Source organism: Acidisoma cellulosilyticum, from assembly GCF_020621385.1.
Lineage (GTDB): Bacteria > Pseudomonadota > Alphaproteobacteria > Acetobacterales > Acetobacteraceae > Acidisoma > Acidisoma cellulosilyticum.
Window position 1 is genome coordinate 1 of sequence record NZ_JAESVA010000019.1, and the last position, 42,578, is coordinate 42,578.

Here is a 42,578-nt window from a genome sequence, read left to right on the forward strand (position 1 = left end):
CTAGAGGACGATGGAACCCTCACCGGCGATATCCGCTTCCACCTCGGCGACGAATCCTCCTTTATCGCCAAGCGCTGGTAGCTTTTCCGCAGCCTGCTAGAGCAGATCCCGGTCAGATGGAATCATCTGTCAGGGTGAAGATGCTCGCAAAAACAATAGTCTAGAGCGGCACCTGTGAGCGCAAGCGAACAGGAAACGCTCTAGCTCGCGGAAGCCCTTGGCCATGCCATCAAGGCCAAGTTCGGTGAGGCGCTCCAGGGTCGGGTGGTTCAGCACTGTATGTCTCCTCAATGGAAGTAGCGGGAGCCGCGGATGTTGGCGTGCAGCAGGGGTTCGCCGTCCGCGGTGGGCGGCGCGCTTGGGCGGTCGAGGCGGTGACGCAGGATCGAGGTGACGGAATCATAGGACAGGACGCCGACCTCGACTGCACGCAGGCTGACGGCCTCGGCGCGATCAGCGGTCAGGCCACGGAACAGGCGCAGAATGCCAATGCAGGTCCGGAAGCCCTGCTCAGGGTGCGGCCGTCGCGCCAGGACAGCCAGGATAAGCGCTTCGGTATGCGGCCCGATGTCGCGCGCCTGGCGAGCGAACCGTTCCGGATTCCATTCGGCGTAGCGCCGGTGCGCGCTTGGCATGTGGTCAGGGTCGGTGCCGTGACGCGGGCCGCCATAGCGCCGCGTGTGGGCCGCCACCCGTCGGCCGTGGTGGAACACTTCAATGGTGCGCGCGGTGGCGCGGGTATCGACCTGCTCGCGGATGAGCGCATGCGGCACCGAATAATAAAAGCCCGCGACCTCGACATGATAGTCGATGCCAACGCGGGCGAGGTGCCACTCGGCATACTCATAGTCGATCTCTCGTAAGTCGCGCATGTAGCCCGCGCCACATAGTCCTGCACGGTGCTGCGTCCGACCCCGACTTCCCGGGCGATCAGCCGGGCGCTGACCCGCTCGCCGAAGTGCAACTGCAGAACCTGTCGTATCCGCCGCATGGACAATCTCTCCGTCGGCACTCAGCCCTCCATCGTTTGCGATGGTGAACTGGAAGCCAGGTGACACTGACCTGCGAGACAATCTCGTCCCCCCGGCCCCCCACGGGGTGGCCGGGATCAAATCGGAATGGTGGCCGGGATCATGTTGGAACGGTGGCCGCCATCAAATCGGAATACATGGCCGCCTTCGATCGGAATCCGCAACCGCGCGCAAATTGGTGCAAAGCAAGCGCCAGGACGTCGAGATGAGCCTCCGTGGAATTCTGCGTGGCTTCGGACTGAAGGTGTGTAGCGCGACAGGAATGATGTCCGGCTAGCGACACGAAGATGGCCGGTCGCTGCGCGTGTGGAAGATGACTTTTCTATCGGCGCGAGACAAGGGAAGAAGTTAGGTGTCGTTGGTCGTGTCGCCCGAGATGTTGAGTTCTATTCGCCCGTGTCGCGCTTGGTGTCGCTGAGCGCCTTGGGCTTTCGTGTTGTGCGGGCGATAGCGGCTCTGCGTCTGTAGCTTTCAACGTTCATTTCGAAAATTGTTGAGTGGTGAACAAGGCGATCGACAGCAGCCAGCGTCATAGCGGCATCGGGAAAGACGCTCGTCCATTCTCCGAAGGGGTGATTGGCGGTGACCATGAGGCTGCGCCGCTCGTAGCGGGCTGCGATAAGCTCGAACAAGACCGAGGTCTCCGCTTGATCTTTGCGGACGTAGCAGAGGTCGTCGAGGATCAGCAGGTGGTATTTGTCGAGCTTCTCGATGGCACTTTCGAGCGTTAGGGTTTGGCGGGCCTGTTGCAGTCGCTGCACGAGATCGGTGGTTCGTGTGAAGAGGACGCGGTATCCATTCTCGACCAGAGTGTGGCCGAAGGCGGCGGCAAGGTGGGTTTTTCCTGAGCCACTTGGCCCGAAAAGGAGGATTGTTCCGCCGGTGCTGATCCAGCCGTCACCGCTGGCCAGAGCGGTGACGTGCGCGCGGCTGAGCATCGGGAGGGCCGCGAAGTCGATGCTGTCCAAAGTTTTGTCCGGCGGCAGCCGGGCCTCGGTCAAATGTCGCTGGATGCGTCGCTGAGACCGTTCGGCGAGTTCGAGTTCGGCCAAAGTCGCCAGGAGCCGTGCCGCGGGCCAACCCTCGCGATCGGCGCGATTAGTGAAGTCGGGCCACAGGGCGGCGATCGTCGGCAGCCGCAACTCGTTCAGCAGAAGGGGCAGCCGGGCGGTATCGACCTTGATCGTGTCGCTGATGTTGTCGTTCATGCCGCAACCCCCAGGGAAGGGAGCAACGCGTCGTAGCCGGCGACCGGAGGCAGGTTGACCACGATGTCGGGCATCAGCGCGGGTATCGGTGCGAAGCGCGCCCGCAATGCCGACACATCGATGGTGAAGGCGGTAGCCGAGGCGCCGTCCGGTGCCTCGCGCATCTGTTCCGTGAGCGCGGCGGCGAGTTCGGCCTCGCAGCCGCGCTCATGCGCGAGGGCAAGAAGGGCCACCATGGTTCGGCAGGCAATCCGCGTGTCGCCCACGGCGATCAGCCGCTCCCACGCCAATCGGTAGGCCGGGCGCGGGAACAGCGCGTCGCGATAGACCAGGTTGAGCAACGCCATCGGCTTGCGGCGGAGGCTGTGGATGACGTGGCGGTAATCGACGACGTGACCACGCCGCCCGTTACCATGGCTGCGGCCACGGCGCAGCGTCAGCACCGGACTGCTGCCGCCATGGAAGCATTCCAGCCGATCATCGTACAGCCGAACCCGCAGCCGGAAGCTGATCAACCGCGATGGCACAGAGTAAAAGACTTTGCGCAGAACGAAGCCGCTACTGGATGTCACGAAAACCGTCGCCTCGTCATAATCCGAGATGCGGTGGGGTGGCAGCTCGCTCAGCGCCGCGCATTCCAGCCGCACCATCTTGGCACGGCGGGCGTTGCGGCGGCCAATGAGGTCAGCGATCCAGGCGCGATACGCGTCCAGGCTCTCGAAGTTGCGGCTGCTCCGCAGTAGCAGCGCCTGCGCGATGCTCCGCTTGAGGTGGCCGTGCTGGCTCTCGATGGCGCCGTTCTCATGCGCCACCCCCGTGGTGTTGCGGGTCGGCGTCATACCGTAATGGGCGCAGAAGGCCTCGTAGCGGCAAGTCTGATCGCGGCGGGCATCATGATCGAGATTACGGAAGGCGGCCGACAGACTGTCGGACCGGTGCTCCGCTGGAACGCCGCCCAGAGCCCATAAGGCGTTCTGAAGACCGACGGCCAAGGCCGTGAAGCTCTCGCCTCCGAGCACGGGCTCGGCATGCTCCCACGCAGAATAGGCCAGAACGAAATGATAGAGCCGGTGATCCAAGGGCTGACCGGCGATGCTGACCGCGACATCGCCCATGTCGGTGAAGTCCGAAAGACCCTGCTGACCGGGGATGTGGTCTTGCCGGAAGATCACTGCGCGCTCGGCGCCATGCTCTGCCGACCAGGCCCGCACCCGCCGCTCCAGGCTCCGGCGCAGGCGATCCCAATCGTGATCGGGATGACGGCGCTGCATCTCTTCAAGCAAGGTGACGGCCCGCAGACCTGGTTCGGCCTCAAGCATGGGGCGGATCTCACTGTCCCACAGCCCCTGGAACGGATCGGCGGTCTTGCGCACCCGACGTCCGCCCGGTGGGGGTGACGGTCGTCGATGCTCGGTCTCGATGCGGCGTCCGGTTCGTTCGCTAAAGCCACCCTTCGCCGCGGCGACCGACTGGGAATGGTGATGACGAGATTCCATGAAAAGCCTCTTCTGCTGACGCGTGACGTGTCGCCCGGGCACTTCGGTTCCTCGCCTCGATCATCGAGGCGCCGATAGTGCCCGCACGCGCCGCGGCCTGCAGACGGGCTCAAATTCCACGTCGCCGGTTTGGCTAACCTACGGCCGGGCTACGCCCAGCCTGCGGTCAGCCAAACCGGCCATCCGATCGTGTCGCTAACCGGCCATCAGTGGTGTCGCGCGACAAGGTGGGCCCAACAATACCCCGTAGCTTTGAGAGCCGGATCAGAGAGTTGGTTTGTGGGCAGGCAATGTTAGAGGAGATTGCCGATGCCTTGCTCATCGCTCGAGCGAGCCTCGCTGAGCAATTGGATAGGCTGCATAAGCGGCTGGTATCGCTAGTACGCAATGACCCGCGAGCAAGATTACTGATGTCGGCACCAGGCGTTGGCGTTCTCGTATCGCTTACCTATGTCGCCGCCATTGATGATCCAGGACGATTTAATCGTCAAAGGCCACCGGTGCGCACTTTGGTTTGACGCCGAAGAAGTATCAATCCGGCGAGACCGATGTCACTGGCCGGATATCCAAGATCGGTGATGCCAGTGTTCGAACGGCGCTCTACGAAGCGGCGAATGTCATCCTGACGCGACCGGTTAAAGGATCAACATTGAAGAGCTGGGCGCTGCGGATCGCCAAGCGTGCCGGGATGCGTAAGGCGAGGGTTGCGCTGGCCTGCAAACTCGCGGTTTTCCTCCACCGGATGCTCGCCGATGGACCAACCTTCGTCGCCGAGAAAGCCGCTGCCATGGCGGTATAGGGAGAGATTAAGAGTTCGGGCGGCTATCGACAGCAGCCGTCCGGAGGAGGTCCTGTCGCCAGGACGATGGATCAGGCCAGGTCGTGACACCCTCAGCGACACCGCAAGGATGATTGCGCCTCACTAGATTGGCCGGCCGATCCTCATCAGACGCCATCAGGGTGGCGGCCCTGCGCCGACCACGGACAGAAGAGAGATATTGGCGACAGGATTACACGCTCTGGGGTTGACACCAAGGGGCCCGTTACAGAAGAGGGTGCCGTGTACTTTCCGGTGGCGATGTCGTAATCGAGGGCATGAGCAATTCCCGCGCCCGCAAGCCTTATCCATCTGATGTCAGCAATGAAGAGTGGTCGCTCGTGGTCGGGTATCTGACCTTGATGAAGGAAGATGCGCCGCAGCGGGAGTATGCGCTGCGGGAACTTTTCAATGCCCTACGCTATGTGATCCGTTACGGCATTGCGTGGCGCGCCATGCCGAACGACTTTCCGCCCTGGCATGCGGTTCACCAGCAGGCCCATCGGTGGCTGGCGGCGGGATGTTTCGAGACCCTGGCGCAGGATTTGCGCGCTGTCCTGCGTTTGGCGGCAGGACGCAAGGCGGAGCCGACGGCCGCGATCATGGACAGCCGCACTCTGCGTTCCACGCCCGAAAGCGGCTGGACTTGCCTCGAGAAAGTGAAGGCTCCTGACGCATTGAGAGAGGAGTTTTCCGGGCATGACACAGAAGCGGTTTACGAAGGAATTTGAGGATGAAGCTGTCCGCCTATCGCGGACGAGCTGACGGACGAAGCGGGAAATTGCGGCGGATCTCGGGATCGGTCTGTCGACACTGACGCGATGGGCGTCCCGCAGCCGGGACCGGGAGATGGATGAGCCGGAACGGCGGCCTCCCGGTGAGGATGCGGCGGCGGAGTTGAAGCGCCTGCGGCGAGAGAATGAAATCCTTCGCCAGGAGCGGGATATTCTCAAGCGGGCCACGGTTTTTTTCGCCAAAGAGATACTGTGTTCAGGGGCAAGCATCTGATCGCTCTGCGGGGCGGAGATTGCGGCTGATGGCGCAAGGTTAGCCTAGCGGTGCATTCCATATAAAGGATCAAAGGGCTGTTGAGTTTTAATAACGGCCCTCGCTAGCATCAGGAGCTTGCGGGCGACAGCGATCAGAATAACTTTAGGCGGTTTGCTCGCTGCAGTGAGACGATGAACAAATTCGGCAAAGGATTTGTTTGTTCTCCTGGCACTGAGGGCACACATATAGAGTGCAGACCGGAGACGTTCTGACCCGATGCGGGTTAACTTCCCTGGCCGCCGAACTGATGAGCCAGAGCTATGCTCTCCCGGAGATAAACCAGAAAAGGCGGCGAGTGCCATGGGAGTAAATTCTGCAATATTGGGTAGCTCGGTCAACAAGACGATGGCCGAGATTTCGCCAAATCCTGTAATGCTACGGAGGAGCGACAGGTTTATACTTAGAGTTCGATCTTCGATTATGAGATAACGCATCTCTGCCATGACAGTTAAAATATGAGCATCCAGCCATTCCAAGTGGTTGGCAACCGACTTTGCTACTGCTGCCGAGGCGAAGCCTGCTTTTTGGCGATTGAGTTCTTGCACGCGAGCGGCTTTTAGAGCGTCGCATCGACGAGTCAATTCGCGTAAAACGCGAATGTTGGCGGGGCTAGGGATCCAAGCTGCAGGGGAATGAGCCCTACAGAAGCGAGCAATGAGGCTAGCATCGAGTTTGTCTGTCTTGTTTCGGGCGAGTTCGCTTTGACCTTACGCTTTGACGCGAGCCGGGTTTACAACACTGACCTTCACGCCTTTCATGTGAAGAAAGTCTGCGAGGTCCAAGCCCCAATTTCCTGTAGCTTCCAGGCAGACATGTATGCCATCGGCTGCGCTAGATCGATGTTTTTCTAGCCAAGACCAAAGATGCTTAAACCCCGCCTCATTATTCGCGAAGACTCCGTGTTTGGTATGATCTTTCTTCAGAAGTGCAACATCAAACTTCATTTTGCTGACGTCTACGTCAAGGATGTCCATGATATCTTCTGTGCTTCTAACCTAATACCACCGTCTACCGGCCTTCCTTGTAACCAGGCTTTCCGGCTGCGCCGGTGCCCTGCATACTGTTCAGCCAGAAAGTGGCCGCGATGGCGCGGCTTCATCTCTTTGACGAGTTTTCGGCTCCAGGGAAGAACAAGCTCACCGCCACGGTATCGGCAATGGCCATCGCAGATACCGTGGCCTCCTTACAAGGGAAGTCGGTGAGGTTCCAGCTCATCGATCGGGCGAAGAAAGACTTCCCTGTCCAACAGCTCTGCCGGGTGCTGGGTGTCAGTCAGAGCGGGTATTTCGCCTGGGCGGCCCGTCCTGCGAGCCTGCGGCAACGGCAGGACATGGTGCTGCTTGCCCATGTACGGTCGGCCTTCACCTTGTCGAACGGCACCTACGGCAGTCCGCGCATGACCCGGGAACTGCGGGATCAGGGCCTAGCCGTGGGGCGTCGACGCACAGCGCGCCTCATGCGGGATAACGGCCTGCAAGCTCGGCAAAAGCGCCGCTTTAAGCGAACGACGGATAGCGAGCATGCTTGGCCCGTCGCCCTAGCCGGGCGCCCCCAATCTGCTGGCCCAGAATTTCAGCGCGGCGGTGCCGAACGAGAAATGGTTCGCCGATATTTCGTACATTTGGACGAAATAAGGCTGGCTTTACCTGGCGATCGTGATGGACCTGTTCTCACCCGCATTATCGGCTGGTCTGTCGGTGACCGACTGCATCGCAATCTTGCCTTGGCTGCGCTGCGTCGGGCTTTTGCCATTCGCCGTCCAGATCCCGGTCTGATCTGCCACTCGGATCGCGGCAGCCAATATTGTTCCATTGATTATCAGAGCGAGCTGAGAAAACACGGCGCGCTGATCTCCATGTCCGGCAAAGGCAATTGTTACGACAACGCCATTGTCGAGACCTTCTTCAAAACCTTAAAATCCGAACTCGTCTGGCGGACTGTCTTCATGACCCAAGCAGGCGCCGAAGCTGCCATCGGTCGTTACATCGACAGCTCTATAATCCTGTCCGGCGCCACTCGTCGCTGGACTTCATCAGCCCTGCTGCCTACGAAAGGCAGGCGGCTTGACCCGAAACAGCTCTCCACTTTTCCAAAGCAAGTCCATATTGCTGCAAGGGCCCACCGGAAATGGTACGTTCCGAACATGAGCTAGCCCAACCGTTTTTATAGAGACGAAACAGAGAAACCTGCGCCCCTTTCAGGAGGGCCAGTCCGGCAATCCGGCAGGGCGTCCAAAGGGGGCGCGGAGCCGCGTCACCGAGAGCTTCCTCAGGGCCTTAGAGGAGGATTTCGGAGCATGGAGCGGCGGCCCGCCAAAGCGATCCGGTTGCCTATTCCGGATCCTCGTGTCCTTGGTGTCCAAGGGGTTTGAAATTTCTGGTGAGGTTGCGGTCAAGCGCAAGCTCGAAGACATGAGTGACGACGAGCCAATGGCTATCATCTCAGGCGTCGGGCTGACTGTCGCGGCTGAGATCGAAGACGAGGACTGAGGGCGCCTTACCCGACTGACTGCTCATCTACAAGTCGAGCAGCTTGCTCGGGCTCTCCATAATAACCTTCGCTCGTACCCGGTAGGCTCGGGTGGTATGGATCGATTTATGGCGGGCATGGCGAGCAACGACCTCATCCAGCGCGCCGTTCAAATAGGCTTCGGTGATCAGACCGGCACGCAGACCATGCGGCGATAGGCGTTCACCCTCGGGCGCTTCGACGCCTGCGGCCTTGGCCCTCGTCAACAGGATATGACGAAAGCCATCCGTCGTCAGTCGATCCCCGACCCGCCCCGAACCATGCACGGATCTAAAAACTGGCCCGTATTCAATCCGAGCTTTGCGAAGCCAGTTTTTGACGGCTTCAACCGGACAGGTCTCTGGCCGCGAGCCCCGCGCAATGCCGAGATTGGCCCCCTGCCCTTCCTGGTCTGTTTTCGAGGATCGGATCCGCAGCACCAGGCCGTCCTTGACCCATTGAAAATCTTCGACATCGAGCGCCACCAACTCAGACCGCCGCAGGCCACCGGCGAGACCGATGAGCAAAAGAGCGCGGTCGCGGTGCCCAGCCAGGTTGTCGCCCATCTCGGCCAGCATGGCCCGCACCTCGGTTGAGGTCAGCGCCGCGGATGGTTTCACGGGGCGTTTTTGCTCGCGCAAAATCCCCTTGAGAACGGACGCGATGATCGGATGACCTGACGACCAGGCATATCCCGACCGGCGATGGACATGCGCCATGGCAGCGAGCGTCACCCGAAGCGCGCTTTTGCCGACCGTTTGCGACCGTTCTGCCAGATAGGTCGCGACGACGGCCGGATCCGCTGGCAGATGGCGCACCTTGCCTTGCTCACACCAGGCCGAAAACGCGGCCCAGTGCTCATTGTAGGCGCGCTCCGTGGGGGCCGAGAGTGAGGCGGCGGCCAGTCGCATGGCGCGCTGCAGGGAGTCCGACAGGGGACCGGACGCCAGGTCTGCGAGGAGTTCGGGGGCAACGATTTGGCCGGAAATCGGGATTTCCTGGGCGCCAAGTTGCTGAAGCTGTCTTTGAAACGCCGTCACCGCCAACCTCTAAAACACCCTGAGCACCATGAATTCTCGGTTCAATTGAGGCAAGCATCCTATCTGAACCTCCTACTACTGATAATAACATATTATCGGTAGTAATTTTTGAGTTTCGGCCTCAAAAAACCCTTTTCGCTGACCAAATCGGGCCCATCCGAATGGGTAATGGAGGACAACATCCACTCCTATACAATGAGCCAGAGATGTCATCGACCATTTTCTAGCGAACCGTAATATTTGATATCGTCTACTAACACGATACCACTCTCTGATCAGCATCTGATATCAGATATTCACCTGATATCTGTGTGATAGAAGCAATGTCATCAAATTCAAAAAATGATATCCGATAGCTTATCGATATCTTGATCGATAAATTTCCACTATCAACATAATATTTAATATTTTTTAATTTATACTATCTTTTCAATATTGCCTATTTTTCCGATAACCGATAATCATATGATATCAGATAGCGGAGAGATATCCGATATGCCGACCATCGTTTTCGCGTCATCAAAGGGTGGAGTTGGAAAGACGACCAGCGCCCTGGCGCTATCATTCGTGTTCGCCCAGGCCGGGGCAGGGACCACGCTCATCGACGCGGACCCGAATGCCCCGCTGACGCGGTGGGCCGAGAGATTTCCCGACAGCATCCCTAAAGGCCTCACAGTTAAGGGTGCTGTCGGGAATGCCGCAGCTCGAGTGATTGACGAAGCCGCCCAAATCAATCCGTTCGTCATCGTCGACTTGGAGGGCACCAAGAACGTCGACGTCAGTGTCGGCCTTGGACGCGCAGACCTAGCGCTAATCCCCATGCAAGGTTCGCAGCTTGATGCTGATGAAGCGGCGAACGTGGTAAAGCTCATCCGGACGCAGGAAGATGTTTTCCGGCGAACGATTCCGTTCCGCGTATTCTTTACAAGAACCTCACCGGTCATCGAGAGCAAAGGCATGCGTGACATCCATGCGCAGCTCAAAGAATACGAAATTCCGTTGATGAAAACGTCAATTATGGAGCGCGAAGCATTCCGGGTTCCTTTCCGCTTGGGTGCATCCTTGTACGACATGGGCAAGGCCGATGTCCGAAATCCCCAAGCCGCTATCGACAACGCAGAAGCTTTCGCCTCCGAAGTCCGCGACATATTGATGGCAAGGGAAGGGGCTCGATAAATGCCTGAAGAACCTCGCAAAGCCGCTCGGTTAGACCTATCAGGCTTCGCGCCCAAAGGGCGTGCTCCAGCACTAGACCCTGTTCAGGAGCGCGCGTCCATTGAAGTCGGCAAACGCCTAGGCTTCGACGCCCGTGCGCCCGTTGAGAAAGTCGATGGCCGAACTCTGCGCCGAAAGAACAAGTCACAGATGAATATGCGGTTGAGCCTGCAAACACAAAACGACTTCAAACGACTTGTGACCGAATTCGATGACGCCGATGCTTGTTTAAGCCATCTTATTCAACTCTATAGGCAATCCAAAGCTTAATGATATCCGATATTATTCAGGTATCAGGATTCAAAATATCCCACATTAATGTCACTCTATGCTTATTCCGGGATATTTTGAATCAAAGAAGCCGAAGTTGACACAGGTAAACCTTGGATCGACCCAGGCGTGCGATCTTTTGAATCTGAAAGGCTTAGCTGCCTACAGCAGCTTGCTTCGGCGAGACTGGCGGCCGCGAAGGATGCAGAATGAGCCCTTTACCGTCATCAGCCAGCTCAATTTTGGCTTCGGGATATACGGCCATGGCCAGCTTTAGGTTCGGGATGAACCGCAATTTGAAGTTGTTCATGGCGTTAACCCCGGCACCGAACTGGATCTTCAAGGCAGCCCAAGACACTGGGGTCGACTTATTCAGGGAATGCAAGCGGTAGGCTAGCCAGCAATAGATGTCGATCGCCTGGCTGTTGTTCGAAATCGCTGAAATTGCGGCCTCGGCAATCGGCACCGGATGCTTCTTCAGACCCTCATAAAAAGCCTCAGACAGCCGCGCTTTCTGGGAAAACAAGCTTCCTTGGGCTTCTTCTCCGGTCGGTTCCAGGAAGATGGCGGCATCCATAATTGATTGATTCGCAAGGCCAATTCGAGACCCTTGCCGGATTTCAAACGTCAGTCGGCATCTAGAAATCCTGTCAGTCTGGTCCCTAACGGCTGCCAGGTTTTTACCGCCCTGAGGAATCCCCATTCTGGCGATCCAGTCTCGAAGGGAGCCCCCGAGCGAGACTTCCCGCGAGCCGGTGCGGAGCGCTTCGGACTGCAGGTAAATCAAGATGAGGCGGGCTCGTGAACCATATGGAACACCGACGTGGATAGGAGTGCCTTCTGGGCCGCGCCGCATTCCGGGCTCAACAATGAGGCAGTATCGGTCGCTCTCGACCTGCCAACCCTCACTGTCGTCTAGGCGGCGATGGGGCAGGGCGGCTTGGCACCACCCCGAATACAGGAACCCAATGCTTGCATCTTCGTCGCTGAGATACGCTGACGCTGCATCGACAACCTCACGAGCAAAATCAAGCTGCAGCGCCTGCTGCTTCCCACGCTCAGTTAAGATTTCATGCACTATTCCCATAGCTTACTGATTTAGATCAGGTTTCTAGGTTTGTCCTTGGGCACTTTTGAATCAGGGTTACTAGGAAGGATATTAGATTTCTTATTACTAGTATTCGATGCAAAATATCTCGGGATAAAATCGGCAAGCGATTGATTTTAAAGATTTAGATTTTGGCGGTCTGATGCAAAAGTTCCCGAACAATGATGCAAAATATCCCAGTCATAGTGTGGATATAGTGTGCGACTCGGAACCCGGAGCTGCCCCCAAAATCCTCGGACGTGACTCACCCTTAGCTAAGGGTTGGTTATATGGTCGGTTCTATGACTGGTTCGTATCCTCGGACTGAGGTTTTGCCTGGACCGGAACGCCGACGGCGTTGGTCTGTGGCGGAGAAGCTGGCAATGGTGGATAAGACCCGTGAGCCAGGGGCCACGGTGAGCCTTGTAGCGCGTCGGCGCGGCGTGTCACCAAACCAGCTCTTCACTTGGCTACGCCTGGCCGAACAAGGGGCCCTGGCGGCGATCCGGGCCGAGGAAGAGGTCGTCCCGGCATCTGCCTTCCGAGCACAGCAGGATCAGATCCGCGAACTCCAGCGCCTTCTGGGTAAGAAGACATTGGAAACCGAGATCCTGAAAGAGGCGCTCGAGGTCGCGACGGACTCAAAAAAACGGCCGTTGCGGCTGCTATCGCTGCCACGGGACAGTTCCCGGTGACGGCTGTCTGCGAGACGCTCGGTGTGGCGCGATCAAATATCGCGCGCTGTGTCGCGCAGGAGCCTTCCAAGCGCAGGGGGCGCCCACCTCTGACCGAAGAGCCATTGCTGAGCGAGATCATGGCGGTGATCGCTGAGATGCCGTCCTATGGCTATCCGCGGGTATCCGCGATCTGATGGTCACGGCTGTCGAGCAGCGCTTCGGCCGTCTCAACCGGTTGCCCAAGACTATTGAATGGCTGACCGACAACGGTTCGTGCTACACGGCGGCCGACACGCGTCGGTTTGCGCGCGATATCGGCTTCCTTCCTCTGCGCACGCCTATTGAAAGCCCGCAGTCCAACGGCATGGCAGAAGCCTTCGTGCGGACTTTCAAACGAGATTATGTGGCGTTCCACCCCAAGCCTGACGCCGCGACCGTCATCCAATCGCTGCCCGCTTGGTTTGAGCATTACAACGCGTTGCATCCGCACCGCGCACTCGGCTATCGATCCCCTCGCGAGTTCATGGCTCTCTCAAAGAAACTTTAACTGGTGAGGTCGCACTGTCCGAAAATTAAGGGGCAACAACAGAACCCAAACCCAACCTCAGACACCATACGGGTGGCACTGGACTTGCCTTCGGAAAGGTGGAGAGAGTATCTGTGATGATCAAGCCGATTTTGGCGTCCAGATGCGATCGTCGCGGATGAGTGCATTGGCGAGAACGATGAGTTTGCGCATAGCGGCAACGATGGCGACCTGGGCATGTTTTCCGCGGGCGACGAGGCCATCGTGATGGATCTGTTCTCACGCCGTATCATCGGCTGGTTCGTCAGTGACCGTCTGCATCGCAATCTTGCTTTGGCCGCGCTGCGGCGGGCTTTTGCCATTCGCCGTCCAGATCCCGGTCTAATCTGTCACTCGGATCGCGGTAGCCAATATTGTTCCATTGATTATCAGAGCGAGGTGCAAAAATATGGCGCGCTGATATCCATGTCCGGCAGAGGCAATTGTTACGACAACGCCATCGTCGAGACGTTCTTCAAAACCCTGAAATCCTAACTCGTCTGGCGGACTGTCTTCATGACACGTGCAGACGCCCAAGCCGCCATTGGCCGTTACATCGACAGTTTCTATAATCCCGTCCAGCGACACTCGTCGCTGGACTTCATCAGCCCCGCTGCCTACGAGAGGCAAGCGGCCTGACCCAAAACCGCTCTCCTCTTTTCCGAAACAAGTCCAACCCGCCTCGTGTTCGGTTTAACGGGGCAACTCCACTGGCAATGGGGAGCGTTCCTAATCTGCCGATATAACCCGTTTAAGCGCCATTTTACTTCCCGAAGGCGTAGCAATCATAATCGCGTTAGCTTTCAGACGAATCGAGCTGCTGCAATTCACTTTCGACTGCACGGAGCAAGGCAGGAATTTCGTCACGAATAATTGGCAGCAGCATTCGAGTGTCGATTACGAAATACTGATGCGCCATCATATCCCGAAGTCCAGCAAACCCTTTCCAATCTACCTCAGGATACCGGGTTCGGGTTTCTTCCGGCATTGCCTTTGCCGCTTCGCCTAGCTCCGTCAGAGCGTTTTTTATCGCTCGGAAGCCCATCCTATCGGCATGGGGAAGCGCATGGAAGGCAGCCGTCCCCATATCAGCAATGAAATCTCGAAGATCGGTAGCAGCTTGGCGGATGTCGTGCAGGCGCTCTTCCAGTGATCGTGCCATCAGAAGACACTAACCATGTCACGCACGGCAGTTTCGGCAGCCTTCGCCATCAGCGTCGAGCGCTCGCCAAGATCAACGGTATGCCCGATGACTGCCTGGATCTCATCCTTGATTCGCTGGATCTCAAAAAGCGAGTGTTCCCTGTCTGGGGTAAACTGAAATAACAGATCCACATCGCTCCCCGGACCGGCTTCTCCCCGCGCAACCGACCCAAAAACCCAAAGAGCCGCGACACCGCGCTCGCGCAGCCTGGGCTCAAGTTCACGAAGGGTGCGCACCACTTCCGCCAGCTGAGGCGGCTTGCGGTCGGCCTCCTCCAGGAAGCGCTCAAGCAGAGTGCCGATGAGGTCTTGCAGGTTCTCGCCACGCGCAGCGGCCACCGCTTTCACGCGGTTTCGGACATCGTCGGGCACTCTGATGGAAAGAAACGCCATTCCTTATATATGCGCGCTTGTGCACAAGCGCGCAAGAAATTCATGAAGCTATATCCATCAGCGCAGCCCCGAGCCTGAATCTGAATTCACGAGTTTCATTTTCGTTGCCGCATTTGCCAGGCGTCCCACATGCCCCAGAAGGCGATACCGAAACCGAGAGATAGACAAGCAGCGATGAGAATGAGGGCTCCAACCCGCCGCCCAGCCGATGACCAAAGCCCCAAGCGGGACTGGCGCGACGAGATATACCGCTCATCGAGCAGCTTCCTGCGCCTGATGCATGGGGCTCGGATCGAAGCGGCCGACATAGGGCGCGTCGGTCAGGTAGTTGAGTCGGTTGAGGGGGTAGGGGCTTGGCCATAGATCATGACGATCGGCCGGGGTCATCAGAGACCGTCCCTGGAGGGGCTCGCCCGATCCTGCGGATCCGGCGCCTGGCCGCGTGCTGAAGTCCGTCTGTGCGGACTGGCAGCTGGTTCGGTAGCAGACGGTAAACTTCCCCATCGCGTCACTGAGATATTTCGCGGTGTCGTAATCGGCGGCGCCGAAGAACTGCTGGGTCGTATTAGCCAGGAAGCTTTGCCAGCGCGGGTGGCGGGAACAATCCCAAAGGGAGCGAGCCTGGTTCAAGGTGCAAGATGCCGCGGACTTGGTCGACGAAGGCAGCCTGGCTCGAATCATTGAGGGCTGGGGGTAGTCGTCGATGCCATCGCGCTTAGACGAAAGAAGCCCCTCCTGTTTGCAGCAAGGGAGCATTTTAGATGAGGCAACTCGAGGTTCAGGCCGAAGGATGCAGAAGGCCAGAAACCTTGCATTTTCAGGCGAATTAATACATTCTCCCAACAGAGAATATTTAATGGTGCATCATGCGGACCCAAGAAAACCCGCTTTTCACGCCGACCGAGGCCGCTGTTTTGACGCGGTTGTCGGTCAAGGCGGTGAATAATGCGATCGACAAAAAGACCGTGCCGGCCATCACTGGAAGGCGCGAAGGGCATGCCATGCGTCTCCTCGATCTCCGGGCGCTAATGTCGCTGTCACTCGAGAGACGCCTTGCCGATCGTTTTGTGCCGGAGTTCCGCCGCGAGGTGTTTGACGCGCTCGGCAGTGCGTCACGCGATACCGTGACACTTGAAGGCGGTTTTCTGAAGCTCGACCTCCGCGAACCGCGGCGCGAACTGGCGATCTCGCTTCGTGCGCTGCGCCGTGCCCGTCACCTGGTCATCAGCAATCCGGAGATCATGGGCGGAGATCCCGTGTTTCGGGGCACGCGGATTCCGGTTCATCTGATCGCAGCTCTCGTAGGGCAGGGGTCAAGTGAGGCTGATTTACTGGAAGCCTATCCGCGCCTGACCACCGAGATGGTCCAGCTTGCTCCCATCTATGCCGCGGCTTACCCCATCCGAGGGCGCCCTCGGACACAGCCCTGGCACGATCGGCAGCCAGTTCACCGCTCCCGCCGGAAGCTGGCGACGATCGCGGTGGCATGAGATTTCTGATCGATGCGTGCCTCAGCGTGGACTTGGTATCTGTTGCGCATAAGGCCGGGCACGAGGCCCAGCATGTCGCCCGTATCGGCAAAGCTGGCTGGAAAGACTGGAATGTCGTCCGCCATGCCCATGAGGGCGATTTCATCCTCGTTACTAACAATGCCAGCGATTTTCGTCGCCTCTATGCCGACGAGGCGCTTCATGCTGGCCTGGTTATCATCATTCCCAATGTTGGCCGTATCGTGAACAGCAGCTTTTCCTGAGCGTCTTGGACGAGCTGTCCCATCTTGGCGAACCCGTTAATCGGGTTTTGGAGGTCGATCTCGACGGAGACGAGGTGATCTTCGACGTCTACGATCTTCCCAGATAATAGAATTGTATCATCAACGTATATCGTTATTTCATATATTTCTGAAATTACGATCTAATTCATAGACTTGTGGCAGGTCTGTTAACGTGATCTTGAGTTGGTTACAAAGCGTTCACATGCTCTAGAGGGAAGCCCTAAACAAAAAAAGCGACGCCGAAGCGCCGCCGAGTTTAGGGAGGAAACGTCCAAGAAAGCAGCAACACGATCTAAGACCGCCGTCGCTGCTGCTTCAGAAATTAGATCTCCAACCTCCCCCGCGCAATCATTTTGCCGCACCGCAGCAATCACATTTTGCTGCGGTGGAAACATTTGTGCGATTTGAACACACTCTCCCGGCTTGTCGCGGGGCTTGGCAACCTGTCTCCGTTCGTCGTCGGTCAGGCCATCGTCGTGGCCTCAGCGATCATCGGCCCATGCTGGGGGCAGAGTGGCGCTCCAACATCATCGATCCATTTTCGGGCAGTGCGGACGACATAGCCGCAGGTGCCACAAGTGCATTTGACGTGCCGGTTGGCCTGCTTGCGCGGTGCCGTGGTGGTAAGAGAACCTTCGACCTGCTGATCAGCCTCTCCAGCCTTCTTATCCGCCTCCAGACGCGCATGAGGCAGCGGACCAACGGTTTCAAGGATCGGCGCGACCAGAGCCAGGAAGGCCGGCCCTGGCATCGTGGCTCGCATCGGCCCGGTCAAGCCGATGCCGAGCGCCACGCGCCGAAACACCACTCCCTTGCCGGCTTGGATTCCGACAGCCGCCTGGACCAGTTCGTGGGCGAGGGCAGCGGCGACCGGCAGGGCAATGGCACCGTCCGCTTCTGCCAGGTCGGGCCGGATGAGGATTTCAAAAGTGCCGTCCGCACTGGCAGTGCTGTCCCAGCATTCGCCTGTGGCTTTGGCGCGCCGGCCCGTCGAGGGGAAGCCGATCGCGATGCGCAGCCGGTCGGGAAGGGGAGCGCCGAGTTGGACGAAGGCCGGGCGGAGGCGGCTGGCGACATCGTTGAGCCAGCTTTCGCGATTGGGGTGCTGGTTGGGGTTAGAGATGGGGCGAGGGGCGGACATGGACAGGTTCCTGAGCCGTTGATGACGGCATCAGCGTCGGGAAAAGTTCTGCGAACGGAGATAGCGACGCCCTCTATATGAGCATCACGAAAGTGTGAGTTTAGTTCGCTTGCCCCCTTAAATCTGCGGATGGCAACGGTTCTATTAGGCAAGCTGGGGCCGGGTTTTTGCTCGCTTATCCTGCGGGGTTCATTCGCAAACCTATCTGCTGCTTGTCAGAGGAGGCTTTGCCGATCACTAGGTCCGTATGTTTCGGATCAGGATCGAGCAATGAGATCATGGCTAGCTTTGGCGTGTGTGGCCGGATTGCTGTCGGGTTGCACGGGAGGGGCGAGCGCGCCGGCCAGTGCTCCTTGGGGCCTTGTTCAACCGACTACTGCGGTCGCCATTTCCGCCCCCTCCGGCGACTTTGCTGCGATGCTCGTCGTCGCCAAGACCAATCCTGGCGGCACTGATTGGACGGCGCTGCGTGCGGCCTATGCGGCAAGCCCCGCCTTTGATCCGTCCGTGGGACAGAGCCAGGCCATCCGAGCCAGTATCGCAGCCTTGCAGGCAGGAAACTCGTCAGAGGCACTTGAGCAGGCCGAAGCCGACCTTCGGATCAACTGGATGGATTTGCGGGGTCATATGTTGGCAGCTACAGCCAAGGTCGGCCTGAATGGTCCCAATCCGTCTGACCCAGATCTGCTTGCGGCGGAAGGCATCATACGTGCGATCCACGCGACAGGAGATGGCCAGACTCCGGAAACGGCACCGCACGTTCTCGGTGCAAGTGAGGAACATGTGCTGCTGGCGCTCGGCCATTTGAAAGAAATCCAGCAGAGGTTGGTCAGGATAAACGGTCATTCTTTCGATGTGCTGACGGTCATCGATACCCGGACTGGCAGCCAAGGTGGGGTCTATTTCAATGTCGACACCCTGCTCGCCCGTGAGACGGCACTTGCGACGGGCCAAGCCCAGGTCGTTCCTGTCTCTGTTCAATGAATGAGCTAATAGCGCCGGCTACGGGCACCTTGTTTGTTCGCCGAGGATTCACGACATTCGCGTGTCTGGGGTTTGCGGCGAGCTCCGTGACTTTAGGCGCATATCTGCTCTGGTCGGGCTTCGGGTTTGCCACTCCAGGCGTGATCCACCATGCCGAAATAGCGGTTCTGATGCTGCCGCTTTTTGTCATGCTCACCATGGCAATTTCGATTGCGTTGGGAGCACTAGGAGCCAAAGCAGCTTGCTCAGCCTTTGGCCGGCTTCCCGTGGTCAGTCTGCTGCTGTTGCTGCCTATGTGCGGCTTCGCGATGTGGCTTCAGGTGACGATCCTAACGCCCGCCGATTAGTCTGAGAGCGACAACAAATTTCAGATCCTTATGCGCTGCCTGCTCGCCCAGATTCCGATGTTACTTGTCTTCTGGGCCTGGGCGCGGAAACCAACACGACGGCCTCTGACCCCATCTTCCGAGAGTAGCGACTTGGGATGGTATCGAGACGATCCGGCTTAGGAAGAGTGTGAACACGCAGTCTCACGACCCGTGTTCACGCCGTCTGAGGTGGCGTGAACACAACACAAAGGGCGGTGTGTAAGGGAAGGACAGGGTGCGTGAACACGGTCTCTGCGATTCATCGGGCGCATGAGAAAACAAGCACTGGATCACTGGAGAGAAGTATAGCGGCTTTTGGGTGAGGATGCATCACTCAAGTTCCTTTTTTCCCGAAAGCCCTCTTTCCTTTTCTGTGATGGGGCCGTGCTCGTTCTGGGTCATGGCCGCAGCATCGGCGTCAAAAGCACGCAGCCCGCGTCGTCGCCAGCCGCTGGCCAGTTGTTGCGGCGAGCGATCATCGCCTTCGCGCCCAATCCGCAATTGATCGGCGAGATCGAGGAAGGCACCGAGCATGGTGGCCCGGTCGTCATCCGTAAGATCGACCAGGCCCGCCTTTTGCACGAGGCCGCCGAGTTCGATGAGATGGCGGGTGCGCTCCCGCCGTGTCTTGGCCCAATCCCGCATGTCGGTGCGTGCCTTGGTGTTGAGCAGCCTCGCTCTGAAGGCCGCCAGCTTACGGAGACGACGATCCAGGTCCTGCATCTCCCGTCGGAGAGGTAGTGCCGTTCGTCGCGGCGCTGCTGCCATTCCCGGGCTTCCGACCGAATGCCCTTGCCTGATTGACGCGGACGCTTCCCCCTTCCTGAAAGAAGGCCTGTCCGCGTTCGGTCCACCTCACGAGTGCTTCAGGTTTTTCCTTTGCTTGATCGACTGCTGCGAGGAGGACGCCAGCCAATGTCTCGAAGGGCAATATGTCCGCACCGGTTGCTGTGATCAACTCACCCAATTGCATGGTCTTCCGGGTCTTAAGTTCACGGGCTCTTTCTTGCAGCGTCTTGAGCTCAGCGTCGATATCCCGAGGTTTGCGCATGATTGTTTCCTCCGCATGTCTTATGCTGCGACGATAGCTGCAGGCTGAAGCCGCGTCACTCTTTGCGGTTGAGCAAACGACAGAGCTCATCGAATTGTGAGTGCGCGCTTATACGTCACTGCGTGACGTGCGCGGCTTGGGCCGTTATTGTTTGGGGTATGGCGATCTATCATCTCCATGCCAAGGTAATCAGCCGAGCGACCGGCCGTAGCGCGGTGGCGGCTGCCGCCTATCGCTCGGCCTCAGAGCTGGCCGACGAGCGGCTGGAGCGGTCGCATGACTTCACCAATAAATCCGGTGTCGTGCATTCGGAAATCCTGCTGCCGCACGGCGCCCCGGCGCGGCTGCTGGATCGTGCCACGCTGTGGAATGAGGTGGAGCGCATCGAGAAGCGGAAGGACGCCCAGCTGGCGCGCGAGCTGGAGTTTTCCATCCCTCGGGAGATGGCGAAGGATGAAGGCATCCGGCTGGCGCGGGACTTCGTGCAGGAGCAGTTCGTCGATCGGGGGATGGCGGCCGATCTCAATGTGCATTGGGATATCGGTGCCGACGGCCAGGCGAAGCCGCATGCGCATGTGATGTTGGCGACGCGGGCGGTGGGACCCGACGGGTTCGGCCAGAAGGCGCGCGACTGGAACCGGACCGCGCTTCTGGAGACGTGGCGGGAGCGATGGGCGTCGCTGACCAATGAGCGGCTGCTCGCGCTTGATCTCGATCTCCGGATCGATCACCGGACCTATGCGGCGCAGGGCATCATGCTTGAACCGCAGAACAAGATTGGCCCGGCCGGTGCACGCCGCGAGGACCGTGCGGAGGCAGCCGAACGGGCGGATGAGCATGAGGCCATCGCGCGGCGGAACGGCGATCGGATCATCGCCGAGCCGGAGCGTGTGCTGGTGGCGCTGACCCACCAGCAAAGCACCTTCACCCGCCAAGACCTGGCGCGGTTCGTCGATCGCCATACGGCCGATGCTGATCAGTTCACAACCGCGATGGCCGTGGTGGAGGCATCCCCGGAGCTAGTGCGCGTTGGGTTGGACGGGCGAGGGCGTGCGCGCTTCTCGACGCGCGAGATGCTGGGCGTAGAGCAGCGACTGGAAGCGACGTCCTACGCGTTGGCAGAGCGTGCTGGCCATCAGGTGGGTGGCAGCATCCGGGGTCGAGCGCTTGCACGGGCCGAGCGCGTTCTGGGCGATGAGCAGCGGGCAGCCTTCGAGCATGTGACGGTGGGGGCGGATATCGCCGTGGTCGTGGGTTACGCCGGCACGGGGAAGAGCACGATGCTCGGGGTAGCGCGCGCGGCCTGGGAGGGTGCGGGCTACCGGGTCCGCGGGGCGGCGCTCTCCGGCATTGCCGCCGAAGGTCTGGAGACCGGCTCCGGGATTGAAAGCCGGACGCTGGCGAGCCTGGAGCATGGGTGGGCGCGGGGGCGGGACGCGCTTACCGATCGCGATGTTCTGCTGGTGGACGAGGCGGGCATGGTCGGGTCGCGGCAGATGGAGCGTGTGCTCTCGGCTGCCAAGGCTGCCGGCGCCAAGGTCGTACTGATCGGTGACGCCGAGCAGCTCCAGGCGATCGAGGCTGGCGCCGCCTTCCGGATGGTCGCGGAGCGCGTGGGCTCGGCTGAGATTACGACGGTGGTCCGACAGCGCGAGGATTGGCAGAAGCAGGCGACGCGGGAGCTGGCGACAGGTCGGACGGCAGCCGCACTCAGCCGCTACGAGGCGGCCGGCACAGTGCGTAAGCATGCAACCCAGGAAGCGGCACAAAGCGGGCTGGTGGCGGCGTGGAACGCCGTGCGTCAGCAGAGTCCGCAGGTCACCCAGATCATGCTGGCGCATCGGCGGGTGGATGTGCGCGCCTTGAACGAGGAAGCGCGGGCGCTGCGCCGGGAGGCCGGCGAGTTGGGCGCGGATCACCGGCTGATGACGGAGCGGGGGGCGCGCGACTTCGCGGAAGGGGACCGGATCTACTTCCTGAAGAACGAGCGATCTCTTGGGGTGAAGAACGGCACGCTTGGGACGGTGGAACAGATCAAGGGTGACGGCGACGGCGCGTCTTTGGTGGTGCGGATCGATGGGACGAGCAGCGCGAACGGACAGGGAACGGGCCGTGCTCTATCTTTTAATATGGAGGATTATGCGGAGATCGATCACGGTTATGCGGCGACGCTGCACAAGTCGCAGGGCATCACCGTGGATCGGGCGCATGTGCTGGCGACGACGGGGCTAGACCGGCACATGGCCTATGTCGGGCTGTCGCGCCACCGGGAGAGCGTGACGCTGCACTGGAGCCCCGACGAGATGGGCAGCCGCGCGGGGCTGGATACCCGGCTCGGTCGTGAGCGGCTGAAGGACACCAGTCTCGATTACGCGCCGGCAGGGCGAACGTTCGAGGAACGCGAGAGTCAGTGGAAGTCGCACGACTCTGATCCCGCAGCCATCGCCCATGGCTATGCCGAGCGACGCGGGTTGGTGTCGGCGGCCGATATCGCCGCCAGAGAGCATGCGGAGCGGCAGTCCGAGGCGCAGTTCGCTGAGGCTGAAGCCGTTCATCAGGTTGGGCCAGCGCCGGTACCGCGACGAAGCAAATTTGCTGGGCTGAAGTTGAATGCGGAGCCCCTTACCCGGGCGCCCCTAAGCCAAGCGCCGCATGGCCGTGAGCAGTCGTCTGCCGCACGGGTTGCCAGCCGGGAACCGGTTGAGTCCGCCCTGTCGCGGGCCGTCGGGCGGTTCGCGGAAGCCGTCGAGGATGCGCGGGTGATGGTGCGAGAGCAGCTGCCCGTGCTGCCGCATCAGCAGGCGGCCATGGACGCGGGGATCGATGCCATCCTGACGGCCGGACACCTCCTGAGCCGGGCCGATGTCGTGGGCACTTTTAACACGCGAACGGAGCTGATCACGCCGGCCGCTGAGAACTGCTCCGGGCGGGCCGCGGCGATCGCCGCCATTGAGGAGACGCGAGATGAGCGGGCGGCATTGGAAAAGCAGGCGCATGATGTGGTGCGGCACTGGGCGGCGGTCGAAAAGCGCTACGACCAAGCGGGTGCTGCCTATGAATGGGATGCGCAGCGCCAGGTTGGAAGCGAGCTTGTCGCGTTTGCAAAGGACCTGAAGCGCCATTCGCAAATGGAACGGCTACTGCAGGAGCGCGGACCCGAGTTTGGCATTGCCGAGGGGTCGCGCCTGGACCGTGTGGTGCAGGCGAAGGACCTGGATCGGGTTTTGGCCCGGGAGATCGGCATCGACCATGGGCCAAGGCATGGCCGTGGAATGAGCCTGGGGATGTAGCGGATGGATCGTATGGATTCCGGCGATGCGGACGAAGAGGACGGCGCAGCCACCGCCTTCGAGGCTTTGCGTGCGGAGGTGGCACAACTGCGGCAGGGGATCGAACTGGTTTACCGCCAAGGGCAAGGGGCCAAGGCAGGTGAGACGAAGAGTAGCGTCGATTACAGCCTGACGCTTGGGCAGATGCAGAAGACCCTGCAAATAGTGCAGGGGCGATTGGAGGCGATCGAGGGCCAGCCGGCGCTGGCGATGACGCCGGAGGTCTACCGCGAGCGGCTCGAAGATATGGGCCGCTTCGCCGGCCGGATGGCAGGCCAGGCGATGAGCGAAGGCGCCTCGGCACAAAGACAGGCGACCGAGGAACTGAAGGAGATGCTCGGCCGGGCGCGCAGCAAGCGCGGCCAGCGCGAATGGCTTGTTGCGGTAGGTATCCTTGGGATCGTGCTCGGCATGGGTCTCTGGACCTTGGTGGTTGAAGATCTGCCCTGGGGGGCGGGCACCTGGCTGGCGGCGGTGCCGGTCGCGGGCAACAAGTGGGATGCCGGGCAGGAAATGCTGCGCGAGGCCGACGGTGCCTCTTGGGAGAAGATGGTAACCCTCTACAACACCTGCGGCACACAGACGGTGGAATTCTGCGCCCAGGCCATTGCTGCGAAGACCGTCAATAGCATTGCTTCGGACACTGGGGTGGCAAAGTCGCCGGCCAAGCACCGGATGGCTTCGCGGCCATGAAGCGTGCGAGACCGTTGGATGTAACGCAAGTCAGATGAATTCTCGTAAACCAAAATTGGAATCAGCGTGATCGACAAGCTAGACGTTGCCGCTGAACCGATTGATCAGCTTATAGTTTGGCCAATTATCATACCTCTTGCAGCGATATTGCTTCTAGGCATAACGGGTTCACTAGGTAGTGTTCTATTTTTTCCGGTCTCTCTCATTACCATACCGATTATCCTTGCATGGTTGTTTTTCGTTTTAGCGACCGGAATATCTTGTCTCTGGCGTCGATCTTGGAAGCGTGGAATGTCCCTAGTTGGGGCATTCGTTATATTTTGGCCTATGGCCTATGGCTGTTCCCGAGCGAGCGATTATTTTGCCTTGGCCGTTGCCTATCCGTACTACGCAACGAAAATCTATTGCTCGGGGTGCAACACCCAAACTTCTTTTGACTGGGGAGCCGTGGGCTTGCTTTCCCATTACGAGAGATCGTTGGTTTATGATCCATCTGGCGAGCTTGCCAAAAAAATTGGGGATGACGACGAGCGAGCAGAGAATATGGAAATTATCACCACAACGCATTTGATCGGACACTGGTACGTTCAAACTCAAACTTGGTGAGTGGGCGGATAAGGCAGTTATCGACTCTTTCACGTCATTCGGACGCCACTCGGGTAATCCCCAAAGCAGACATGGCCAAGCGAAAGCGAACCAGTCAAATGTAACAGTCACACTAGTTCAGTCGAGAGCAATGTATTTTGAAACGTTAAATGAGCCTATTCGTGGTAAAATTATTGCTTAACTATAACCAAAAGTTTATAACCTCAATGATTAGAAGACATTTACTCACAAGTGTTGGCGCATTGTTGCTTCTCATGAGTTGCACTAACCGCCGCCCTCAGTTGCCGACAGAGTATCCTCCACCACCCCTGGGAATCTGCTTTTTCGCCTACAGGAGTTCGACACCCGAGCCCTCATGCCGAGAAAAGGTCAAGCAGATGTTCGCGATCCCGGCTCTTTGGGGGCCGCACGACTATATCGCTGTCTCTGGTCATATGGCAGCGAACGAAGTTAAAGGGGACACTTATCGCGATCTTCCCATCAGACGGGAGAGGGCGCTATCAGATATATTGGTAAGCCTTGGCGTTCCGAGGACATCGATCACCTGCGATTTGCGGCAATCACTTTTTCCAAAAAATCCAAAAGATCCTGATTCTCCAGAAGAGCGTCGAGCCGTAGCGGCTCAAAGTCATTTCGAACTGCACGCGTGCCCTTGGCGCAACTGATGCCAACGTTATGCTATTCCAGAAAAAAAAGCAGAGCGCTTGAAAAATCGCTATCAAAAACTGCCGAGCAAAAATAGACGAAATTGCCAAGCTTAAAAAACATTTTATTTTGATAAAAAATTAAAGATAAATTCCACAACAGTATTGTGCATAAAGAAGTATCGTGAAAATGACCGCTAGTCCAAGAGTTCTCTACACCCGAGAAACATCTTTAGATGTCGCCGAATTCAAACAGGTGCTGATCGAGTCGGGCCTTGGAGCATCACGCCCCGTATCAGATGACAAACGCCTAAGCGACATGATTAATGGTTCCAATTTGATTCTAACCGCTCGGCTCAATCAGCCAAGCCGTCGCCTACTAGGCGTGGCGCGGGGCATCACAGATTTTGTTTGGTGCTGCTATCTATCCGAGCTGGCAGTTTCAGCCTCGGCACAGGGGCTCGGCGTAGGGCGTGCCCTTTTGAAGGAAGTAAAGCAACAATTGGGTCCGAGTGTTAGTTTGATACTTGCATCTGTGCCTCAGGCTACCGGATTTTACGAGAGAAACGGAATGGAGCGAATTTCAGATGCATTCTGGTTCCGGCGTAAGCATTGAACCGAGCACTTAATTGAAATTTCCGCTTTTCATCCGTCCAAGCAGCTCGACGGAAGCTCCCGATAATCCAGTTTATCGGGCGCTATAGAATGCTCTGGTAGCCGTCTATTGCAGCTTTAAGCCAAGACCTGAAAGTGCGCTTCCTCCCTGGATTTGCTTGTTGCAGGTTTTACGACAAGCGCAAAAACTATCAACCCTGCTTGTCTGTATCCATGCCAGCTTCAAAAAACATGTATCTACCACGACCAGCGGATTTGGCACGATATAGCGCAATATCCGCGTTTTTTAGCAATTGGGCAATCTCGTTGCCGTCATGCGGAACAATGGCGATACCAATCGTCGCTCCGATAACAGTGCGGCTGCCAAATAGATCATAAGGCTCGCCGATGGTGTCGACGATGCGCTGCGCCAAATGGTGTGCATCATCAAGGTTTGTCAGAGCACTCTGGATGACAGCAAATTCATCCCCCCCTAGACGGGCGACCAGGTCACTTTTCCGGACGCAGGCATTCAGTCTCGTGGCCACCTGTTGCAGCAGGTTATCTCCAGAAGGGTGTCCCAACGTATCATTAACAAGCTTGAAACCATCAAGATCTAGAAACAACAAAGCGAAACATCCGCCCCGATCGGTCTGGGCAAATTCACTTTTGATCCGATTATAAAATGTTGTCCGGTTGGGGAGATTAGTCAAAAGGTCATGATGCGCCATAAATGCTATTCTTGCTTCGTCTTCCTTCCGTTGGGTAATATCTTTAACAACGCTGCGATACCCCTGAAATTCGCCGCTCTCGCTGAAAACGGGATTGCCGTTGATTTCAAACCAGATTAATTTCCCCTCTGGCCCAGGCATAGTTGTAATCAGATTTCGAAAAGGCTTGTGCGCCTTAAGATCTGCAATATGATCAGTCCTAACTAAATCATCTGAAATAGCGTGATCCAGAATTTCAAAAAGAGAAAAAGTACCATTAGAAGCACGTAAACTCTCTAATGATGGATTAGAAAATATATCCATCGATTGCGTATTCAACGATCTAACGATTCGAAAGTCACTATCTACTTCCGTTATGAAATCGGATCCTAGGGCAATGAAATCCAACCAGCGTTTATTTGACTGCTGGCAGGCAGCCAACTCCGCCCTCAGCTGATCGATGATTTCGTCAGAACGAGTCATAGAAAGACGTCCTCATCCTATTAAAAAAGGATTTTGACAAAATTTAAATAAGTACCAAGACACATAGTATTGCGTTTTTGTGTTGCCTCTTTGGGGCAATATATCTCGCATTGTTATTATTGGTGACATCAGTCAGTAACATTGAAGCGGTTATAATAACCGCTCTCAAAGAGACAAAACTCACAAAATTTTCCACGTCAGATAAGAAATGAATCGCCATATTGGACTTAACTTTGAACTTTTTAAAGAGCTAAAGCGTGTACGTTTCTGAAGTCAATTGATCGCGTGGCTTTTTCTGCAGGGCAGGGAATGATTCAGAGATAATTTTTGGCGCTGACTTCTTAGTAGCTCTTATCGGCGAGTCCCGCATGATAACGTCCTTTGCCGTGCTGAAGGGTAGAGATAAAGTGCATCCTACCAACAGAGTGTGATAACGTCCTTTATCACACTCTGTTGGTAGCCGGACGATGAGCGACGACGATCTGTCTGTTTTTGGATCAAACCCGCCCCCTAAACCGGAGGATGCGCTTTTCCGCGCCGGGGATGAGAGAAAGCAAACGGTCAGCACATGACCGTCAACCTTATTCTTTCCCCCTCACCTGCGCTGGTCCCTGCTCTTCTCTATGCGCCGACGCCGAAGGCGCGCGAACGTGTCGAGGAGTTTTTTACCGCTCAGATCAACAACGACCACACCCGCCGCGCCTATCTAAACGCGACCCGTCGCTTCGCAGACTGGTGCACAGCTCACGGCATCGATCAACTCGCTGCCGTGAAGCCTATTCATGTCGCGGCCTTCATCAAAGACCTTGAGGCTCAGCTTAGTCCGCCAACCGTGAAGCAGCACCTGGCCGCCATCCGCACACTGTTCGACTGGCTGGTCACGGGCCACGTCATCGACGTGAACCCGGCCCATGCCGTTCGCGGGCCAAAATATGTAGTGAAGAAAGGAAAAACTCCTGTCCTTCAAACGGACGAAGCGCGCGCTCTGCTCGACGCGATCGACGCCACGACCCTCACCGGCCTGCGCGATCGAGCATTCGTCGGAGTGATGGTCTATACCTTTGCCCGCGTGAATGCGGTACTCGATATGCAGGTCAAGGATTACTTCATACAGGGACGCCGGGGCTGGGTGCGCCTCCATGAGAAAGGCGGCAAAGAGCACGAGGTGCCTTGCCACCACACGCTTGAGCGCTTCTTAGACGAGTATATCGCCGCTGCGGGCATCGTCGACGACATGGACGGCCCGCTGTTCCGTACGACTGGCAGAAAAACGGGTGCGGCGCATCCGATGTGGCAGCAGGATGCCTATCGCATGATCCAGCGCCGCGCAGCAGCGGCCAATATCAAAACACGGATCGGAAACCATACGTTCCGGGCGACCGGCATCACGGCTTACCTCAAAAACAATGGGGTTCTTGAACACGCGCAGACAATTGCCGGCCACTCCTCCCCGCGCACCACGAAACTCTATGACCGGCGGAGTGACGAGATTTCGCTCGATGAAATTGAGAAGATTTCTATCTAACTCGCCTTCATAGAGATAAGGGATGTTGCGATGAGGTCCCCAACGATTATGCGGGTGAGAAGACGGTTGCCCGCGCGAGGAATCAGCCACGGCCTCGTAAGAGACGGGTGCCGCTGATCCCCTTGATCTTTGCTTCATGTGTGTCGCCTCCAAATCTGGGGCGGCAGCGTTTGAGACCCGTATCAATAGCGCCGACTCTTCCAGCAACACCCAGGCCTCACGGATAGCCTTTTTTACCCTGTGGCAATCTTACCGGTCATATTCCGAGCATCAACTCCTAACCCATACATCGAAAAGGTTGCCGAAGTTGAGAAAACCCGGTCTGCCTACCAGAGCGGGTAACATCCTCAGGTCAGCCCGTCGGGCTCAAGAGCGCAAGCACGTCTGAGTAGGGATCAATTTGCTGAGCTTCACAGCTCCAGATGACCACCGAGATCTCAACAGGATAAAAAACTTTATCGTCCAGAATATGGCCAGAAAGTCTAGGTCTAAAGGTTTTTTTGGCCACAAATTAGATCTTAGGACGCTATCGCGCTTGAAAGATCAATCATTTTGTCCTCAATCTGAATAGGAAACTGATTGGTGTCCTGTCAAGGATCAAGATATTTTTAATTTTTGTACGCAGAAGATTCAAGTGGCGCTAAATGTTAGGATCTAGCCGCAAGCTCAAACCTGATCAATTGGTCATATTTTCCGCTCAACCATTTGGTCTAAATCTTTAGAATAGATTTCTATAAAGAAATCATCTTATCGCTTAGATTATTTTTGAACGATTTGTCCAAAAATATTTTTTTCCCTCGCGCATCCGAATATGAAATCACTTCGTATGATGCATCTGTTGCCGCAAAAAGAATTCGACGGCCAATGTTATTGGGTTTTATCTAGGCCTAAAGCAGGGCATACTAAACGGCAATTCGTTCTCGGAGAATGTTCCTAATTTGATCGATCGACCTAGTCAGGAAGATGGATGTTTCGCAAGTTTCTTTGCTACCGGGGTGTAACCATCGCGGTGCGTTCTAAGGATCACCACATTGAACCCTTCCTTATAGGATGGATTACCTTCCAAAACAGCAGTTGAGCGATACGAACTTATCATCCGAACATAGAATGTCGGTGCCGCAAATGATACATATCGCCCTGATCGACGGACACAAATTTACGCAGGAATGCTTTATCAGCGCCGCATTCTCGATGCAGCCTTTGATCGCTCTCACGCCTTTTTCATCCGTTGGAGATTTCGCTGGCAGCTCGATGCAATCGGTCGATCTTGTTGCCTATGTCCATCACGACCCCACATCAGTCGGACTTGAAGATATCACTGCCATTCTTCGCCTCATTCCGCCACAGCGTCTGATCGTGATCTCCCACTCATTGTTTGCAGAAAACGACCCTTTTTTGCATCAATTCGAAACCCGGTTGGCCGCTGTCATTCAGGCGAGAAGTTCTAGTCTACAAAAAACCCTCTCAACTTTCTTCATGGTTCATTACCGCAGCCAGAGCGCTAGCTATCCTAAATATGATCCTTTGATGACACAGAAATACAGCTTGCCTAAGCAGAAATCGAATTCATCCGTGACCGGTATGTTCGACCTAACGACACGCGAGCGCATGGTGCTGGACCATATTCGCCAGGGGCAATCCAATAGGGAAATTGCTGAGATACTGAACATGAGCATCAGCACCGTTAAGTCTCATGTGCACAACATTATCGTAAAAACAGGTACGACCAGCCGTATTCAGATAGCGCTGCTCGCGGAACGTCATGTGACCTAACTGCGAGGGAACCTAGAAAAAGGGTGACTAACCTCGAGTAGTTCATCAGTATCCAATTGGTTTTATTTTTTTAAGAGATGGTGTTAAGGCACTGACGATCTGGCTGTCGGTGATCAGTTTTGTGCCTTCGAACTGCCGGTCCGTGCCTTTTGGGCGCGATTCGACCATCGGCAAGAGCCTGACCCATTAACGCGTCCCCTTTTTTCTAGCTGGAGTTGATGATGAGCGACATTATGACGGTTAACGGCGGGACTATCCCGTCGAATTTCAGTGCTGGTGCCGGGCAGACCGCCTTCGCCAGTTTCTTCAATTCTTCCACTGTCGTTTCTGACGTCTTTGGTAGCGGCGCCTATAGCTTTAGCAGCACTGGCATTTTTCCGTCGGAAGTGGCTGTAACCGCCCCGGCTATCACGGTCACCCTGTCCGGCGCCAATGCCATCGCCATTTCCGGTCAGAACGACACGGTTACGGCTGGGGATGCGACCCCGTTCCAAGCCTTCCTGAACGGCAGCAGTGGCATTGTTCTGAACACCGGCGCTGCGCCTTCGACGATTTTTGCCTCTTCGGGGTCTGCCACGGTCAATGCCGGCACCGGCTCGACCACGATCAATGGCAGCACGGGTAGCCTGACCTTCTCGGGGGGGTCTTCCAGCAATGACTCCATCACGGCGGGTTCCGGCGTCACGTCCCTGTTCGGTGGCAGCGGCGGTAACAGCACCTTGGTCGGCGGTTCTGGCGTTACGAACATGCTGCTGACCGGTTCGTCCTCGGGCGACGTGCTCGTGGGTGGCACGGGCGTGAGCATCATCGATGCCTCGGGCACCACCGGCCCGCTGACCATCTCCACCTACCCGTTTGGTGGCGGCCAGATGGAGGCCACCATGGGCTCCGGCGCCGATACCTTTGTTGGCGGCAGCGGCTCTCATGCCGTGGTTCAGGCTGGCAGCGGCGCTGATGTCTTCGCTTTCGTCAGCAATGGCACGCCGGGCGCCGATACCATCATCGGCTTCAACGCGAAGGACAATGTTGCCTTCGGGTCGGGCCTGACGGTCACGGGCGAAGCGGTCGGTTCGCTTGGCGATGTCATTACCCTGAGCGATGGCACGACCATCACTCTGGCTGGCATCGACCACAAGCTTTTCTAGGCTTGATATAGCCTTGGTGGCCGGTGACGGTTGCCAAGGCTATTGCTTGACCAAAGGGGATGAAAATTGCGTGGCAGCGCCAAGCGCCATGTTTCGTGCTGGACAGCGAATGAAACCTGGCTGGTCGGTTGGCTCCGGATCTAGAAGCCAGTGGAAATTGGACAAGCGATAGAGAATCAATGCAAATTTTACAGCCTTGATCTAGTCCGCTAGGATAGTAGACCTCAATAGGCGATTTCCCTATTATTGCGATGCCGTGATGACGCCACTGACTATGTAAGTCGTCGTATCTTTGAACTGGATGCGGGGGGAGCCGCAATCTCTCCCCGCCCGGCAGCCTTGTTCCACCATTCGCCGGGCCGCATCGTAGCTCGCTCCCCTTCAGCATCTTACCGGATGGCGTGGTATTCTGCGGGCCGATGCCTATGCCAGGTTCAATGGCCTCTATGATGCCGCGCGTAAGTCTGAATCGGCCACCGAGCGGACTTAAGTCGTTGTCCCGCTGATCGTAGAGACTGTTGAGAATTGTCAGATATGGGCAATCCTGCGGAGAAGCAGGCTCCCCATAGCTACGTGTATCATGGCTTCGGACACATCGAGGCGGGCCTCGTAGTCGTGCACGAGACGGCGCCCGCGTGTCATCCAGCCGAAAGTGCGCTCTAGAGTCTGTCAGGTTTTAATAGATAATTTGTCATCGGCGCACTTGTTGCGCGGACCTACCCGCCGCGGCGCCCAGCCGGCCGATTGCTTGCTCCGCCGGGTAGATGCGCGGGTCGGGGCCCGCGCACGACAGATTTAGTGGCGTTTCCAACTAAACCTGACGGACTCTAGGCGTGGCAATACCTTGAAGCCCGGGTCTTTGTCTGTTCGGCGCACAATCTCCAACACGAAATCTTGGAACACGGCTTTGTCGAGCAATTTGGTTCGGTCGTAGGCGCCATCGGCAAACAAGTGCTTGAGCCAAGGCCAACGCTTCAAACGGTCTCTTAGTTAGTTGCTGACCTTGATCATAGCGACACGAGCAACGAACATCGCCGCTAGTATGATGTCCATAGAACCAAACAAACTTCGCAAAAATAACTACTTGGTGTAATGCTTTTATACTTAAAGAACTAGTCCAATAAGACAAAATTCGTTCTCACGAAGAAAAATCTCAAATATCTGACCGTTAGATGAGTAAAAACACCCACTAGATTTAGTTATTGAGGATTAATCGATTAAAAACATAAAGTATTAGAAAGAAAAATTTGCATCTATACTCAAAAAAGCTTAGAGATAGCAAAAGTTTGGGTGTAGCATCGGTTAATGGGTTGGCCAAAAACACAGGTTTTTAGTCATATTTTGAGCGATGATGTGGACGTCATCCGTTTGTTGGAAGTTGTTATTATGTAACAACAAGCGGAATATTTACTTGCGTGAATTTCAAATTATCACCGGATAGTCAGGGACGCTCATGCCAGCAACAACCAATAACTACAATTCTTCCAATAACGGCCAAAACATAACGCAGGTCGTATCGGCGATTACCTTTAATTCACCACTTACAAATAATCTTACCACAACCGCAGGGCAGGTTGCTCCGACCGTTACATTTGTCGACACAATAGCGTTAGGCAGCATAACGTTCAATGTTACCAACAACGCGACCGCTATTGTACAAGAAGGCCTTAGTGTCGGCGGTGCATTTGTATTTAACGCTAACGGAGGGGTTATCGAGGCATCGACAACCGCGGCCGTCGCCAGCTCGCAAGCCATAACTATCCAAAACGGCGGCACGTTCGAAGCCGACAACACTTTTTTAGGTCTGCTCGGCAACTCCAGCTATACCTTCGGTGCTGCTACAGCTGGAAAAGTTGATACGCTCGTCATCGGCTCTCCGACGTTATCAGTTCAACTTTTGAATTTTACTGCGCCCATCGTTGGTTTTGCTAGCAGTAGTGAAGTTATTGATAACGAAACAATTAACGGAGCTTCAGTACACTCGTACACCATTACGCAAGCTGGAAATGGTGTTCAAACGGTGACTTACTATAATGTAAATGGCACATCTCTCGGCTCTGAGAAATTCGCATCAGGCACTTTCACAGCCGCGTCCTTGGGCAATCACACTGTTGGACTTCCCGGCGGGCCTTTAAACCTCACGGTTGAGGCAAATGGATCTCTTTCGACCACGTTCTGTTTCTTCTCGGGAACTGGAATTCGCACTCCTGCCGGGGATCTGCCTGTAGAAGAATTGAAGATTGGCGATGTGATCGTGACTGCTCACGGTGAGGTAAAGCCGGTACGATGGATCGGTGTGAACACCGTATCGACAAGGTTTGCTGATCCGCTGCGTGTTGCCCCGATTCGTATCAAGGCTGGTGCTCTCGGAAACGATCTTCCTTACAAAGATCTTTTGGTTTCTCCGGACCATGCCATGTTTATGGATGGTTGCTTGGTTCAAGCAGGAGCCATGGTAAACGGTCTTTCGATTGTTCGCGAAACGGATATGCCATCAACCTTCAAATATTATCATATTGAGGTTGAGAATCATTGTCTGGTGCTTGCAGAAGGTGCTCCCACTGAGACTTTTGTAGACAATGTTGATCGCATGGGTTTTGACAACTGGGATGAATACGAGGCTCTCGGAATTAAGGAGTCTATCCCAGAGATGGACTATCCGCGAGCCCAGTCCGCTCGTCAAATTCCGTCACAAATCCGCATGAAGATTTCTGAAACAGCCGTTCGTCTCTTTGGAGAAAGAGTGTCTATCGCTGCTTAGTAGATCGAGATAGGATTAGAGGAAGCCTGCGCTAAGATCTCAAACGCGCGGCTTCCTCTTGTCTTTACCCAAAAAATAATCCTCGGATCGGTAGTTAATATGCTCGGTTTGTCCGAGTATATTTTATTAATTTTTCTAACACACACACCTACTTTCCTACAGAGCGGCTAATATTCCGGCTTGGTATTCGAGAGTGCCTGTGACGTGCATCATGAGTCATCCGCAAGAAATGATGTAGCTGATCGTGTGGCGATTACCACAACACTTCGGCCGTCAAACGGATCACTAAGTCTTTGAACATATCCCGCCTGTTCAAGACGGTCGACAGCGCGAGTGACTGAAGCCCTCGGAATTTCCAAGTTCGAGGCCATGGCACGAACTGTTTGACCCAACTCAGCTTGCAAGCAAAGTGCTAGCACTGCCAATTGGCGTAAACTGAGATCATGATTGTCGTTTTGTGATAAAATAATGATTTGTTCTCCTAAGGAAGAACGCCGTTCTGTAGAACCGGAATTTTTTTTATTTTCGGCCAATTGAAATGCTTTCTTAAGGGCCTCTACCTCCAGCGTTTTTTTTCCAAGAATTCCATGAAGCTCACGAATTTGCTTCCGCAACGCATGGTGTTCTAAAGCTGGAACTATGGCCTCTCCCAAATTCGTTTCCGATAGGGTGCCTGCATCAGCTAGGCGCCGCCAGGTGAAAATCTGATTTGGATTAACCCGATATTGCCTGGCGATAAGGCTGACGGAGGCGCCAGGCGCATAAGTCTCATTGACCATTCGTATCTTCTCATCAAGCGACCACTGCCGGCGGCGCTGCGTGGAGGTGATGGTCTTTTTTTTATGCGCGGTATCATTCATAGTCGCGACTGCTGCCCGTCTTTTGTGGACTAGTAAGGTCATCTTTGGTCAGAGAAAATATCTGAGGTTGGCCAAAATATGACAACTTTTGGTCAGCCTTGGCCAGTAGCGCTTTTCCGGTAGTGAACTGCGCCGAGTTTCCCGGAGGCTCCAACTTCCTAGTAGAGTGGAGCCATGACGAGCAAGACGACGAACAAATTTAGCCCTGAGCTCCGTACCCGAGCGGTACGGATGGCTTTGGAACATGAGGGGAAACACCCGTCGCGATGGGCGGCCGCGACGTCGATTGCCGGGAAGATTGGCTGTTCGACCCACACGCTCATGGACTGGGTGAAGAAGGCGGATATTGAGTCCGCTCGAACCTCGGGGGTTCCTTCCGAGGTGGCGGAACGGATGAAGGCTCTTGAACGGGAAGTTCGGGAATTGCGACAGGCCAATGAGATCCTGCGCAAGGCGTCGGCTTATCGTGGGTCGCAATACGTGTCTATTCGCTACACTGAACGCCTAGCAGAGGTCGGGATCGAACCATCAGTCGGAAGCGTTGGTGATTCCTATGACAATGCCCTCGCCGAAACCATCAACGGCCTGTTCAAGGCTGAGGTGATCCATCGCAGGGGCCATGGCGCCACACAGAGGCTGTAGAATTTGCCACCCTCGAATGGGTGGACTGGTTCAATCATCGCCGCATCCTTGAGCCCATCGGCAATATCCCGCCTGCCGAGGCCGAAGCACGCCACTATGCAGCCCTGGACCAGATGCCCTTGGCCGCATAACTTAAATCAAATGGCCTCCGGGAAACTCGGCGCGGTTCAGTTAGGAGTAATCTCGGTTCTGAGACTGGTTCGTAACTGGTGCTCGCCACCTGAGACACGTTCGGATGACGATCGTCTGTCCGATGGACAGGAAATCGATTGCCAACAATTGCCAACAATTGCCAACAATTCCTATAAGTAGCCGTATGGGATGGCCCGTTGCCTCGCAAGCTCGTTGTGTGGAGGTGACGGGATATCGCCGGTTCACCATCGATTGGGCTTTGGCGCTGACATGCTTCAGGCACTGCGTTTGTTTCAGGTTCAGGGAAAGATCGAAGCGGCGGAAAGAAATTTCACCCGCATGCTGGCGGCAACTCCGCACCACATCCATGCCCGCCTCGGTGTGGGATATTGTGCCTGGCTGACGGGCGACAATGCCCGGGCGGCGATTGCTTTTGAGGAAGCCATTGCGCTTGACCAGGCAGACGAGGACGCGGCGATAGATTGCGCCATCGCGCTGACCCATATTGGTCGCTATCCGGCCGCTGACGCTTTTCTGGCAGGCAAACCAGAGACGCCGTCTGTGTTAGCCGCGCGCGGCAATTTGGCCGCACAGCATGGAAAATTGGATGGCGCTGTGGAGTTCTATCGTGCCGCATTGGCGGCGGAGAAGACGCCGAGCGTGGCTGCCTTCCACAGGCTGATCACGTTGTATCGCCGCTTGGGCCGTTTCGATGAGGCTCTGGAGGTCTTGGCTGAGCTTGCGGTGCAAGGGCATGAGAAAGCTGCCACGGTCGCCCATACGCGCGGCGTGGTCCTTCTGGCCCAGGGGCAGCGTGATGAGGCAATTGCCGCTTTTCGGGCAGGGCTGATGGCGGAACCAACCTCGGAACTCTGCATATTGGCGTTAGCGCGCGAATATCGAGGCATTGCCCGCAATAAGGAAGCAGACGCGCTTCTGGCCGGCTGTCGAGAGACGGTGGCGGTGCTCTTGGAGCGTAGCGACCTTGCGCTCGCGCTGCGGGACCCAGAGGCGGCAAGGCTGCACGCAGAAGCTGCCGATCGCTTGCAGCCGAAACGGCCGGACGCCTTAATGCGGCTTCTCCGTATCGAAATCGATCAGGAGAATTATGCGGCTGCTCGCACGGCAGCCGAACGTATTCTCGACAAAGGAGGGGAATTTCGTCTTCAATACCTGCGCGCCATGGCGGATGTCGCGAGAGCAGAGGAAGACGACCTCGCAGTTAAGATGCTGATGACGCAGTTGGTCGCACTGCAGCCTAAGGACGCTCACGCGCGGTTGGATCTGGCGCGCGCCTTGCGCAAACTGGGTGAGGGCGTTGAAGCTGCGGTTGAGGTCGCGCATGCATTGGATAGCGATCCCCAATCTACCGTGGCGCTCGATCAAATGGGCGAGCAGGCACTAAGGGATCGGGACTATCCGGCCGCCCGGCACTTCTTCCGTCGCGTTCTGGAGATAGCACCGGAACATGTCCACCATCATCTGCGTTTGGTTCGGCTGCTGCAGACCATGGATAGCGACGAGCAGAATGAGGTGATGGCAGCCTGTGTCGCTCGGTTCGGCGCGATCGTCGAAGTTAGGAGCGAGCAGATCCGCCACCTTCGCGATGCGGGCCAGCTCGGGGAGGCGCTGATCGCGGCGGAGGCGGCGATCGCTGCCTATCCTGCGTCCTTCATCCTGTGGAGCGATGTATTCAGCCTTACCTTGCAGATACGCTCAGCGGCCGAGGCCGAGCGAGTCCTTATGAGCATGCCCGCGCAGAACCGCCGAGACGAGCTGATCGTCACCATGCACCGCGCCATGCTCGCCATCCGTAGGCGGCGACATGATGAGGCAAGGCGTATCCTGGAAGGTGCGCTGAAACGGGACCCGCACAATCGCAGCACCATCCTTACGCTCTTCCTGCTGAGCCAGTGGCGCAATGATCTGGCTGACGCAAAGCGGCATCACCTGCATCTGGCGCAGCTCTCGGTGCCGGAGCGCCTTATGGCTGGCGAGACGACGAATGCCTCGCAATCCCATACGGGTCAGTTGATCAATGACATGATGCTGGACCCGGAAGCGATGGAAGGTCTGGAATTGGCGCGGAGCGGCACCAGTCGCGGCCAGCTTCGCCGCCTGATGCAGCTTGTGCGTGAACGACCAGATCATATCCCGACGGCCCAGGCGGTTGTAGTCACATTGGCGGAGGCCGGCCGTTTCACCAGGCCCCCGATGGTGGCCATGGCATCGGAGACGAATGTCCACATCCCAAAACGGGTCGCCCAGTATTGGGACGCGGCGGAGTTGCCCCGCGACCTGCGCGCTTATTCAGAGAGCTGGCAGCAGATTAATCCCGGTTTTGAATATCGGTTGTTCAATGACGCCACGGCTCGCGCCTATTTGGAGGCGCGGCTGCCACCACCCGTTCTGTATGCCTACATTCGTGCCAGGGACCCGACAACGCGGGCAGACCTATTCCGTCTAGCAGTACTGGCACTCGATGGCGGTGTCTGGTCGGATATGGACGACCGTTGCCAAAAGCCCATCGGCCAGCTGTTCCGGACCAGCGACCGTGCTGTGTTCTGGCAGGAGAGAAGTGGCTATATATGCAACAATTTTATGGCTGTTGTGCCAGACCACTCGATTATGCGCCGTGCACTGGTAACGGCGGTGACCGCAATCAATCGCGGAGATCACGACAAAGTTTGGATGCTGACTGGCCCCGGTCTGATCACTCGCTGCTTCGCGCAGGACATAGCTGCTGCGGGTGCGCAGTGGTCAGCCTGGCTGGAGCAAGTCAATGTCATCAGCGAATTCGACCTATGCCCGGTGGTCGCGATTCATTGTTCGGCGGTCTACAAACGGCAGGGACGCCATTGGCACAAGGAAGCCTTCCAGCGCCTGAAGGCAAAGCGCGCATAAAAATTAAATTCTAGGCTCTGGTGCAAATTGGGAGGTCGGTTGAATAGAATAACGATGTGGTCGTAGTTGCTCAAGCTGAAAGCACTGCGTTCCAGATAGCGGGCGTGGTTGTGCCTTCGATGCGCAATTTTCCGAGGTTGAATTGTCCTTTGTATATGCGGCGCATCAATTTAATTCCGGCAAGTATAATCGAGGCTGTCTTGAAGCGCCTGAAGCCGAGCATCGGCCCTGTCCGGGCCTTCACCCCACGATGATCCTGCTCAATCAAATTGTTCAAATATTTTGATGACTGCAGCTTCGTGTCGGCCGGCAATAATGAGACCTGTGCGCGGACTAAATTTTGATAACACGACGATATAAAATGTGCAGTGAGCCGTGTATCGAGAGAGGGATACGCGATCCTTCATCTCTCGACTGATGGCCATCCACATGCTCGGACATCTCATTTGGTTTGTGGCTTCAATGTAAGCATGCGCCGTAGGCCGCATGAGGTTGCCGGGGATCACTGATCTGGCTGATTTATCTTGAGTGGACGGCCGAACTGTTAGGCTGCTGTCCGGGCGACTGTCGCTGGCGCAGGCTTCCAGTTCCACGGGTGTTGATTTCCGCGGAGATCTGGGCTCTTCCGCATAAAGCGTGCAAAAGCCCGCACTCGAATGTGAGCGTCCGGTGAGCCAATTTTGTCTGGGTGCGAAAGTAGCACAAGTTACGTCACAGATGATTCATTTGTGACGTAACAAGGTATGAATGGCCAAGGTTGAAATCCTGACGGGTGTCGAGCGACAGCGTCGGTGGTCTACAGAGCAGAAGCTTCTCATATTGCAAGAGGCGTTCGGCGTAGATGGCACCGTTACGGATGTCGCTCGGCGGCACGACGTACTTCCGCAACAGATATATGCTTGGCGGAAGAAGTTCTCACCCCCAAAATTGAACGCTCCCGAGATCGCATTATTCATCCCCGTTTCGCTTATCGGCGGATCGGAGAGGTCAGGCGACAGTTCCAAGCGGAGCTGCGTTCGGTTGAAATGCAAAGACGTTGAAATTCTCCTGAAGAATGGACGCTTACTGAGAATTGCAGCGGAAATCGATCTCGAGGTGCTGTCGTCGCTGGTTGCTTGTGTGGAGGCAGCATGATCGGACTTTCTGGGAATGTGCCGGTTTATCTAGCCTGCGGCGTGACCGACATGCGGCGCGGTATCGATGGGCTTTCCGCCATCGTCAAGGCGGTGATGAAGGAGGTGCCGGGATCTGGTGCTGTCTTCGGCTTCCGTGGGAGACGCGCTGATCGGATCAAGTTACTGTGGTGGGATGGCCAAGGCTTCTGCCTGTTCTACAAGGTTCTTGAGCGAGGGTATTTTCCTTGGCCGACGGCCAAAGATGGCGTTGCACATCTGACGCAGGCTCAGATGTCCATGCTTGTTGAAGGAATTGATTGGCGTCGACCGGCATGGACGTCCGCACCAGAGCGAGCCGGATAAAGGCCGCCTTTGTAGGGAAATCCGCGCAAAATACTGGTACTCCGGGCGCAAATCGGATAGGTTTGCGTTGATGGAGACAATGCCGCCAGACAGCCAGGCTGAGCTAGTCGCGTTACGAATGCTCGTTGCTGAGCAGGCGGCGAAAATCAGCGAACAAGAAGCGGAAGTTAGCAAGCGCGACTCTATCATTGACCTTCTGCGTGCGCAGTTGGCACTCCTCCGTCATCAGCAGCATGGCGCTTCTTCGGAAAAGATAGATCGGAAGATCGAGCAGTTCGAACTGATGCTGGAGGAGATCGAGGCTTCCCGCGCCGAGGCTGAATTGCGCTCCGGAAAGCCCCCTTTGCCCGCGCTGGACGACGCATCCGAGAAGCCGAAGCGCAGGCCATTGCCAGACGGCCTTTTAACCGAAGACCGGGTCTATGCGGCGCCCTGCAATTGTCCAACCTGCGGGGGCATGTCGTTCCTGCAGGCCGCCGACAGGGTCATTCAGGTGATGGAGCACGTGCCGGCGTCCGTGAAAATCGTCCGCCATATCGAAAAGCGCCTGATCTGCAGGGACTGCGATACGACGGTGTCGGGCGAGATGCCGACCCTACCGATCGAGCGCGGCAAGCCAGGACCGGGGCTCCTCGCCCATATTGTGGTCGCCAAATTCGACGATCACATACTGCTCTACCGCCTGTCCGAGATGTATGACCGGCTTGGGATAGATATCTCTCGCTCTGTCATGGCGGACTGGGTGGGGCGTGTGTCAGTCCTGCTTAAGCCGCTCATCTTGCTCATCAGAGCTCATATCGCAGCGGTTGACCGAATACATACCGACGATACCCCCGTCGATGTTCTCGACCCTGGGCGCGGAAAGACCAAAACGGGGAGGGTCTGGGTCTATGTGTTCGATGGCAGCGGTTATCAAGATCCCACGCCCGGAGCCATCGCCTACTACTATAGCCCTGACCGTAAGGGCGCGCATCCGGCCGATCACCTCGCCAACTTTAGCGGCGTGATGCATGCGGATGGTTATGGTGGTTACAAGAAGCTCTACGGCAATAAGATTGTCGAGGCGGCCTGCATGGCTCATGTGCGCCGCAAGTTCCATGATGTGATCAAGATCAAGCCGTCACCGATTGCCGACGAAGCGTTGGCGCGTATCGGCGTGCTTTACGATATTGAAAATCGTATCCGCGGCATGTCGGCGGATGTTCGGCGCACCATGCGCCAACTCCACGCAAAACCTGTTCTTGAAGATCTGAAGGTTTGGATTGAAGCGACGCTTCCTACCTTGCCACAAAAACAGAAGCTCGCAGAAGCAATGCGATACGCCCTGTCGCGATGGACGGCATTGAGCGTATACATCGATGACGGTCGAGTTGAGCTCGACAACTCTATAGCGGAACGCGCAATGCGTCCGCTTGGGATTGGAAGAAAGAACTGGCTCTTTGCCGGGTCAGACAAAGGGGGCGAGCGCATCGCCGATATCCTGACCATCATCGAGACGGTCAAATTGCACGGTCATAATCCCGAGGTCTATCTGACAGACATCCTAGCCAGGATCCAGGATTACCCCACGGACCGTCTTAATGAGCTATTGCCGTGGAATTGGGCGCCGACGGCAGTGCACGAGGCAGGGTGATGGCTCGCTCCAATCATATTTACACGCTTAAAGAAGTTGCCACCATCATTGGGGAGAATCTTGAACTGCTCGAGGAAATTACGGCCAACCCCGACAATGTCAGCGAAGGACAAATGTTCTATGTCAGCGATGGCAGTGAACATGGCACGACGGGTCTGACCGAGAACGGCGTCAACGAGCTGCAGGAGCTTCTCGCGGACATACGCACATGGGATGGTGGAATCCGGAAGTTCCTCGTAAGAGAACAATGCGATTCTGAGATCACCGAGCGCATCCTGGCGGACGAGTTAAAACGCCATCCCTAAAATGCGTCTCGACGACCGCAAATGCATTCCCCGGACGCTTACACTCGAATGGCCGACCTTGTCGATTTTAACGCCGTTTTTAGCCAAGCAGGCATTGCGGCAGGAGAGAAGCATCTTCGGGATGTCGTCTGCGCGAAACCTTGAGGAAAAATCTGCGGAAATCTAAAATATTCCTCCCAGCCTGCACGCTTTATGCGGAAGAGCCCAGATCTCCGCGGAAATCAACACCCATATGCATCTTCTTCAGCCGGCGGTTTTCATCCTCCAGCTCTTTCATCCGAGCCATCATGGACACGTCCATGCCGCCGAACTTGGCACGCCACTTGTAAAACGTCGCCGTGCTGATGCCGATCTCACGGCATAGGTCGGGAACACCTTCAGTAAGCGGTCGTTTATCGCCGGGTCGGGGACTACGGGCGAGCGGAGGCTGAGTTACGCTGCGGCTTTGGCTTCAGCGACAGGCGGCTGCCAAGCCCAAGGCAT

The 42,578-nt window shown here is 56.6% G+C and carries 36 protein-coding genes and 11 pseudogenes; 28 read left to right on the forward strand and 19 right to left on the reverse strand.

What is annotated here, in order from left to right:
* Positions 1 to 287: 287 nt before the first annotated feature.
* From ACELLULO517_RS27180 to istA, 3 genes are all read right to left on the reverse strand, one after another.
* Entirely contained in the window at positions 288 to 872 is a 585-nt protein-coding gene (locus tag ACELLULO517_RS27180) for a Mu transposase domain-containing protein (protein WP_227310686.1), read from the reverse strand.
* Between the two features lie 545 nt (positions 873 to 1,417).
* Complete coding sequence (gene istB / locus ACELLULO517_RS27185) at positions 1,418 to 2,239, reverse strand: IS21-like element helper ATPase IstB (protein WP_227310687.1); 822 nt, start codon at positions 2,237 to 2,239, stop codon at positions 1,418 to 1,420.
* Positions 2,236 to 3,777 carry an IS21 family transposase gene (gene istA, locus ACELLULO517_RS27190; protein ID WP_456304410.1) on the reverse strand — a complete coding sequence of 514 codons (1,542 nt, stop codon included), beginning with the start codon at positions 3,775 to 3,777 and terminating at the stop codon, positions 2,236 to 2,238. Before istA ends, istB begins: the two co-directional genes overlap by 4 nt.
* A 472-nt stretch (positions 3,778 to 4,249) precedes the next feature.
* Between istA and ACELLULO517_RS29130 the strand changes: the two genes are divergently transcribed.
* The 3 genes and pseudogenes from ACELLULO517_RS29130 to ACELLULO517_RS27205 form a co-directional block, all read left to right on the forward strand.
* A complete protein-coding gene (locus tag ACELLULO517_RS29130; RefSeq protein WP_406566302.1) occupies positions 4,250 to 4,534 on the forward strand; it encodes a transposase in 285 nt (94 codons plus the stop codon).
* Positions 4,535 to 4,830: 296 nt separating this feature from the next.
* Positions 4,831 to 5,193, forward strand: a pseudogene (locus ACELLULO517_RS27200) (transposase); the annotation flags it as partial.
* Between the two features lie 58 nt (positions 5,194 to 5,251).
* Positions 5,252 to 5,524, forward strand: a pseudogene (locus ACELLULO517_RS27205) (transposase); the annotation flags it as partial.
* An 80-nt stretch (positions 5,525 to 5,604) separates the two neighbouring features.
* Here ACELLULO517_RS27205 and ACELLULO517_RS27210 read toward each other — a convergent pair.
* Together ACELLULO517_RS27210 and ACELLULO517_RS27215 are read right to left on the reverse strand one after the other, a co-directional pair.
* Entirely contained in the window at positions 5,605 to 6,045 is a 441-nt protein-coding gene (locus tag ACELLULO517_RS27210) for a transposase (protein WP_319796455.1), read from the reverse strand.
* Between the two features lie 93 nt (positions 6,046 to 6,138).
* Positions 6,139 to 6,576 (reverse strand): annotated as a pseudogene (locus ACELLULO517_RS27215) (IS110 family transposase); the annotation flags it as partial.
* A 215-nt stretch (positions 6,577 to 6,791) separates the two neighbouring features.
* Between ACELLULO517_RS27215 and ACELLULO517_RS27220 the strand changes: the two are divergent.
* The 3 genes and pseudogenes from ACELLULO517_RS27220 to ACELLULO517_RS27230 form a co-directional block, all read left to right on the forward strand.
* Positions 6,792 to 7,669: pseudogene (locus tag ACELLULO517_RS27220) on the forward strand (IS3 family transposase); the annotation flags it as partial.
* Between the two features lie 119 nt (positions 7,670 to 7,788).
* Positions 7,789 to 7,863, forward strand: a pseudogene (locus tag ACELLULO517_RS29135) (DUF5681 domain-containing protein); the annotation flags it as partial.
* Positions 7,864 to 7,953: 90 nt separating this feature from the next.
* Entirely contained in the window at positions 7,954 to 8,091 is a 138-nt protein-coding gene (locus tag ACELLULO517_RS27230) for a hypothetical protein (RefSeq protein WP_227310689.1), read from the forward strand.
* A 27-nt stretch (positions 8,092 to 8,118) separates the two neighbouring features.
* On the opposite strand, the gene ACELLULO517_RS27235 is transcribed toward ACELLULO517_RS27230, so the two are convergent.
* The gene (locus ACELLULO517_RS27235) at positions 8,119 to 9,021 is read right to left on the reverse strand and encodes a tyrosine-type recombinase/integrase (protein WP_227310690.1); all 903 of its coding nucleotides are present in this window, start codon (positions 9,019 to 9,021) and stop codon (positions 8,119 to 8,121) included.
* A gap of 624 nt (positions 9,022 to 9,645) precedes the next feature.
* On the opposite strand from ACELLULO517_RS27235, the gene ACELLULO517_RS27240 reads away from it, so the two are divergent.
* Together ACELLULO517_RS27240 and ACELLULO517_RS27245 are read left to right on the forward strand one after the other, a co-directional pair.
* Positions 9,646 to 10,326 (forward strand): ParA family protein, encoded by a 681-nt coding sequence (locus tag ACELLULO517_RS27240; protein ID WP_227310691.1) that lies wholly within the window; start codon positions 9,646 to 9,648, stop codon positions 10,324 to 10,326.
* The gene (locus ACELLULO517_RS27245) at positions 10,327 to 10,635 is read left to right on the forward strand and encodes a hypothetical protein (RefSeq protein WP_227310692.1); all 309 of its coding nucleotides are present in this window, start codon (positions 10,327 to 10,329) and stop codon (positions 10,633 to 10,635) included.
* A gap of 154 nt (positions 10,636 to 10,789) precedes the next feature.
* Here the strand turns inward: ACELLULO517_RS27245 and ACELLULO517_RS27250 are convergent, their stop codons facing one another.
* Positions 10,790 to 11,722, reverse strand: a complete 933-nt coding sequence (locus ACELLULO517_RS27250; protein WP_227310693.1) for a replication protein RepA — start codon at positions 11,720 to 11,722, stop codon at positions 10,790 to 10,792.
* Positions 11,723 to 12,024: 302 nt separating this feature from the next.
* Between ACELLULO517_RS27250 and ACELLULO517_RS27255 the strand changes: the two are divergent.
* Positions 12,025 to 12,946: pseudogene (locus tag ACELLULO517_RS27255) on the forward strand (transposase).
* Positions 12,947 to 13,183: 237 nt separating this feature from the next.
* Positions 13,184 to 13,603, forward strand: a pseudogene (locus ACELLULO517_RS27260) (IS3 family transposase); the annotation flags it as partial.
* A gap of 157 nt (positions 13,604 to 13,760) precedes the next feature.
* Here ACELLULO517_RS27260 and ACELLULO517_RS27265 read toward each other — a convergent pair.
* From ACELLULO517_RS27265 to ACELLULO517_RS27275, 3 genes are all read right to left on the reverse strand, one after another.
* Positions 13,761 to 14,126 (reverse strand): HepT-like ribonuclease domain-containing protein, encoded by a 366-nt coding sequence (locus ACELLULO517_RS27265; protein WP_227310694.1) that lies wholly within the window; start codon positions 14,124 to 14,126, stop codon positions 13,761 to 13,763.
* Positions 14,126 to 14,560: a nucleotidyltransferase domain-containing protein gene (locus ACELLULO517_RS27270; protein ID WP_227310695.1), complete on the reverse strand. Its 435-nt coding sequence runs from the start codon at positions 14,558 to 14,560 to the stop codon at positions 14,126 to 14,128. Before ACELLULO517_RS27270 ends, ACELLULO517_RS27265 begins: the two co-directional genes overlap by 1 nt.
* 252 nt (positions 14,561 to 14,812) lie before the next feature.
* On the reverse strand, positions 14,813 to 15,190 hold the full coding sequence (locus ACELLULO517_RS27275; RefSeq protein ID WP_227310696.1) for a TraM recognition domain-containing protein: 378 nt from the start codon (positions 15,188 to 15,190) through the stop codon (positions 14,813 to 14,815).
* 284 nt (positions 15,191 to 15,474) lie between these two features.
* Here ACELLULO517_RS27275 and ACELLULO517_RS27280 point away from each other — a divergent pair, with 284 nt between their 5' ends.
* The gene (locus ACELLULO517_RS27280; RefSeq protein ID WP_227310697.1) at positions 15,475 to 16,050 is read left to right on the forward strand and encodes a DUF433 domain-containing protein; all 576 of its coding nucleotides are present in this window, start codon (positions 15,475 to 15,477) and stop codon (positions 16,048 to 16,050) included.
* A complete protein-coding gene (locus ACELLULO517_RS27285; protein WP_227310698.1) occupies positions 16,047 to 16,313 on the forward strand; it encodes a DUF5615 family PIN-like protein in 267 nt (88 codons plus the stop codon). The genes ACELLULO517_RS27280 and ACELLULO517_RS27285 overlap by 4 nt, the downstream gene beginning before the upstream one ends.
* 484 nt (positions 16,314 to 16,797) lie before the next feature.
* On the opposite strand, the gene ACELLULO517_RS27290 is transcribed toward ACELLULO517_RS27285, so the two are convergent.
* Positions 16,798 to 17,475 (reverse strand): hypothetical protein, encoded by a 678-nt coding sequence (locus ACELLULO517_RS27290; RefSeq protein WP_227310699.1) that lies wholly within the window; start codon positions 17,473 to 17,475, stop codon positions 16,798 to 16,800.
* A 417-nt stretch (positions 17,476 to 17,892) separates the two neighbouring features.
* Between ACELLULO517_RS27290 and ACELLULO517_RS27295 the strand changes: the two genes are divergently transcribed.
* Positions 17,893 to 18,459 (forward strand): DUF4919 domain-containing protein, encoded by a 567-nt coding sequence (locus tag ACELLULO517_RS27295; protein ID WP_227310700.1) that lies wholly within the window; start codon positions 17,893 to 17,895, stop codon positions 18,457 to 18,459.
* 86 nt (positions 18,460 to 18,545) lie between these two features.
* Positions 18,546 to 18,806: a hypothetical protein gene (locus ACELLULO517_RS27300; protein ID WP_227310701.1), complete on the forward strand. Its 261-nt coding sequence runs from the start codon at positions 18,546 to 18,548 to the stop codon at positions 18,804 to 18,806.
* 351 nt (positions 18,807 to 19,157) lie between these two features.
* Here the strand turns inward: ACELLULO517_RS27300 and ACELLULO517_RS27305 are convergent, their stop codons facing one another.
* Both ACELLULO517_RS27305 and ACELLULO517_RS27310 read right to left on the reverse strand, forming a co-directional pair.
* Positions 19,158 to 19,472, reverse strand: a complete 315-nt coding sequence (locus ACELLULO517_RS27305; RefSeq protein WP_227310717.1) for a conjugal transfer protein TraD — start codon at positions 19,470 to 19,472, stop codon at positions 19,158 to 19,160.
* Positions 19,473 to 19,521: 49 nt separating this feature from the next.
* Positions 19,522 to 19,878, reverse strand: a complete 357-nt coding sequence (locus tag ACELLULO517_RS27310; RefSeq protein WP_227310702.1) for a conjugal transfer protein TraD — start codon at positions 19,876 to 19,878, stop codon at positions 19,522 to 19,524.
* A gap of 158 nt (positions 19,879 to 20,036) precedes the next feature.
* On the opposite strand from ACELLULO517_RS27310, the gene traA reads away from it, so the two are divergent.
* The 4 genes from traA to ACELLULO517_RS27330 all read left to right on the forward strand — a co-directional run bounded on the left by traA (position 20,037) and on the right by ACELLULO517_RS27330 (position 25,766).
* The gene (gene traA / locus ACELLULO517_RS27315; protein ID WP_227310703.1) at positions 20,037 to 23,168 is read left to right on the forward strand and encodes a Ti-type conjugative transfer relaxase TraA; all 3,132 of its coding nucleotides are present in this window, start codon (positions 20,037 to 20,039) and stop codon (positions 23,166 to 23,168) included.
* A 3-nt stretch (positions 23,169 to 23,171) separates the two neighbouring features.
* On the forward strand, positions 23,172 to 23,900 hold the full coding sequence (locus ACELLULO517_RS27320) for a DUF6118 family protein (protein ID WP_227310704.1): 729 nt from the start codon (positions 23,172 to 23,174) through the stop codon (positions 23,898 to 23,900).
* A gap of 66 nt (positions 23,901 to 23,966) precedes the next feature.
* Positions 23,967 to 24,506 carry a TMEM43 family protein gene (locus ACELLULO517_RS27325; protein ID WP_227310705.1) on the forward strand — a complete coding sequence of 180 codons (540 nt, stop codon included), beginning with the start codon at positions 23,967 to 23,969 and terminating at the stop codon, positions 24,504 to 24,506.
* Between the two features lie 834 nt (positions 24,507 to 25,340).
* The gene (locus ACELLULO517_RS27330) at positions 25,341 to 25,766 is read left to right on the forward strand and encodes a GNAT family N-acetyltransferase (RefSeq protein ID WP_227310718.1); all 426 of its coding nucleotides are present in this window, start codon (positions 25,341 to 25,343) and stop codon (positions 25,764 to 25,766) included.
* A gap of 190 nt (positions 25,767 to 25,956) precedes the next feature.
* Here ACELLULO517_RS27330 and ACELLULO517_RS27335 read toward each other — a convergent pair whose 3' ends face one another.
* Complete coding sequence (locus tag ACELLULO517_RS27335; RefSeq protein WP_227310706.1) at positions 25,957 to 26,937, reverse strand: sensor domain-containing diguanylate cyclase; 981 nt, start codon at positions 26,935 to 26,937, stop codon at positions 25,957 to 25,959.
* A 568-nt stretch (positions 26,938 to 27,505) separates the two neighbouring features.
* Here ACELLULO517_RS27335 and ACELLULO517_RS27340 point away from each other — a divergent pair.
* The 3 genes from ACELLULO517_RS27340 to ACELLULO517_RS27350 all read left to right on the forward strand — a co-directional run bounded on the left by ACELLULO517_RS27340 (position 27,506) and on the right by ACELLULO517_RS27350 (position 31,380).
* Positions 27,506 to 28,462: a tyrosine-type recombinase/integrase gene (locus ACELLULO517_RS27340; protein WP_227310707.1), complete on the forward strand. Its 957-nt coding sequence runs from the start codon at positions 27,506 to 27,508 to the stop codon at positions 28,460 to 28,462.
* Between the two features lie 1,122 nt (positions 28,463 to 29,584).
* Complete coding sequence (locus ACELLULO517_RS27345) at positions 29,585 to 30,235, forward strand: response regulator transcription factor (RefSeq protein ID WP_227310708.1); 651 nt, start codon at positions 29,585 to 29,587, stop codon at positions 30,233 to 30,235.
* A gap of 221 nt (positions 30,236 to 30,456) precedes the next feature.
* On the forward strand, positions 30,457 to 31,380 hold the full coding sequence (locus ACELLULO517_RS27350) for a hypothetical protein (protein ID WP_227310709.1): 924 nt from the start codon (positions 30,457 to 30,459) through the stop codon (positions 31,378 to 31,380).
* Between the two features lie 528 nt (positions 31,381 to 31,908).
* Here ACELLULO517_RS27350 and ACELLULO517_RS27355 read toward each other — a convergent pair.
* Both ACELLULO517_RS27355 and ACELLULO517_RS27360 read right to left on the reverse strand, forming a co-directional pair.
* Positions 31,909 to 32,046: pseudogene (locus ACELLULO517_RS27355) on the reverse strand (IS5/IS1182 family transposase); the annotation flags it as partial.
* Between the two features lie 141 nt (positions 32,047 to 32,187).
* A pseudogene (locus tag ACELLULO517_RS27360) lies at positions 32,188 to 32,355 on the reverse strand (IS5/IS1182 family transposase); the annotation flags it as partial.
* A gap of 478 nt (positions 32,356 to 32,833) precedes the next feature.
* On the opposite strand from ACELLULO517_RS27360, the gene ACELLULO517_RS27365 reads away from it, so the two are divergent.
* Complete coding sequence (locus ACELLULO517_RS27365) at positions 32,834 to 34,141, forward strand: Hint domain-containing protein (protein WP_227310710.1); 1,308 nt, start codon at positions 32,834 to 32,836, stop codon at positions 34,139 to 34,141.
* A 209-nt stretch (positions 34,142 to 34,350) separates the two neighbouring features.
* On the opposite strand, the gene ACELLULO517_RS27370 is transcribed toward ACELLULO517_RS27365, so the two are convergent.
* Positions 34,351 to 35,001, reverse strand: a complete 651-nt coding sequence (locus tag ACELLULO517_RS27370) for a transposase (RefSeq protein WP_227310711.1) — start codon at positions 34,999 to 35,001, stop codon at positions 34,351 to 34,353.
* A 174-nt stretch (positions 35,002 to 35,175) separates the two neighbouring features.
* On the opposite strand from ACELLULO517_RS27370, the pseudogene ACELLULO517_RS27375 reads away from it, so the two are divergent.
* Together ACELLULO517_RS27375 and ACELLULO517_RS27380 are read left to right on the forward strand one after the other, a co-directional pair.
* A pseudogene (locus tag ACELLULO517_RS27375) lies at positions 35,176 to 35,774 on the forward strand (transposase).
* A 271-nt stretch (positions 35,775 to 36,045) separates the two neighbouring features.
* On the forward strand, positions 36,046 to 38,679 hold the full coding sequence (locus ACELLULO517_RS27380) for a tetratricopeptide repeat protein (protein ID WP_227310712.1): 2,634 nt from the start codon (positions 36,046 to 36,048) through the stop codon (positions 38,677 to 38,679).
* A 70-nt stretch (positions 38,680 to 38,749) separates the two neighbouring features.
* Here ACELLULO517_RS27380 and ACELLULO517_RS27385 read toward each other — a convergent pair whose 3' ends face one another.
* Positions 38,750 to 38,992: a transposase gene (locus tag ACELLULO517_RS27385; protein ID WP_264481699.1), complete on the reverse strand. Its 243-nt coding sequence runs from the start codon at positions 38,990 to 38,992 to the stop codon at positions 38,750 to 38,752.
* Between the two features lie 434 nt (positions 38,993 to 39,426).
* Here ACELLULO517_RS27385 and ACELLULO517_RS27390 point away from each other — a divergent pair, with 434 nt between their 5' ends.
* From ACELLULO517_RS27390 to ACELLULO517_RS27405, 4 genes are all read left to right on the forward strand, one after another.
* Complete coding sequence (locus tag ACELLULO517_RS27390; protein WP_227310713.1) at positions 39,427 to 39,813, forward strand: transposase; 387 nt, start codon at positions 39,427 to 39,429, stop codon at positions 39,811 to 39,813.
* On the forward strand, positions 39,810 to 40,157 hold the full coding sequence (gene tnpB, locus ACELLULO517_RS27395) for an IS66 family insertion sequence element accessory protein TnpB (RefSeq protein WP_227310714.1): 348 nt from the start codon (positions 39,810 to 39,812) through the stop codon (positions 40,155 to 40,157). The genes ACELLULO517_RS27390 and tnpB overlap by 4 nt, the downstream gene beginning before the upstream one ends.
* A 70-nt stretch (positions 40,158 to 40,227) precedes the next feature.
* Complete coding sequence (gene tnpC, locus ACELLULO517_RS27400; RefSeq protein WP_227310719.1) at positions 40,228 to 41,790, forward strand: IS66 family transposase; 1,563 nt, start codon at positions 40,228 to 40,230, stop codon at positions 41,788 to 41,790.
* On the forward strand, positions 41,790 to 42,095 hold the full coding sequence (locus tag ACELLULO517_RS27405) for a hypothetical protein (protein ID WP_227310715.1): 306 nt from the start codon (positions 41,790 to 41,792) through the stop codon (positions 42,093 to 42,095). The genes tnpC and ACELLULO517_RS27405 overlap by 1 nt, the downstream gene beginning before the upstream one ends.
* 232 nt (positions 42,096 to 42,327) lie before the next feature.
* On the opposite strand, the pseudogene ACELLULO517_RS27410 reads toward ACELLULO517_RS27405, so the two are convergent.
* Positions 42,328 to 42,468 (reverse strand): annotated as a pseudogene (locus tag ACELLULO517_RS27410) (transposase); the annotation flags it as partial.
* Positions 42,469 to 42,578: the final 110 nt, after the last annotated feature.

Bases quoted from the DNA above. Each gene is read 5' to 3' on its own strand.
- ACELLULO517_RS27180 (WP_227310686.1), bottom strand. From the start codon at position 872: ATGCGCGACTTACGAGAGATCGACTATGAGTATGCCGAGTGGCACCTC.
- istB (WP_227310687.1), bottom strand. From the start codon at position 2,239: ATGAACGACAACATCAGCGACACGATCAAGGTCGATACCGCCCGGCTG.
- ACELLULO517_RS27210 (WP_319796455.1), bottom strand. From the start codon at position 6,045: ATGGCAGAGATGCGTTATCTCATAATCGAAGATCGAACTCTAAGTATA.
- ACELLULO517_RS27235 (WP_227310690.1), bottom strand. From the start codon at position 9,021: ATGCGACTGGCCGCCGCCTCACTCTCGGCCCCCACGGAGCGCGCCTAC.
- ACELLULO517_RS27240 (WP_227310691.1), top strand. From the start codon at position 9,646: ATGCCGACCATCGTTTTCGCGTCATCAAAGGGTGGAGTTGGAAAGACG.
- ACELLULO517_RS27245 (WP_227310692.1), top strand. From the start codon at position 10,327: ATGCCTGAAGAACCTCGCAAAGCCGCTCGGTTAGACCTATCAGGCTTC.
- ACELLULO517_RS27250 (WP_227310693.1), bottom strand. From the start codon at position 11,722: ATGGGAATAGTGCATGAAATCTTAACTGAGCGTGGGAAGCAGCAGGCG.
- ACELLULO517_RS27265 (WP_227310694.1), bottom strand. From the start codon at position 14,126: ATGGCACGATCACTGGAAGAGCGCCTGCACGACATCCGCCAAGCTGCT.
- ACELLULO517_RS27270 (WP_227310695.1), bottom strand. From the start codon at position 14,560: ATGGCGTTTCTTTCCATCAGAGTGCCCGACGATGTCCGAAACCGCGTG.
- ACELLULO517_RS27285 (WP_227310698.1), top strand. From the start codon at position 16,047: ATGAGATTTCTGATCGATGCGTGCCTCAGCGTGGACTTGGTATCTGTT.
- ACELLULO517_RS27290 (WP_227310699.1), bottom strand. From the start codon at position 17,475: ATGTCCGCCCCTCGCCCCATCTCTAACCCCAACCAGCACCCCAATCGC.
- ACELLULO517_RS27295 (WP_227310700.1), top strand. From the start codon at position 17,893: ATGCTCGTCGTCGCCAAGACCAATCCTGGCGGCACTGATTGGACGGCG.
- ACELLULO517_RS27305 (WP_227310717.1), bottom strand. From the start codon at position 19,472: ATGCGGGATTGGGCCAAGACACGGCGGGAGCGCACCCGCCATCTCATC.
- ACELLULO517_RS27310 (WP_227310702.1), bottom strand. From the start codon at position 19,878: ATGCGCAAACCTCGGGATATCGACGCTGAGCTCAAGACGCTGCAAGAA.
- traA (WP_227310703.1), top strand. From the start codon at position 20,037: ATGGCGATCTATCATCTCCATGCCAAGGTAATCAGCCGAGCGACCGGC.
- ACELLULO517_RS27320 (WP_227310704.1), top strand. From the start codon at position 23,172: ATGGATCGTATGGATTCCGGCGATGCGGACGAAGAGGACGGCGCAGCC.
- ACELLULO517_RS27330 (WP_227310718.1), top strand. From the start codon at position 25,341: ATGACCGCTAGTCCAAGAGTTCTCTACACCCGAGAAACATCTTTAGAT.
- ACELLULO517_RS27335 (WP_227310706.1), bottom strand. From the start codon at position 26,937: ATGACTCGTTCTGACGAAATCATCGATCAGCTGAGGGCGGAGTTGGCT.
- ACELLULO517_RS27340 (WP_227310707.1), top strand. From the start codon at position 27,506: ATGACCGTCAACCTTATTCTTTCCCCCTCACCTGCGCTGGTCCCTGCT.
- ACELLULO517_RS27345 (WP_227310708.1), top strand. From the start codon at position 29,585: ATGATACATATCGCCCTGATCGACGGACACAAATTTACGCAGGAATGC.
- ACELLULO517_RS27350 (WP_227310709.1), top strand. From the start codon at position 30,457: ATGAGCGACATTATGACGGTTAACGGCGGGACTATCCCGTCGAATTTC.
- ACELLULO517_RS27365 (WP_227310710.1), top strand. From the start codon at position 32,834: ATGCCAGCAACAACCAATAACTACAATTCTTCCAATAACGGCCAAAAC.
- ACELLULO517_RS27370 (WP_227310711.1), bottom strand. From the start codon at position 35,001: ATGAATGATACCGCGCATAAAAAAAAGACCATCACCTCCACGCAGCGC.
- ACELLULO517_RS27380 (WP_227310712.1), top strand. From the start codon at position 36,046: ATGCTTCAGGCACTGCGTTTGTTTCAGGTTCAGGGAAAGATCGAAGCG.
- ACELLULO517_RS27390 (WP_227310713.1), top strand. From the start codon at position 39,427: ATGGCCAAGGTTGAAATCCTGACGGGTGTCGAGCGACAGCGTCGGTGG.
- tnpB (WP_227310714.1), top strand. From the start codon at position 39,810: ATGATCGGACTTTCTGGGAATGTGCCGGTTTATCTAGCCTGCGGCGTG.
- tnpC (WP_227310719.1), top strand. From the start codon at position 40,228: ATGGAGACAATGCCGCCAGACAGCCAGGCTGAGCTAGTCGCGTTACGA.
- ACELLULO517_RS27405 (WP_227310715.1), top strand. From the start codon at position 41,790: ATGGCTCGCTCCAATCATATTTACACGCTTAAAGAAGTTGCCACCATC.